50 protein-coding genes and 1 pseudogene are annotated in these 54,720 nt (G+C 37.4%); 38 read left to right on the top strand and 13 right to left on the bottom strand.

All coding sequences use genetic code 11. The annotated features are described in order from the left end of the window. Positions 1 to 2,256, top strand: a pseudogene (locus tag HMPREF9699_RS10860) (hypothetical protein); the annotation flags it as partial. Between the two features lie 182 nt (positions 2,257 to 2,438). Here HMPREF9699_RS10860 and HMPREF9699_RS09800 read toward each other — a convergent pair. From HMPREF9699_RS09800 to HMPREF9699_RS09785, 4 genes are all read right to left on the bottom strand, one after another. Then, complete coding sequence (locus tag HMPREF9699_RS09800) at positions 2,439 to 2,987, bottom strand: serine O-acetyltransferase (protein WP_034985938.1); 549 nt, start codon at positions 2,985 to 2,987, stop codon at positions 2,439 to 2,441. A 29-nt stretch (positions 2,988 to 3,016) separates the two neighbouring features. Next, positions 3,017 to 4,210 carry a glycosyltransferase gene (locus HMPREF9699_RS09795; protein ID WP_002664445.1) on the bottom strand — a complete coding sequence of 398 codons (1,194 nt, stop codon included), beginning with the start codon at positions 4,208 to 4,210 and terminating at the stop codon, positions 3,017 to 3,019. A 351-nt stretch (positions 4,211 to 4,561) separates the two neighbouring features. Next, positions 4,562 to 5,125 carry an acyltransferase gene (locus HMPREF9699_RS09790; protein WP_002664444.1) on the bottom strand — a complete coding sequence of 188 codons (564 nt, stop codon included), beginning with the start codon at positions 5,123 to 5,125 and terminating at the stop codon, positions 4,562 to 4,564. Further along, the gene (locus HMPREF9699_RS09785; protein WP_245946132.1) at positions 5,109 to 6,248 is read right to left on the bottom strand and encodes a glycosyltransferase; all 1,140 of its coding nucleotides are present in this window, start codon (positions 6,246 to 6,248) and stop codon (positions 5,109 to 5,111) included. The genes HMPREF9699_RS09790 and HMPREF9699_RS09785 overlap by 17 nt, the downstream gene beginning before the upstream one ends. Before the next feature lie 214 nt (positions 6,249 to 6,462). On the opposite strand from HMPREF9699_RS09785, the gene HMPREF9699_RS09780 reads away from it, so the two are divergent. The 11 genes from HMPREF9699_RS09780 to HMPREF9699_RS09730 all read left to right on the top strand — a co-directional run bounded on the left by HMPREF9699_RS09780 (position 6,463) and on the right by HMPREF9699_RS09730 (position 18,748). Then, on the top strand, positions 6,463 to 7,101 hold the full coding sequence (locus HMPREF9699_RS09780) for a DUF2306 domain-containing protein (RefSeq protein ID WP_002664441.1): 639 nt from the start codon (positions 6,463 to 6,465) through the stop codon (positions 7,099 to 7,101). A 12-nt stretch (positions 7,102 to 7,113) separates the two neighbouring features. Continuing rightward, the gene (locus tag HMPREF9699_RS09775; RefSeq protein ID WP_002664439.1) at positions 7,114 to 8,037 is read left to right on the top strand and encodes a YARHG domain-containing protein; all 924 of its coding nucleotides are present in this window, start codon (positions 7,114 to 7,116) and stop codon (positions 8,035 to 8,037) included. Between the two features lie 142 nt (positions 8,038 to 8,179). After that, entirely contained in the window at positions 8,180 to 10,627 is a 2,448-nt protein-coding gene (gene priA / locus HMPREF9699_RS09770) for a replication restart helicase PriA (protein WP_002664438.1), read from the top strand. Between the two features lie 72 nt (positions 10,628 to 10,699). Then, complete coding sequence (locus HMPREF9699_RS09765) at positions 10,700 to 13,066, top strand: M1 family metallopeptidase (protein WP_172539688.1); 2,367 nt, start codon at positions 10,700 to 10,702, stop codon at positions 13,064 to 13,066. Positions 13,067 to 13,093: 27 nt separating this feature from the next. Next, the gene (locus HMPREF9699_RS09760) at positions 13,094 to 13,942 is read left to right on the top strand and encodes a hypothetical protein (protein WP_002664436.1); all 849 of its coding nucleotides are present in this window, start codon (positions 13,094 to 13,096) and stop codon (positions 13,940 to 13,942) included. 257 nt (positions 13,943 to 14,199) lie between these two features. After that, positions 14,200 to 14,478: a co-chaperone GroES gene (gene groES / locus HMPREF9699_RS09755; protein ID WP_002664435.1), complete on the top strand. Its 279-nt coding sequence runs from the start codon at positions 14,200 to 14,202 to the stop codon at positions 14,476 to 14,478. 33 nt (positions 14,479 to 14,511) lie between these two features. Continuing rightward, positions 14,512 to 14,865 (top strand): four helix bundle protein, encoded by a 354-nt coding sequence (locus HMPREF9699_RS09750; RefSeq protein WP_002664434.1) that lies wholly within the window; start codon positions 14,512 to 14,514, stop codon positions 14,863 to 14,865. Between the two features lie 68 nt (positions 14,866 to 14,933). Then, complete coding sequence (gene groL, locus HMPREF9699_RS09745) at positions 14,934 to 16,562, top strand: chaperonin GroEL (protein ID WP_002664433.1); 1,629 nt, start codon at positions 14,934 to 14,936, stop codon at positions 16,560 to 16,562. Between the two features lie 105 nt (positions 16,563 to 16,667). Beyond that, entirely contained in the window at positions 16,668 to 17,141 is a 474-nt protein-coding gene (locus HMPREF9699_RS09740) for a hypothetical protein (protein ID WP_002664432.1), read from the top strand. After that, positions 17,141 to 17,731 carry a hypothetical protein gene (locus HMPREF9699_RS09735; RefSeq protein ID WP_002664431.1) on the top strand — a complete coding sequence of 197 codons (591 nt, stop codon included), beginning with the start codon at positions 17,141 to 17,143 and terminating at the stop codon, positions 17,729 to 17,731. The genes HMPREF9699_RS09740 and HMPREF9699_RS09735 overlap by 1 nt, the downstream gene beginning before the upstream one ends. 348 nt (positions 17,732 to 18,079) lie before the next feature. After that, positions 18,080 to 18,748, top strand: coding sequence for a DUF6261 family protein (locus tag HMPREF9699_RS09730; protein WP_002664430.1), 669 nt, complete (start codon positions 18,080 to 18,082; stop codon positions 18,746 to 18,748). Between the two features lie 73 nt (positions 18,749 to 18,821). On the opposite strand, the gene coaD is transcribed toward HMPREF9699_RS09730, so the two are convergent. Together coaD and HMPREF9699_RS09720 are read right to left on the bottom strand one after the other, a co-directional pair. Beyond that, entirely contained in the window at positions 18,822 to 19,280 is a 459-nt protein-coding gene (coaD, locus tag HMPREF9699_RS09725) for a pantetheine-phosphate adenylyltransferase (RefSeq protein WP_002664429.1), read from the bottom strand. Between the two features lie 41 nt (positions 19,281 to 19,321). Then, on the bottom strand, positions 19,322 to 20,302 hold the full coding sequence (locus tag HMPREF9699_RS09720; protein WP_002664427.1) for a D-alanine--D-alanine ligase: 981 nt from the start codon (positions 20,300 to 20,302) through the stop codon (positions 19,322 to 19,324). A 213-nt stretch (positions 20,303 to 20,515) separates the two neighbouring features. On the opposite strand from HMPREF9699_RS09720, the gene HMPREF9699_RS09715 reads away from it, so the two are divergent. Beyond that, complete coding sequence (locus HMPREF9699_RS09715) at positions 20,516 to 23,065, top strand: TonB-dependent receptor (protein ID WP_002664426.1); 2,550 nt, start codon at positions 20,516 to 20,518, stop codon at positions 23,063 to 23,065. Positions 23,066 to 23,169: 104 nt separating this feature from the next. On the opposite strand, the gene HMPREF9699_RS09710 is transcribed toward HMPREF9699_RS09715, so the two are convergent. The 5 genes from HMPREF9699_RS09710 to HMPREF9699_RS09690 all read right to left on the bottom strand — a co-directional run bounded on the left by HMPREF9699_RS09710 (position 23,170) and on the right by HMPREF9699_RS09690 (position 27,134). Then, positions 23,170 to 24,078: a ribokinase gene (locus HMPREF9699_RS09710; RefSeq protein WP_002664425.1), complete on the bottom strand. Its 909-nt coding sequence runs from the start codon at positions 24,076 to 24,078 to the stop codon at positions 23,170 to 23,172. Beyond that, on the bottom strand, positions 24,078 to 24,713 hold the full coding sequence (locus HMPREF9699_RS09705; protein ID WP_034985935.1) for a DUF4241 domain-containing protein: 636 nt from the start codon (positions 24,711 to 24,713) through the stop codon (positions 24,078 to 24,080). Before HMPREF9699_RS09705 ends, HMPREF9699_RS09710 begins: the two co-directional genes overlap by 1 nt. A gap of 61 nt (positions 24,714 to 24,774) precedes the next feature. Further along, complete coding sequence (locus HMPREF9699_RS09700; protein WP_002664423.1) at positions 24,775 to 26,193, bottom strand: L-serine ammonia-lyase; 1,419 nt, start codon at positions 26,191 to 26,193, stop codon at positions 24,775 to 24,777. Positions 26,194 to 26,241: 48 nt separating this feature from the next. Then, complete coding sequence (locus HMPREF9699_RS09695) at positions 26,242 to 26,793, bottom strand: hypothetical protein (protein WP_002664422.1); 552 nt, start codon at positions 26,791 to 26,793, stop codon at positions 26,242 to 26,244. An 8-nt stretch (positions 26,794 to 26,801) separates the two neighbouring features. Beyond that, the gene (locus tag HMPREF9699_RS09690) at positions 26,802 to 27,134 is read right to left on the bottom strand and encodes a zinc ribbon domain-containing protein YjdM (RefSeq protein ID WP_002664421.1); all 333 of its coding nucleotides are present in this window, start codon (positions 27,132 to 27,134) and stop codon (positions 26,802 to 26,804) included. A gap of 282 nt (positions 27,135 to 27,416) precedes the next feature. Here HMPREF9699_RS09690 and HMPREF9699_RS09685 point away from each other — a divergent pair, with 282 nt between their 5' ends. The 7 genes from HMPREF9699_RS09685 (at position 27,417) to ruvB (ending at position 34,235) form a co-directional block, all read left to right on the top strand. Further along, positions 27,417 to 28,754 carry a dihydroorotase gene (locus tag HMPREF9699_RS09685; protein WP_002664418.1) on the top strand — a complete coding sequence of 446 codons (1,338 nt, stop codon included), beginning with the start codon at positions 27,417 to 27,419 and terminating at the stop codon, positions 28,752 to 28,754. 233 nt (positions 28,755 to 28,987) lie between these two features. Next, positions 28,988 to 29,227, top strand: a complete 240-nt coding sequence (locus HMPREF9699_RS09680) for an acyl carrier protein (protein ID WP_002664417.1) — start codon at positions 28,988 to 28,990, stop codon at positions 29,225 to 29,227. A 28-nt stretch (positions 29,228 to 29,255) separates the two neighbouring features. Beyond that, positions 29,256 to 30,500, top strand: a complete 1,245-nt coding sequence (fabF, locus tag HMPREF9699_RS09675) for a beta-ketoacyl-ACP synthase II (protein WP_002664416.1) — start codon at positions 29,256 to 29,258, stop codon at positions 30,498 to 30,500. 7 nt (positions 30,501 to 30,507) lie between these two features. Continuing rightward, the gene (locus HMPREF9699_RS09670; RefSeq protein WP_002664415.1) at positions 30,508 to 31,287 is read left to right on the top strand and encodes a ribonuclease III family protein; all 780 of its coding nucleotides are present in this window, start codon (positions 30,508 to 30,510) and stop codon (positions 31,285 to 31,287) included. Further along, positions 31,256 to 31,729, top strand: coding sequence for an IPExxxVDY family protein (locus tag HMPREF9699_RS09665; RefSeq protein ID WP_002664414.1), 474 nt, complete (start codon positions 31,256 to 31,258; stop codon positions 31,727 to 31,729). The genes HMPREF9699_RS09670 and HMPREF9699_RS09665 overlap by 32 nt, the downstream gene beginning before the upstream one ends. Next, positions 31,722 to 33,167, top strand: coding sequence for a pyruvate kinase (pyk, locus tag HMPREF9699_RS09660; RefSeq protein ID WP_002664413.1), 1,446 nt, complete (start codon positions 31,722 to 31,724; stop codon positions 33,165 to 33,167). Before HMPREF9699_RS09665 ends, pyk begins: the two co-directional genes overlap by 8 nt. Positions 33,168 to 33,206: 39 nt before the next feature. Then, positions 33,207 to 34,235 carry a Holliday junction branch migration DNA helicase RuvB gene (ruvB, locus tag HMPREF9699_RS09655; protein ID WP_002664412.1) on the top strand — a complete coding sequence of 343 codons (1,029 nt, stop codon included), beginning with the start codon at positions 33,207 to 33,209 and terminating at the stop codon, positions 34,233 to 34,235. A gap of 280 nt (positions 34,236 to 34,515) precedes the next feature. Here ruvB and HMPREF9699_RS09650 read toward each other — a convergent pair whose 3' ends face one another. Next, complete coding sequence (locus tag HMPREF9699_RS09650; protein ID WP_002661810.1) at positions 34,516 to 35,490, bottom strand: IS256 family transposase, variant Zn-binding type; 975 nt, start codon at positions 35,488 to 35,490, stop codon at positions 34,516 to 34,518. A gap of 156 nt (positions 35,491 to 35,646) precedes the next feature. Next, complete coding sequence (locus HMPREF9699_RS09645; protein ID WP_002664411.1) at positions 35,647 to 36,933, bottom strand: citrate synthase; 1,287 nt, start codon at positions 36,931 to 36,933, stop codon at positions 35,647 to 35,649. 341 nt (positions 36,934 to 37,274) lie between these two features. Here HMPREF9699_RS09645 and HMPREF9699_RS09640 point away from each other — a divergent pair, with 341 nt between their 5' ends. The 18 genes from HMPREF9699_RS09640 (at position 37,275) to bioB (ending at position 54,235) form a co-directional block, all read left to right on the top strand. Beyond that, positions 37,275 to 37,724 carry a glucosaminidase domain-containing protein gene (locus tag HMPREF9699_RS09640; protein ID WP_002664410.1) on the top strand — a complete coding sequence of 150 codons (450 nt, stop codon included), beginning with the start codon at positions 37,275 to 37,277 and terminating at the stop codon, positions 37,722 to 37,724. Positions 37,725 to 37,737: 13 nt separating this feature from the next. Beyond that, positions 37,738 to 39,069: an SGNH/GDSL hydrolase family protein gene (locus HMPREF9699_RS09635; RefSeq protein ID WP_002664409.1), complete on the top strand. Its 1,332-nt coding sequence runs from the start codon at positions 37,738 to 37,740 to the stop codon at positions 39,067 to 39,069. 9 nt (positions 39,070 to 39,078) lie between these two features. After that, on the top strand, positions 39,079 to 40,722 hold the full coding sequence (locus HMPREF9699_RS09630) for an MBOAT family O-acyltransferase (protein ID WP_002664408.1): 1,644 nt from the start codon (positions 39,079 to 39,081) through the stop codon (positions 40,720 to 40,722). Positions 40,723 to 40,767: 45 nt separating this feature from the next. Next, the gene (locus tag HMPREF9699_RS09625) at positions 40,768 to 41,769 is read left to right on the top strand and encodes a cation diffusion facilitator family transporter (RefSeq protein WP_002664407.1); all 1,002 of its coding nucleotides are present in this window, start codon (positions 40,768 to 40,770) and stop codon (positions 41,767 to 41,769) included. Positions 41,770 to 42,071: 302 nt separating this feature from the next. Further along, complete coding sequence (gene ureA / locus HMPREF9699_RS09620) at positions 42,072 to 42,377, top strand: urease subunit gamma (protein ID WP_002664406.1); 306 nt, start codon at positions 42,072 to 42,074, stop codon at positions 42,375 to 42,377. Beyond that, positions 42,377 to 42,781 carry an urease subunit beta gene (gene ureB, locus HMPREF9699_RS09615; protein ID WP_002664405.1) on the top strand — a complete coding sequence of 135 codons (405 nt, stop codon included), beginning with the start codon at positions 42,377 to 42,379 and terminating at the stop codon, positions 42,779 to 42,781. Before ureA ends, ureB begins: the two co-directional genes overlap by 1 nt. Positions 42,782 to 42,942: 161 nt before the next feature. Next, positions 42,943 to 44,715, top strand: a complete 1,773-nt coding sequence (ureC, locus tag HMPREF9699_RS09610) for an urease subunit alpha (protein WP_051008223.1) — start codon at positions 42,943 to 42,945, stop codon at positions 44,713 to 44,715. A 102-nt stretch (positions 44,716 to 44,817) separates the two neighbouring features. After that, on the top strand, positions 44,818 to 45,948 hold the full coding sequence (locus tag HMPREF9699_RS09605; RefSeq protein ID WP_002664403.1) for a hypothetical protein: 1,131 nt from the start codon (positions 44,818 to 44,820) through the stop codon (positions 45,946 to 45,948). Positions 45,949 to 46,061: 113 nt separating this feature from the next. Further along, positions 46,062 to 46,508: an urease accessory protein UreE gene (locus HMPREF9699_RS09600; protein ID WP_002664402.1), complete on the top strand. Its 447-nt coding sequence runs from the start codon at positions 46,062 to 46,064 to the stop codon at positions 46,506 to 46,508. Positions 46,509 to 46,514: 6 nt separating this feature from the next. Next, entirely contained in the window at positions 46,515 to 47,201 is a 687-nt protein-coding gene (locus HMPREF9699_RS09595) for an urease accessory protein UreF (RefSeq protein WP_002664401.1), read from the top strand. 30 nt (positions 47,202 to 47,231) lie between these two features. Then, positions 47,232 to 47,843, top strand: a complete 612-nt coding sequence (gene ureG, locus HMPREF9699_RS09590; protein WP_002664400.1) for an urease accessory protein UreG — start codon at positions 47,232 to 47,234, stop codon at positions 47,841 to 47,843. A gap of 3 nt (positions 47,844 to 47,846) precedes the next feature. After that, positions 47,847 to 48,842 (top strand): urease accessory protein UreD, encoded by a 996-nt coding sequence (locus HMPREF9699_RS09585; RefSeq protein ID WP_002664399.1) that lies wholly within the window; start codon positions 47,847 to 47,849, stop codon positions 48,840 to 48,842. Positions 48,843 to 48,853: 11 nt separating this feature from the next. Continuing rightward, entirely contained in the window at positions 48,854 to 49,195 is a 342-nt protein-coding gene (locus tag HMPREF9699_RS09580; protein ID WP_002664398.1) for a hydrogenase maturation nickel metallochaperone HypA/HybF, read from the top strand. 121 nt (positions 49,196 to 49,316) lie between these two features. Continuing rightward, on the top strand, positions 49,317 to 50,015 hold the full coding sequence (gene hypB, locus HMPREF9699_RS09575) for a hydrogenase nickel incorporation protein HypB (RefSeq protein ID WP_115599280.1): 699 nt from the start codon (positions 49,317 to 49,319) through the stop codon (positions 50,013 to 50,015). Positions 50,016 to 50,344: 329 nt separating this feature from the next. Beyond that, a complete protein-coding gene (locus tag HMPREF9699_RS09570) occupies positions 50,345 to 51,487 on the top strand; it encodes a porin (protein WP_002664396.1) in 1,143 nt (380 codons plus the stop codon). A gap of 35 nt (positions 51,488 to 51,522) precedes the next feature. Then, on the top strand, positions 51,523 to 52,050 hold the full coding sequence (locus tag HMPREF9699_RS09565; RefSeq protein WP_002664395.1) for an acyl-CoA thioesterase: 528 nt from the start codon (positions 51,523 to 51,525) through the stop codon (positions 52,048 to 52,050). Then, positions 52,050 to 53,096, top strand: coding sequence for a thiamine-phosphate kinase (thiL, locus tag HMPREF9699_RS09560; RefSeq protein ID WP_002664394.1), 1,047 nt, complete (start codon positions 52,050 to 52,052; stop codon positions 53,094 to 53,096). Before HMPREF9699_RS09565 ends, thiL begins: the two co-directional genes overlap by 1 nt. A 44-nt stretch (positions 53,097 to 53,140) precedes the next feature. Beyond that, a complete protein-coding gene (bioB, locus tag HMPREF9699_RS09555; RefSeq protein ID WP_002664393.1) occupies positions 53,141 to 54,235 on the top strand; it encodes a biotin synthase BioB in 1,095 nt (364 codons plus the stop codon). Positions 54,236 to 54,720: the final 485 nt, after the last annotated feature.

Genomic DNA, 54,720 nt, shown 5'->3' with positions numbered 1-54,720 from the left:
GCACAGCAACAGCAGCAAGACCCTTACAAGGGTAAAGTAGGGGTAAACACCATAGAGCCAAGTGCTACGATGGACATCCGCCCAAGTACAGCCAATGCTCAGAAAGAAGCCACCACTAACGAAGGGATTATTGCCCCGAAGCTAAGCAAAACGAGAATTGCTAATATTGAAACTCCTGTAGAAGGTACTTTAGTGTATGCTACGGATGAAACTACTTCGCCTATTTCTTCTTATACAGGTAATGACCCTAAAGTAGCGAAGATTACGGAAAAAGGGTACTATTATTACAACGGTACTGAGTGGGTGAAAGCGGGGAGTGATGTTACTGACCAACTTTGGGCTCAGAGGGATAATGGTGGAGTTACAGAAACTTATCTGAAACCAGCGGATGCGAATAGTAATTTTATTGGCTATAGAAATGATAAAGGTTTTCAAGTAAATTTAGGCGGTATTACTAAAAATGATACTCGTTGGGTAGTACCTGGAAATTTTGGGTACGATGAAAAAGAAGTACCTTATAGTACTTTGATAAAATCTACGATGTTACCCGCCAATAGTACATTAGGAAATGATAATGCAGATGGGAAAAAAGGATTGTTTACATTTAATCAAGGAATTTATTTGCTAGAAAATGAACATACTGTTTCAGGAGAAGCGGCAGGAAAAAAAGAATATGTTGGAAAATTAGAAAGATTTATTGCTAAAGATTTTGATTCTACGACAGACAATTTATTCGCTAGTAGGGCTGTAGCAGATATATATGGAAATGCTGGTGCTACAGCTAAAGTTAATGCTGTAAGAGCTATGTCAGGAGAGGTTGCTCTGGGAAGTGCCAATACAGGTGTCGAGACAAATTTTGGTTTTGGAGGAGATTTTGTAGCAAGAAACTTTCCTACTTCCAAAGTAAATTATTTGGTAGGTGTAAAAGGATATACTCATAATTATGGAACAGCCAAAAATATCTATGGAGGGGAATTTACTGTAGCTTCAAGTAATAATCATGAAGTAATGGGGATAATAGATCCTTCACTTTCAGTCTCAGAATTAGTGGGAACAAGAATAAGAGTTGATAATAGAAAAAATTCTACAACTAATTACCTAAGGGGATTATATGCAATAACAGATTATAAAACAAACTCTATTATTCAAAACAGAGGATATGGTGGGCTTTTTACTGCTTATATTAATGAGGGAGCAACCATTCCTTACCATGCAGGTGTAGAAACTTATATTCGAAATTATGGAAGTGCGGCTGTTGTTGGAGATATTTATGGTTTTAGATTTGCTCATAATTTGACAGATTCTTTTGCACCGTCTAATATGTACGGTATTCATCTTGCAGATGTAAACAAAGGAACAGCTAGTAATTATGCAATTTATACTAAGGCTGGGGTTAATTCATTTGGAGATAGAATAGAGATTCGTACTGTAAATGATGTAGATTTGCAAAGTGACGCCGCTTTTATGATAGGTAATAAAACAGGAGTTAATTTAGCTTTGGACAACAATGAATTGCAATCAAGAAATAATGGGGCTGTTTCGTTATTTGCAATTAACCCTCATGGAGGAGATGTATTCTTTAATAATCAAGATGCAGATGAAACGAAGCGTTTTCATTTTAGAAGTGAAACAGGTAATGTGGGAATTGGAATACAGATTCCATCTGAAAAACTCGATGTGGCGGGTAAAATTAAGTCATCTTCTTTAGCAAGTAATGCAGGTAATCGTCATGTGTATGCAGATGCGAATGGAGTGTTAAAAATAGGTACTAATGATGTAACTACATTAGCCAGCTTATGGACGGAAGATGTTACTAATAATTCCATTAAACTTGCTGTAAATTCGGATGGTTCTACTCGTTCAAATGCGGTTAGTATTTTAGATGATGGTAAAGTACATGCATCTTCATTTATGGGTACCAATGGAGCTACCATCTTCCCAGATTATGTATTCCAAAAGTACTATACAGGGACTTCTTCTATCAAGGCAGATTATAACTTTAAATCATTGAGCCAAGTAGAAGATTTTGTAAAAGCGAATGGACATTTACCAGGGTATAAATCTGCGGAAACCATTAAGGCACAAGGTTATGTAGATTTAATGGAAACGCAGCTGACCAATGTAGAGAAAATAGAAGAGCTTTATTTGCATCTCATGGAGAAAGAGAAAGAAGCAAAGCAACTAAAAGAGGAGTTAAAAGCTCAAAAAGAAGCATTTGAATCTCGTCTACAGAAATTAGAAAAGCTCATCCAATAAATTTTATTTTGCCCTATCGGAATTGTAATTCTGATAGGGCTTTTTTTATGATAGTGAGTTTTTAGCTTCTAGCCATTGGTAGTTAGATTTCTAACTTCCAAATTCTAATTTCCAACTTCTAATTATTAAAATCATTAAACTTTGGCAAAGTGATTTTTTAAAGTTTAAGACGAATTTAATCATTAAACTCGATGATTAATATAACCTTCCGTAGCATTTTCTTTTGGAATGATTTGGGCAGGATTTCCCATGACTACAGAATTAGCGGGAACATCGGTATTTACATATGCATTTGGAGCGATGAGTACATTATTACCAATGGTAATTCCACCCACTATCACGGCATTAGCACCTATCCATACTTCATCTCCTATTTCGGGAACACCAATGGATTTCCCTCTGTTGGCTTGACCTATGGTTACGCCCTGGGCAATATTACAATTTCTGCCTATTTTCGCTTTCGGGTTAATGACCAAAGCTCCCCAGTGCCCAAGATAAAATCCTTCCCCGATTTGGGTTTCGGGGTAAATTTGAAATCCGTATTTGATTTGATAATGTCTTAAAATCAATCGCCATATCATTCCTAAAATAGGAATTTTATGGTGTTTTTGTGCTTTTCTAAGGAGGTAAATAAAATGCAAATTCGGGCTAAAACATTTCTTGAGTATCTGAAAATGAGTGAGCCACTGTCCGCTTTCTCGGTAGAAGTCTTTTTGTAGGATGGTTTTCATAGCAATACTATTTTGGTGCAAGGTAACCTTTACAAATCATCAATAATATTCATAATGGATTTCACAGCATTTTCCAGAGTAAAAGGCATTTCGTAGTTCCGTAATTTTTCTTGGTAAATTTCAAAACTTTCGGGGTGGGCAAGGGCTTGTTTCATTCCTTGATAAATCCCTTCTTCCGAATTTTCTACAATGTGTCCCAGCTCTCCGTCTAACAACATTTCCCGAACGCCCGAAACATCGGTAGCGATGATGTTTTTCTTCAGCGTAATCGCCTCAAAAAGTACGGTAGGGAAGCCTTCGTATCGGGAACTGAGCACATAATAATCCGCTTTTTTAAAATAAGGGTACGGGTTATCTGTAAAGCCGAGCATCGTAGCAGTTTCATCTACCCCTAATTCTGATTTGAGTTGCTGAATATTCTTGAAATCATAACCGTCCCCTATAATCATCACTCGATGAGGAAAGCCCTCGTTCAATAATCTTTTGTGTACTCTCAATAGCCTATCGAATCCTTTTTGTGGAAAAACGGTGCCTACGGAAAGAAATGTGGGCAAGGAGGTTGGAGCAGGTTGGAGCAGGTTGGAAGTCGCTTGATTTTTTTTAGTTTCATCATTGCTTATCGTTTCTTGTGCTTTATTTAAAATCTCTTCGGTATCCAAAGGGTTGTAAATCCGAACGATGCGTTTTTTTTCATCTTCAGATAGAGCAAGGTTTTCAAAGTCTTTCTGAATATGCTCAGAAATGACCATAATTTTATCAAAGCCAAAGAATTTTCGGATTTCGGCATCGGTATAATTGTGAAACTCCGTTTTACGCAAATCATTATGAATCCACACGATTTTCTTAGAATTTTTCAATGGAGAATTGAGAACTTCATCTCTAAATCCGTGAATTGCGGCAAATTCTATATCGTATTTTTTACCTTTCAAAATGCCATTGTAAAGTAATTTTGGAAATTTTTTCAGTAAAGATTGGTACACTACTCGAAAGGCTTTCCTTGGGATGTCTTGTGGGCGATTGGTGGTAATCATTTCCCCTTTGTTGAGGTACAAAATATTAACCCAAGACGGAATTTCCGCGAGGTATTTTCCCGAATACAGATTGAGTAGCAAGTCAATTTCATACTTCTCTGGCGGTAGGTTTTTAAGAAAGGTAGCCAAGACTTTTTCTGCACCACCATGCCTAAGTGACCCTATACGAATGAGAATTTTTTTCTTTGGCATTTTTACTTTTTTAAATTTTCGGTAAATGTTATTCATGGATTAGCTTAGTTTCTGGAAAGTGTAAAAGAGAGAAAATAAACCTCCTGTTATAGCCATAAAGAATAAACTTTCAATTTTCTTCTATATACTATATAAAATATAGGTACTGCTGATTTGGTATATTTACTGGAAGTATTTAAACTCTTAAATTAATCGTATTCGATATAATATATTAATATTCATGTGTTTTGTTTATAGCTACATATGTTTAATAATCCCGAAATATAAACTCATATAGTGAAAATATGATGGGAGTAATATTGCAAATTTTATAGGGTTTAAAAGCATGTAACTCTTTTGTTTTTTAGTGATTTATTTTTTTAAGGATTTATACTTATAAGGTAAATTTTCGGAAATATATCGGTCTAAATCTGCACGGTTCTGTTCTAGTTTTCTTGGGTATAGCGTATTGTTCTTTAATGCTTTATTTCCATATTCTTCTATAGTGCAAATGAATTTAGCAGGAATGCCAGCATATACTGTGTTATCGGGCATAGTTGAATTAAGAATGGAACCTGCACCTAAAATGCAATTATCTCCCATTTTTGAACCTGGTAAAAAAGTACAGCCATTACCTATAAAACAGTTTTTTCCTATTTTTATACGTCCAAAATTTCTGGCATCGGCGTAGGTTTCCATATTTCGGATGACATACATAGCTCCATCGTGATTGATGAATCGGCAACCATCCGTAATTTTTGTTTTATCTCCAATTTCTATGAGATAGGGTTCCGAGCCAAAATCTGGTGTTCCAATGAGAATAACGTTTTTCCCTAATTTTAAACCTCTGGATTTGCAAATTTTTACATAAGCCTTGTGGTACAATAAAGCCCATAAGCTATGGACTTTTATGATTATTCTATAGACTAGATTCATAATGTTTTTTAGTTGCAAGTTCTATTAAAATACGCTCTACACTTTGAAAGATTTTTTGATTATCAAACTGCTTTTCGGACTCCTTGAGATTTTCTTGTATGTGGGAGATTAATGATTGGTTTGTAAGAAATTCTTTCATAGCTTCATAAAGTGATTGGGTATCGTACTGGGTAAGAAAGCCATTTTTTTTATGAGTAATCATCTCTGGGATACCACCTACCTGCGTCGATATGATGGGTTTTTGAAGGATGAGAGCATCGGCTATAACCAAAGGCCACCCCTCAGATTCGGAAGGCATGATGAAAAAGTCTGCATTTTTGATATATGGGTATGGATTAAGTAGAGCACCTAATAATAGGAAGGAGCTCTGAACGCCAAGTTGATGTATTCGTTGGGTGAGTGTTTCTCTTTCTTCTCCGTCTCCAATAACGATAACTTGGTGCAAAAATCCATCTTTTAAAAGTTTTGCGTGAGCTTCCAAAAGTTTATGATGTCCTTTTCTGGAATGCAATCTGCCAACTGATACAAAAATGGGAGATGTCGTTTCAAAATCAGGAGAAAAAGTTTTTGCCTTTTCCTTTAGCTCTTCCATGGGAATAGCATTCAAAATCACTTGATGTGGCGGAAGTTGGACTTTGGGATATGTTTTAATCATAATATCTTTAGCCTGTTGAGAACCGAAAATAAAGTAATCAAATTGGGGAATTTGATTTAAAAGTTGAGGTACAATAGGTTGTAGCTTGGGAAATGTAATATCCGAGTGAAACCAGCCTATTTTTTTTGATTTTTTGTTGGATGAATTTAGTACATCAGAAAACATCGTGTAGCCAGTTGCTATTTCTATATCGGCTTCGTTTTTTAAAATAAATCGATCAACAATAAAAGGAAATTTTCGATACAAAGCCAATTTTAGTCCTCGTACAATCAGACATAGTTTATTCAATATTTTATTTTTCGGAAAATCTTCTTTTCCTCTTGCCAGTATTGTAGTAGGAATAAAGGAAGGAATTGTATTTCTCAGCTCTCCTTGATTTAAGTTAAGGCAAAGAGAAATATCAAACTTGTTCCTATCAAGGTTGTTCAGCATACTTAATAAAACTTTCTCCACCCCTCCCATTTCCATAGAACGATGTCTAAAAAGTACTTTTATTTTTTTATTTTGTGTGTTATCCAATTTCATTTAATCCCCCATTGATTAATTTCTTGCAAAGGTATGAAAATGAATAGTCATAAAATCAAATAATGGATGATTTTTGTTAGAGAAAATAGGGTATTATTTGGGATGAAATGATTTTGTTATGTAATGAAATATTACTAACTTTACAAGAAAAATCAGGATGTTCATCACCAAAAAATATACTATGATTTCTATCAAAACGCTTTTCATTATTGCGTTTTTATATTTCTTTTGGCTGATGCTAAGGATTACTCTGGAGTATGTTCCAGCTCGTCCAGATGTAGGCTTTTTAATGATAAAACAAACCGAGGTAGAAGCCTATCCAGAATATCTTCCTATCTTTTATATCCATGTGTACACCAGCATTTTTGTATTGCTCTTAGGGTTCATAGCTTTATTGAGAATAAATTTTGGAATTTATCATTTCCACCGATGGGTAGGCAAGGGGTATGTGTTTCTTTTATTGGTTTTTGCAGCACCTTCAGGTATTTATATGGGAATACATGCCAATGGCGGTGAGCTATCAGTAGTCGCATTTCTCATTTTGGGGATATTGTGGTGGTGGACTACCTTTAAAGCGAACCAAACCGCAAGGCAAAAAGATTTTACCGCACATAAGCGGTGGATGTGGAGAAGCTTTGCTTTATCAGTATCGGCACTTACACTGAGGATGTGGAAGGTTATCATTGTTTATTTTTTTCAACTACCTCCTATGGATACTTATCAAATCATAGCGTGGCTTGGCTGGGTGCCTAATCTCTTATTGGTAGAATATTTAATTAAAAGAAGAATCATTTAAACTTGAAATAATATGAAAAGAAGTACGATGGTATTTTTGGTGTTCATATCTTTTATGATGTGGAACTGTAAAAAGGAAAAATCTCCAGAAAAAGCAGCAGTGGTAGAAACGCCAATGTTAGAAAAAAAAGATACAGTAATGGTAGAGGAGCATCCAGAGTTGTACGGAATTTACTCTGGAGACTTTGAGGTAGATTATTCGGAGGGCAGTGATGATTATGAAGCTGTAGATCATCGTCTTGCCTACAAGAAAATTTCTATTAAAATTAACCGCATAGCCCATGATTCAGTGTATGGACATAGTATAGTAACAGGGAATCAAAGACCATTTGTAGGAGTGTTTGATTCCGAGGCTAAATCATTTACCCTTAATGAGCCTGGAGATGATAAAACCGATGGCAAATTTGAACTCCAGCTTCGTGGAGATAGCCTCGTAGGCAAATGGATGGTGTATGATACATCTGCGGTGAAGATTCCTAAAAAGCTGGTTCGTCTGGTCAAAAGAAACTTTGAGTACAATCCTAATTTGATGCTGGATAAAGATTCTGAACTTATTGATTGGGATAATCCTAAGGAGTTTATTTCTAAATATATAGATCCAGATACGGGAATGGAAGAACAATTTACAGATTTGCAACAGAGAATAGCATCAGATGCCGTGTTTAAAATCAATGCTTCTACACAAAAACTTACAGAGAAAGATTTGAAAAACCTCAGAAAGCTGGATATGGAAATCATTAAAAATATGATTTTTGCTAGACATGGGTATTCGTTTAAAAAATACACTTACCGTCAGTTTTTTGAGCACACAGACTGGTATATCCCAATGTATAATAATGTGGATGATAGGCTTTCTCAATTGGAAAAAGATAATGTCATCCTCCTTAATCGAATGATAAAATATGCTGAAGATCATTATGACTCTTTTGGGAGATAATGATTTTTAATACAGAATATACTTTTCAATAGTATTACTTTTTGAGATTTTTGTTTTACAAAGGTATTAGCCCCTCTTTCCTAAAGAGGGGTGCCTTTTTGGCGTGGAGGATTTATCAATAATATTTCCTACATTTGTTTCTATGGAATTATTTGCGGAAGTGGTATTGCCCTTACCCATGAAGGGAACATTTACCTATGAAGTACCTGTACAAGAGCGTTCTGCTATTCAAAGAGGATGTAGAGTTTTGGTGCCTTTCGGAGGAAAAAAAATCTATACGGGAATTGTCTTTGCACTGCATAATGACGCTCCCACAGAATACCACGCTAAAGCTATTCTTAGTGTTTTAGATCAGCAGCCCATCCTCTCGGCTCAGCATTTGAATTTTTGGCAATGGCTTTCGGAGTATTACCTTTGTTCTTTGGGAGAGATTTATCGTTTTGCTTTTCCATCGTCTCTAAAATTAGAGAGTGAAACCTATGTAAGCCTAAAACCTGGTGCAGAGATAGATCATCAGAATTTAGATGCCAATGAGCTTTATCTTATTCAAAATTTGGAAGTAAGACAATTGGTCAGCCTCAAAGAGATGGAAGCTTTTATTCCAAGAAAAAACATTGTGGAGACGGTAAAATCACTTATTGATTTACAATATATTGTCATTGATGAGAAAGTAATAGAGCAATACAATGCTAAAGAAGTAAAATACATTCGGTTAAAAAATAGGGCACAGGTTTTTAGTGATTTACCTGCCATTCTTGCCCAGCTGAAAAAAGCACCTAAACAAAAGGAAATTTTACTTTACTTGGTGGATTATGAAACTGAAAACCCAACACTGCCACTGAAAAAATCAATGCTTCATCAGCAAATTGTTTTTTCACAGACTCAGCTGAATGCTTTGGTGGATAAAAAATGGGTAGAAGAATTTACCATGCAGGAAAGTAGACTGGGGCAGTATGAGGGGGATACGGAAATTCTAGATCAGCTGACGGATGAACAGCAAGATGCTTTGTCTCAAATTAATACCGCTTTTGGGCAAAATCAAAATGTCTTGCTTCATGGTGTTACTTCATCGGGAAAAACACATATTTATGCTGAAAAAATACAGGAGGTTTTAGAACATGGAAAAACGGCTTTGTACTTGGTGCCGGAAATTAGCTTAGCGAAACACATCCTCCTTAGGCTAGAAAAGAAGTATGGCAAAGCGATTGTGAGCTACCATAGTAAACTTACTGATTTTGAGAAAGTAGAAATTTGGCAAAAAATTCTAAAAGGGGAAATTAAAGTGGTCATAGGTACACGAGCTGCACTCTTTTTACCCCTTAGTCATTTAGGGCTTATTGTGGTGGATGAAGAACATGATGCCAACTATCGCCCTAGAGAAGTACAGCCGTATTTTAATGCCAAGGATGCAGCCATTGTTTTGGGTAAAATAATGAATGCCCCTGTGATTTTGGGCTCTGCCACACCTTCGTTAGAGAGTTATTATCTCGCCCAAAAGGGAAAAATGGCAATGGTAAGCCTCAAAAAAAGATTTGGAGAGGTAGAGCTACCTAAATTTTATATCCAATCAATCAAAGAGTTTCAGGAGCAGAAGAAAATGGTGGGTAATTTTACTGCCCTTACTTTGGAATACATAGACCAAGCCGTGAAGCATCATAAACAGGTAATGGTGTTGCATAATAAGCGAGGATATTCTAGCGTCATAGAATGTGAAACTTGTGGCTTTGTTTCCTATTGTTCTAATTGTGATGTGGTGATGACTTACCATAAAACAGCCCATGAACTGAAATGTCATTACTGTGGTCATCGTGCAGTTCGGCCTACGGAATGTCCTAAATGCAGTTCTAAAAATCTCAACTCTAAAGGGATAGGGGTGGAGAAAATTCATGAGGAATTACAAAGCGTATTTCCTGATTTTGCCATTGATAGAATGGATATTGATGCCATGCGAAAGAAATTTGCTTACGAAAGATTGTATGAAAAAATAGAAAACGGAGAAACGCAAATCATCGTGGGTACACAGATGATGTCTAAGGGGTTAGATTTTGATGCGGTAGATTTAGTAGTAATTCCTAGAGCAGATCATTTGCTTTATTTTCAAGATTTTAGAGCAGAAGAAAGAGCGTATCAGCTCATTCATCAGGTGGCCGGTAGGGCAGGACGCAGCTCGGGGCAAGGGAAAATCATTATTCAGGCATTGAATCCTCAGCATCAGGTATTTATTACGGCACAGCATCAGGACAATCATTCGGTTTATCAGTATCTTTTGGACGAAAGAAAAAAATTTAATTACCCTCCCTTTACTCGGCTTATTTTAGTGGAGTTTAAGCATAGGAATGAAGATAAAGCGAGGAAGGCTATGGATTTTTTAGCACATATTTTAAGAAATCATATTCCTGAGCCTTGTATTTTTGGGCCTAGTAAATCTCCTATTCCCAAACTTAATCTGATGTATCAGTATCAAATTTTATTGAAACTCCCCAAAAATAAATTTGTGGAAATGAAAAAACATTTGGAATACGCTTTGGAAGAATTAGACACCATTGATGCGTATAAATCGGTTAAAAAATATGTGTTGGTAGATTATTAGTAAGCGTTTTTAGTAATTGTATTTTCATTTTTTAAGGGAAATGGCTTATCTTTGGCTGAATCATTCTTAGCTATGAAAAAATATTTTATCACGATAACTACTGTAATTTCAGCCACTATTTTAGGACAAAATATCCAAAATAATCCGGGGAGCAATCACGGAAATAAATTTGAACAGCTCGGTACTATTCTTCCTACACCTAATGCCTATAGAACGGCTTCTGGGGCACCAGGACAGGCGTATTGGCAAAATCGTGCTGATTATAATATTCAGGCGTATTTAGATGAAGATAAAAGAGTGCTGTATGGCTCAGAGACGGTGACTTATTATAATAATTCTCCAGATGATTTAGATTATCTTTGGCTCCAATTGGATGAAAACCAACAGTCTTCGGTAAAAAATGCAGGATATGAGGCTTCTTCTACATTGCCTAAAACCACTACCATTGAAAAACTCAGACCTACAGATTTGCCCGTACAAGACAATGGCTATGGTGTAAATCTTACTAAGGTTACCGATGCCAAAGGTAAGCCACTGCATTACATGGTGAATAAAACTATGATGAGAATAGACCTCCCTAAGACTCTAAAAAAAGGAGGAAAAGTGAGCTTTAAAATTGAGTGGAACTATAAAATTCCTAATCGAATAGAGAAAGGAGGAAGAGGAGGCTATGAATATTTCCCCGAAGACGGTAATGACCTCTATACCATTACTCAATGGTTCCCCAGAATGTGTGTGTATAGTGATTTTAAAGGTTGGCAAAATAATCAATTTACAGGTCGTGGAGAGTTCGCACTGCCTTTCGGAGATTATACTGTGAGTATGAATGTACCCGCAGACCATATCGTAGCGAGTACTGGCGAGGGACTTAATTTTAAAGAAGTGCTTACCCCAGCACAGTACCAAAGATGGCAACAAGCACAAAATGCTGACCAGCCCATAGAAATCGTTACTTTAGCAGAAGCCGAAAAGGCGGAGAAATCCAAATCTAAGGAGAGAAAAATTTGGAAATTCTCAGCGAAAAATGTTCGTGATTTTGCTTGGACTTCCTCCCGAAAATTTATTTGGGACGGGATGAAAGTACTTATCCCTGAAAATAATAATAAGGTAATGGCGATGAGCCTTTACCCCAAGGAAGCCTATCATCTTTATCGTAAATTCTCTACCCATGCTGTAGCTCATACCATTAAAACTTACTCAGAATACACCATTCCGTATCCATATCCAGTGGCACAATCTATTGAAGCGGCCAATGGTATGGAATATCCGATGATTTGTTTTAATTATGGGCGAACGGAAAAAGATGGCACCTACTCTGAAGCAACGAAATACGGTATGATAGGCGTTATTATCCATGAAGTAGGGCATAATTTTTTTCCGATGATTATCAATTCCGATGAAAGACAATGGAGCTGGATGGATGAAGGCCTCAATACCTTTGTAGAATATCTTACGGAAGAGAGATGGGACTCTAAATTTCCCTCTAAACGAGGACCTGCATGGACGATTGTGGACTATATGAAACTGCCGAAAGACCAACTGGAACCTATTATGGTCAATTCCGAAAACATCATTCATTTCGGGCCTAATGCCTACGCAAAACCCGCCACAGGGCTGAATATCCTTAGAGAAACCATTATGGGTAGGGAGTTGTTTGATTCCGCTTTTAAAACTTATTCCAAAAGATGGGCTTTCAGGCACCCCGAACCAGCCGATTTTTTCCGAACGATGAATGATGCCAGTGCAGAGAATCTCGATTGGTTTTGGAGAGGCTGGTTTTACGGTACAGACCCTGTGGACATTGGTATAGAAAAAGTAACCGTGGCTACTGCTCATGTGAATCCCGAGCTGAAACAAAAAATGATTCAGTACAAGGTGGAAAAACCAAGGCTCAATGCTTTTGAGGATATTTCTAAAATCCGAAATCAGGCAGATGCTACCCTAAAATACTATGTAGAGGAGACTCCAGAAACACAAGATTTTTATTATCGCTATGCCCGAGGACAAGAAACGGTGGATACCGAAAAGATACATTACCAAACTATTCCTGCTACCGCACCACTGAGTGCTACAGAAAAAGTAAAAGCTCAAAATATTACCGCTTACCAAATCGATTTTAAAAACATCGGAGGAATGGTAATGCCTATCATCCTTGAATTTACCTTTGAAGATGGCACGAAACTAAAGGATAAAAAATCAGCTCAGATTTGGAGAAAGAATGAGCAGAGTGTATCGCTTACTTATTATTTTGACAAAAAATTAAAGTCAATACAATTAGACCCTATGCGTGAAACAGCAGATATAGATACTTCTAATAACTATTGGGGAGAACTATCTGAGCCTACTTCTGAGTTTGAAGTGTTTAAATCTCAAAAGGCAACCACCCGAGGAGCATCTGATGGTAGGCTAAATCCTATGCAGGCGGCAGAAAAAAAATAATAGTAACCATTAATCAACAAGATGATTATGATTCAAAAATTACTTAAAACGGTTTATCTCGTGGTGATGACTGCATCGTTATCTCTATTAGGGCAAGAGCACTTTGATGAAATAGCGAAAAGAAAAGGCTATGGAAAAGCTGAAATTACCCTTAAAGATGGCACTACGAAGAAAGGTTATATCGCAAGTCATTATTTTTCTAATGGCATTATGCGTTACAATGAAAAAGATCATTCCAATATTTGGGCACTTAGCAATGAAACACTTTACTTCTTTGAAAATCCTAAATTAGGCTTTAAAAAAGTTCATCTAAAAGAAGTGAAGTATGTTGTTTTTTCAGATTACGAAGACCCTACTCGTTTAAGTTTTCATGAAAAGCTGGAGGTGGTAAGGTATAATTCTAAAGGACAAAAAAAGGACAAAAGAGATTTGGTACTTTTACCATTGATGATTAAAGGCAAACTTAATTTGTATGGGGTAACATTAAACCAACGGGTTTTTGATGGGTATTTAAGATTAGATTCAGAAACGGATGCCTATATGCCTTATGATATAGGAGTGGCCGATGTGTTTAATATGAAAAAATTTAGAAGTAAATTTTATCATGTCATTAAAGAGGTTATTAAAGATTGTCCAGAGTTTAACGCTATGCCTCAAGATGAGTTATTGGACAAATATTTCTCACTCTATGTTTCCATTAAAGAATATGGAGAACAGACCGATAATATGCTAAAAGAATCTTGGAAAATTGCCAAACAAACGGGAAAAACACGCAGTGAGAAGCTGGAAATAGCACTGAAAAATAATGTGGAAAAAAGCTCCGAAGGTTTCAGGAACTTTGTAACCGATTTTAATGAAAAATGTACCCAACCCTAATGAAACAAAAGCTCTCAATTTTTGAGAGCTTTTTTCTGCCAAAAAATCATTGCTACTTTACTCCAAATCTGCCAAAATTTCTGAATTTATTTTAAATCATGCTTTGGCAAAATATTGGAGGGGAAGAACGAGGTAATTGATAAATGAGATTTGGAAATTGGGTAATGAGATAATTTGGGGATGTAGTAATCCTTCAGTAGTACCATTACCGTTTTTTTCAATTCTTTAATCATTGTAATCTTATAAAAAATAAAAATATGTCAGTAAATTTCAAACCATTGGCGGACAGAGTGTTGGTAGAGCCAGTAGCCGCAGAGACGAAAACAGCATCAGGAATTATTATCCCAGATACAGCGAAAGAAAAACCACAAGAGGGCGTAGTAGTAGCCGTAGGAGAAGGTAAAAAAGACGAGCCACTTACCGTAAAAGTAGGTGATAAAGTCCTTTACGGAAAATACGCAGGAACAGAACTTAAATTAGACGGTAAAGAATATTTGATAGTTAGAGAGTCTGACCTGTTAGGAATTCTTGGCTAATAGCGATTAGCTATTGGCGGATAGCTTTTAATTATGAGAGATTTCAAAAAATTCACAGTATGGCAGTTGAGTCATCAGTTGGTTTTGAAAATTTATCAAGTCACTAAAACTTTTCCAAAAGAAGAAATGTTTGGCTTGGTTTCACAAATCAGACGCTCTTTCGCTTCTATTTCTTATAATATTTCGGAGGGAGCAGGGCGAAGTTCTGATAAAGAGTTTGCAAATTTTCTCAATATCGCTCTTGGCTCTTCAAACGAAGCAGAAAACCAATTGCTTCTCGCTAAGGATTTGGAATATTTAAATCAAGAAGATTTTGAAATTTTACATCAAGAATTAGTTATCGTCAAAAAACAATTGGTAGCATTCAGAAATACATTAACAAAATAATAATTCAGCGGAAAGGCAAATATCTATAAGCCAATAGCTAACTGCCAACCGCCTAAAGCATAACAAAAATGGCAAAAGAAATTAAATTTGATATTGAATCAAGAGACGCGTTAAAAAGAGGGGTAGATGCATTGGCGAATGCAGTAAAAGTAACTTTGGGACCAAAAGGTCGTAATGTAGTGATTGAAAAATCATTCGGAGCTCCGCATGTAACCAAAGACGGAGTTTCCGTAGCGAAAGAAATAGAGCTGGAAGACCGTGTAGAAAATATGGGAGCTCAGATGGTGAAAGAAGTAGCGTCTAAAACCAATGATTTGGCAGGAGACGGAACTACTACCGCTACTGTTTTGGCACAGGCTATCGTTCGTGAGGGACTTAAAAATGTAGCTGCTGGAGCCAACCCAATGGACTTAAAAAGAGGAATTGACAAAGCCGTTGCTACCGTAGTGGACAACCTAAAATCTCAATCTCAAGAAGTAGGAGCTTCTAACGAAAAAATCAAGCAAGTGGCTTCGGTTTCTGCTAATAACGATGAGGCCATCGGTTCGCTTATCGCAGAGGCGTTTGGAAAAGTAGGTAAAGAGGGCGTTATCACTGTAGAGGAAGCCAAAGGAATTGATACTACCGTAGATGTGGTAGAAGGTATGCAGTTTGATAGAGGGTACCAGTCGCCATATTTCGTAACTAATCCAGAGAAAATGGTAGCAGAGTTGGACAACCCTTACATTCTTTTGGTAGAGAAAAAAATCTCTTCGATGAAAGAATTGTTGCCAGTGCTAGAACCAGTGGCTCAACAAGGAAAATCATTATTGATTATCTCTGAAGAGGTTGAAGGCGAGGCTTTGGCTACTTTGGTGGTGAACAAATTAAGAGGTTCATTGAAAATCGCAGCCGTAAAAGCACCGGGCTTCGGAGACAGAAGAAAAGCAATGTTGGAAGATATTGCCATTTTGACAGGTGGAACGGTGATTTCAGAAGAAAGAGGTTTCACGATGGAAAATGCATCTATCGAGCTTTTAGGTAGAGCGGAGAAAGTGTCTATTGATAAAGATAATACCACAATTGTAAACGGTGCAGGAGATGAAGAGCAAATCAAAGGTAGAGTGAACCAAATCAAAGCTCAAATGGAAAGCACGACTTCCGATTACGACAGAGAAAAACTCCAAGAGCGTTTGGCGAAATTGGCAGGTGGGGTAGCTGTGCTTTATGTAGGTGCTGCTTCTGAAGTGGAAATGAAAGAGAAAAAAGACCGCGTAGATGATGCCCTACACGCTACCAGAGCGGCGGTGGAAGAAGGTATCGTAGCAGGAGGGGGTGTTGCGTTGGTAAGAGCCATTAGCTCTTTGGAAAACCTTAGCGGTACCAACCAAGATGAGCAAACGGGTATCAAAATAGTGAAGAGAGCCATTGAAGAGCCATTGAGACAAATCGTAGCGAATGCAGGTGGCGAAGGTTCGGTAATCGTAGCCAAAGTAGCAGAAGGTTCTGGCGACTTCGGGTACAATGCGAAAACCGATGAGTTTGTGAATATGCTAGAAGCGGGTATCATAGATCCTACCAAAGTAACGCGTGTAGCCCTTGAAAATGCGGCTTCTGTAGCAGGAATGCTCCTCACCACCGAGTGCGTAATCACCGAAATTAAAAAAGACGAACCTGCAATGCCTCCAATGGGCGGCGGAATGCCAGGAATGATGTAACAGACAGCGTCTGTGGCGATAAATTTAAAAGACCAATGACTCTAAGGTTGTTGGTCTTTGTTACTAAAAATAAGATTATAGTAAATATATAAAAGATTAAAAAAAATGAAAAAAGCAATTATCATTAAAGGAAAGCAACATGCTGGAAAATCTACGACAATTAGAGAAGTATGTAAAAGGTTAAATCCACAGAAAATATATATACTCAATACGGATGAAAAGAAACTTGAACAAGAAAAAATAGAAAAGATATGTAATAATATATATTTGATTAGTGTTAAAGATAAATGGATATTGGTATTTGCTGGTTCTCCAACAGAACTGAAAATAAATATTAGTTTTGCTATAGAAGTATGTATTGAGCTGGAAATTGATATTTCGTTTATGTTAGTATCGACAAGATCTTTTGAAAGAAAGAAAAATTTTAATACCTATGAAAAACTTAAAGATAAAGGATATAATATAATCGACACTATACTAATAAATAAAATAGAACAAGAAAATTTTGAAGAGACAGAGGAATGGGAGGAAAGGATAGAAAAAATAATTAATACAATAAAACAAAATTTAAACATATAATGGAACTTTTTATAAAAATACTTTCAATACCAGTTGTAGGAACTTTTTTAAAGTTTTTATACCAGTTTTTTACAAAAGAAAAAGCAAAAGAGCTCAATATAGAAAAAGCAAAATTCATATTAGATAATTGCGGAAAAGACTTTAAGAAAAGTTTTGTAATACCTAATTTGGAGGAAAGCTATTTTTATGAACGAACAGGAATTGCTACCAATTATAAATCAATTCCTTTGTATGAAGAACTAAAAAATAAATCGGGTAAAAATTATACTTGGGCAAGTATTAGAAAAGCAAAATCCCATTTTTTATTTGAAGAAAATAAAATTGTTGTAAAAGTATCTACATTTGATAAGTCTATAGCAGAAATTTCATTGTTATTGATATTATATTTATCGGTTATTTCTTTTGGCACTACAATTTTATTATCTCAAATATCTTGGGGGAAAGATTTTATACAAATGATAATAATGATATTATTTCTTATGTTTGTAGTGGGGATCGTTGCTTATGCGATTAACCCAACTATAATGGCAATGGGAATTAAGAAAGAATTGGAAAAGAATAATAAAAAATCTTTGTTAGAGGATATTTAAATTTTATTCTTTACAAAGTGTTTTCCCAAAAAATTCCATTGCAGGTAAATTTTCACAACTTGAGTAAAGAAAAATGCAATTGCAGTTTTGTTTACCCAAGTTGGTTTAATAAAATGTAAGCGTACATTAAGCCCCCGCAGAGTTGTTTTAATTAAATGTCAATTTACATTAAGTCCTCGCAGAGGTGTTTTAATTAAATGTCAATTTACATTAAGTCCTCGCAGAGGTGTTTTAATTAAATGTCAATTTACATTAAGTCCCTGCAAGTTGGGTGGAGCTAATGTATAAATTTATTATCTTTGGTGGTGTTATAAAATAGTATTGTTCAACCATTAAATCCTAAAAAATATGAAAATTTCATTACAAAGACTATCCACCAAAGACCTCGCTACTTTAGTTCAGAGAGTCATCGCTTCTTCTAAGGGCGGCAAGTATAAAGTAACCGAAGACCATCCGCTGCTTACAGCACTGGAACAGGCATACGCAGAGTATGATGTGGTCTATACCAAGCAGGTATTCAGCGGTAAAGGAAAATCTGTAGCCGAGGCAGACGAAGCCCGAGACAAAGCTTTCTCAGCACTGAGAAACTTTTTGTTCGGTTATCATCAGTTGAGCATCGCCCCAAATGCTGATAAAGCCAGGGAGCTGTACGAAATCATTAAAACCTACGGCACGGATATGGACAGGCAAACCTATTCTACCCAGACGGCTCAACTGAAAAAACTCATCGAAGAGCTGAATGAAAGTGAAAATAAAGCCAAACTCACCGCACTAGGCATCTTCCCTGCTTGGGAAGATTTGAAAACCAAGCAAGATGCCTTTGAAAATCTTTTCGCTGAGCAAAGCGAAGCCAATGCCGAACTTCGCAAAACGCCAAGTGCCACCACCCTGAGAAAGGATTTGGAGAAAGCCCTTCGCTCTTATCTGGATTTCCTCACTGCCATGAAATCTCTACCCGAATGGGAAGACCTTTATCAAGACATCAATGAGCTGGTGAAAGCCGCAAGAAATAGCTGATGTACCACTAAAAAAAGATTGCCAATGCACTGAGTGTTGGCAATCTTTTTTATTTTCTTCTTACACTGGAGGGCTACACCCGTACAGATGGCGGTACCAGCAGTTCGTATTCGCCACCATGATTGATGATTTCCCTTACAATGCTACTGCTGATAAAAGATTTTCCCGAGGAAGTGAGCAGGAATACCGTTTCTAATTTGCGGTGGGCAAGGGTTCTATTGGTATGAGCAATGGCCTTTTCAAATTCAAAATCGGCAGGATTTCTCAGTCCTCTCAGGATGAACTGGGCGTTTTTCTCTAAACAATAATCCACCGTAAGCCCTTCAAAATGATCTACCTCTACATTCCCGAAATGTGCCGTGGACTGGGCAATAAATTCCATTCTTTTTTCTAATGGAAACATGTATTTCTTCTGAGAGTTTTGCCCAATGGCGATGATGAGCTTATCAAATAAAGAAGATGCTCTCTCTATAATATCATAATGTCCTAAGGTAATAGGGTCAAAAGACCCTGGAAAAACCGCTATTTTCATTCTTATACTATCTTAATATTCATGTTGGGGGCAGTCTAAATTTACTTTGCCAATGCTTTTTCCACCTCGTTTCCGCATAGGTCTTGGATAGAGATGCCATAGTGCTTTGCCTGCTGGGGCAGTATGCTGGCAGAGGAGAAGCCTGGGTTGGTATTCATTTCTAGCATATAGGGTTCTCCGTTTACGATGATGTATTCACTTCTAGAAAAGCCCGTCATTCCGAGAGCATCATAGGCTCTTTTAGCTATTTTTTCTACTTTCTCACGCGTTTCATCATCTAGTCTTGCAGGCGTTATCTCTTGAGAAGCACCTTCATATTTGGCTTGGTAATCAAAGAATTCATTTTCAGAAAAAATTTCCGTGATGCCCACTACAGTGGTTTCGCCTTGGAAGTCCACCACACCTACGGAAACTTCTGTGCCATCTAAGAAACGCTCAATGAGGATTTCCTCATCTTCATCAAATGCAAGAGCAATGGCTTTTTCAAATTCTTCCTTGGCTTTTACCTTAGATATACCGAGTGAAGAGCCACTTTGGTTGGGTTTTACGAAACAAGGAAGCCCCACTATGCTCAGAATTTCATCGGTATCATAGCTTTCGCCTTTTCTTAGATAGACGCTTTCTGCCGAAGGAACACCGTATTTGGCAAGTACTGCCAGTGTGTCTTTTTTATTAAAAGTCAAAGCACTTTGGTAGAAATTACAGCCCGTATATTTCTGCCCAATGATATTCCAGTACGCTTGGAGCTCTCCATTTTCTCCAGGTTTACCGTGGATGGTATTAAAACAAACATCAAAACGAATTTTTTCATGATGTACCATTGCAGAAAAATCTTCTTTCAAGATGGGATATTTCTCACCATTATCGCCCAAGAGGTACCATTCGTTTTCTAAAATCACTACTTTAAAAACACGGTACAGATTTCTGTCTAAAGAATCAAAAATCAGTTCGCCACTTTTTAAGGAGACTTTGTATTCACCAGAATAACCTCCCATTACTACTGCTATATTTTTCTTTTCCATGATGATAAGCTAAAGAGAATGCACAAATGTAATGATTTTTTTATAGGCTGTTGGCAATTAGCCATTAGCTTTTTCTCATCTCTCAGTTCTAATTTCTCACCTCTCATTATGATTTTTGTCATTTTATCGAAATTTGTGGGGCAAAATTAACTTATCGTTAATAGGAACTCGGCAAATTATACCGATTTTTGCAAAAAATAATGAATAGATAATATGAAAACTATGTTTGGAAAAAAACTCTTGGCATCTGTAGTTACGCTATCCACAGCGAGTATCTATTTTGCACAAAACACCCAAGACACGCTTTCTAGCTCTAAAGACATAGAGCAGGTGGTTATCCGCGGGGTGGTGGACATTGCAAAAGATAGAAAAACACCAGTTGCCGTATCTAATGTAAGATCAGCTCAAATCATTGAAAGATTGGGGAATCAAGAATTACCAGAAATCTTGAACACCACTCCTTCCGTATATGCTACCAAGTCTGGTGGAGGTTTCGGAGATGGTGGTATTACCATGAGAGGGTTTGAGTCTAGAAACATCGCGGTAATGGTAAACGGTATGCCTGTGAATGATATGGAAGGAGGGAAAGTGTATTTCTCTAACTGGACGGGGCTTTCAGATGTTACCAGCACCATTCAGGTACAGAGAGGACTGGGGTCTTCTAAATTGGCAATTGCTTCCGTAGGAGGAACCATGAACTTTATCACCAGAACTGCCGATATGAAAAAAGGCGGAGTGGTGAGATTAGGCATCGGGAATAATGACTATCTGAAAACTTCATTTGCCTACAATACGGGGAAATCTGAAAACGGATGGTCTTCTTCATTCTTAATGGGACGCCAAACGGGTTCTACTTATATAGACCATACAGACTATGAAGCATATACTTACTATTTCGCATTAGGTTTCCAGCCGAACAGAAAGCATAACTTCCAGTTTTCCATTACTTCTGCACCACAATGGCATGACCAAAGAAGCTATGCTCCTTCTATTGCTAATTATATTAAATACAATCCTGCCAATGATGGCACACCGTATAGACGCTATAACTCTGACTTCGGATATTATACTGATAACAACGGAAGAAAAATAGCCCTATCCAACAGAGGGAATTTCTACGCTAAACCAGTAATGATGCTCAACTGGGACTGGAATATCAATTCTAAATCTAAATTGAGCTCCGTATTCTATGCCTCTAATGGTAGAGGAGGTGGACTGGGAGAAATAGGAAAAGTAAACAATAAAAGAACAAGTGATTTCCTAGATGCTTCTGGACAAATCAACTATGATGCTATCTTTGCAGCTAATGCAGCCGTAGATGCACATACCGCAAACCCAGGGGCTACGTTAGTGAGAAGAGCATCTATTAACTCCCACGACTGGTATGGTGCTTTAATTAACTTTAATCATCAGGTGAATGACCATTGGAATTTCTCCATCGGTACAGATAATAGATATTACTATGGATATCACTACCAAGTGATTTCTGATCTCTACGGAGCAAATGGCTATAAAGAAAAAAACAATGGAAATGTAACGCCTTATGTGATTACTTCTCCTAATATTGATTATAAAAAACTTTCTTGGAACCCATTCGGAGGGAAAAACACCCCACTAGAGCAGCAAGTAGGTTATTCTAATGACGGAGAGGTACTATGGTACAGCGGTTTCGGACAAGTGGAGTATGCTAAAGACGGTTTCTCAGCTTTCTTCCAAGGCTCTATATCTAACCAAGCTTACCAGAGAATAGATCACTTCGTGGTAGATGGGGTTACAGTTCAGCAAGGTAAAACCGTAAACACCAAAACAGGATTTAAAAACATTTTAGGCTATAACTTAAAAGGGGGTGCCAACTATAACATCAACAGAAATAATAATGTTTTTGCCAATATTGGGTATTATAGCAAGCAACCTTTTATGAATGCAGTGTATCCTAGTAACCGTCAGGTGTTGAATGCTACATTGACCAATGAGAAGATTTTCTCCGCTGAATTGGGCTACGGATTCCGTTCTTCCCATTTCAATGCCAATGTGAATGTCTATAGAACAGAATGGAAAGACCGTTGGCTGAGAAGAAATCAAGATTTCACCCTTCTCGATGGTTCTACTGTAAGAGGATATGCAGAGATTAACGGTATTACTCAGCTTCATACAGGGGTAGAAGTAGATGCTACCTATAAATTAGGAAAATACCTAGAGCTCCAAGGAATGTTCTCCCTAGGAGACTTCAGATATAAAGGAAACCCTACAGGTACCGCTTTTGATGAAAATAATAATGCGATAGAAGTAGCAGGAGGGTCTAATTCTTCTACGCTTTATCTGGATAATGTAAAAGTAGCAGGGTCTGAAAGTAATAGTATTCCTCAGCTGACAGCTTCATTAGGAATGACCATCAAACCAGTGGAAGACCTTAGAGTTTATGGTACATGGAGATATGTAGGTAAGTTGTATTCTTCTATTGATATAGCCACCTTCGCTAACCAAGCCAGCCAAAATAAAGGGGTACTTCAGTTGCCTGACTATAACTTGCTAGATGTAGGGATTTCATATAAACTGAAATTGAAAAACTCTAAAGAATACTTTACCATTGGAGCAAATGTGAATAACCTATTAGACACCACCTATATTGCCGATGGTGCTACAAGTATTTTTGAAGGAGATAAAAATGCGACAGGAAAAAAATACAAAGGTATAGATACAGGAAATAGAGTGTACTTCGGATTCGGTAGAACATGGTCCACCAGCTTATCATTCCACTTTTAAATCGTATTCATATCACTAAAAAATCGAGACTGCATAATGATTGCAGTCTCGATTTTTGTTTATCAGCGTTTGAATAGTTTTAAATTAAAATACAAGTGGTATTATTACTTTAAACTCTCTAATTTAGGAAGCCCTCTTTGTGGTCCCTTATGTTTGGATACTTCATTGGCAATTTCATTTCCGAATTTTACACTCTCTTCAATGGAGTTTTGATGGGATAGGGCAATGGTGAATCCTGCCGTAAATGCGTCTCCCATTCCCATTTTTTGGAGGGTGTGTTCGTGTTCTTTCCTTTCGGTTTTCAGTATTCCATCTTTATGCCAGTAAGTGGTTTCATTGGCGTTGTTACGGATGAATAATTTCTCTGAATACTTTTTGAGAAGTTCTTCAGTGGTAGCATTTTCTCCAAACAGTGTAGTAAGTTCAGATTCTTTTGCGATGATAAAGTTTACTTTTTCAATAATGTCATAGGGAAGCTTTTTGGCGGGCGAGGCGTAAAGTCCAATTTTTATCTTATGCTTAAAGGCATAATTAATAGTGAAAAAAATGACTTCAAGTGGAATTTCCATTTGTATCAGTAACCAATCGGCTTTTTCTATGGCTTTTTCTGCTTGAATGATGTGAGCTGTTTTTAGGTCATTATTGGCAGAAGGAACTACTACTATGGTATTTTGGTTTTCCGCTGCAAGTACATAGGCTTTCCCCGATTCGGAGTACGGACTTTCATTGACAAACCCTACATTAATACCTTCATCTACCAGATGTCTAAGGATTTGTTGTCCCACAGGCTCCATACCTACAGAACCGATGAAATGGACTTGAGCTCCTAGTCTAGCACAGGCTACTGCTTGGTTGGCTCCTTTTCCTCCATAGTAATTTTCGCTGGAACATGCCAAAAGGGTTTCGTTGGGTAGAGGTGTTTTTTCGGTATTGATGACTCTGTCTAGTGACGAGCTTCCTACCACTACTATTTTAGGTTTTTCAGTACTGATGTTGATGTTTTTTACTTTCATTATCCTGCAATCTCTATAAATTCAGTGATGAACTTTTGGGGTTTTCCATTTTGGTCCAATCCGATATAGCTAGCATACAACCCTTCACCCATTCCTGCCTCGAAGGCAACGATATTTTTTTCATTGTCAGCAGGAGAAAGGAAAGCATATTGGTCTATTGCTCCATTATTATCAAAGAAATATGGGTGGAAAAATTCTTCGTAGATGCCCATGTAGTCATCTCCTTTTCTTTCAAATAAAGTTTTTTCTAGCTCATTAAGCTCTATTTGTGTTTCCATGTCCATCAGGCTTCCCATACCACTTTGTACTGGATAGCCAAAGATTTCATCTTTTTTTAGCTCACGGATGTTTTGGTTAGGCAATGTGGCTAATTTCCATTCTGTGATAGGATGCTCCCCAAAAACGAGTTCAATATAAGCGATGCAATTGCTTTCTCTTTCGGTGTGAAGTGTTACTTGGAAATCGCCTTTCGGGAATTCTTGTTCAAATGCGGGCATATCGGCGGTAGTCAAGGGGTCACAAGCGACTAATTTTCCCGAGGAAATGTGGAGTTTTCCAATGTCAAAAGATTCGATGAGTGGATGCTCTACGAATGGTTTAGTAAATAATTTTTGAATGTTTTCTAAATGTTGCATGATAAATAAGCGTAACAATGCCCCACAAAATTAGGGATAATTTTACAAAATGTTTTTCGGGTTAGCATTCTGCTACATTGACGGCAATGGCCAGTCCGCCCTCAGAGGTCTCTTTGAACCTTTCATTCATACTTAAAGCGGTATCCCACATAGACTTAATAACTTGGTCTAATGATACTTTAGCTTTTGATGGGTCGCTTTCCATAGCGATATTTGCTGCGGTAATGGCTTTCATTGCCCCCATAGAATTTCTTTCAATGCAAGGAATCTGTACCAGCCCCGCGATGGGGTCGCAGGTTAATCCTAAGTGGTGTTCCATGGCTATTTCTGCTGCCATAAGCACTTGCTGGGGAGTTCCGCCCATGATTTCGGTAAGTCCGCCTGCAGCCATGGCTGCGGAAACGCCTATTTCCGCTTGACATCCCCCCATGGCAGCGGAGATGGTGGCGTTTTTCTTAAAGAGTGTACCTATTTCTCCTGCTACTAAAAGAAAACGGATAATGGCGTCTTCTCCTATGTAAGGAGTAAAGGTTTGGGAGTACATCAGCACAGCGGGGATTACTCCACTTGCACCATTGGTAGGTGCAGTGATGATTCTTCCGAAACTGGCATTTTCTTCATTCACGGCAAGAGCAAAACAGGATACCCATTTATTGACATTATTAAAATTTTGTTCACTATTTTTTACCAGTGTCATCCATTCGTCTGGATTATTATGACTTTGGTTTTTGAGTAGTGCTTGGCTGAGTTTGGCAGCTCTCCTGGAAACATTTAGTCCACCAGGGAGGATGCCTTCTTGAGTCATTCCTTTATAGATACATTCCTTGATTTGTTCCCATATATAAAGGGCTTCTTTTTGGGTTCCCTCTCTTGTTCTCCAGCTTTCTTCATTGAGGAAAACGAGATCTGAAATTTTATTTATATTCAGTTTTTCTACATTTCTGATGATGTCTTTACCGCTATGGCAAGGGTAGAGGGTGCGAATGCATACTTCTTGCATAGAGTTTTCTTCTTGAGTAGAGATAAAACCACCTCCCAGAGAATAGTAATCTTGTTCTAAATGAGTTCCGTCACGAAAAATGGCTTTGAAAATCATTCCATTAGGATGAAAATCTAAGGAAGCGTCCATGTGGAGTACCAAGTGGTGTCCATAGATGAAAGGGATGCTATGTTTTCCACCCAAGAGGAGTTTTTCAGAAGTTTTTATCTCTTGGATGTATTGATTAATTTTTGTGGTGTCAATGCTTCGGAAATCATGGCCTGAAAGTCCCAGCATTCCTGCAATATCGGTTCCATGTCCTATCCCTGTTTTAGCCAAAGAACCATAAAACTCTACGAAAATCTCTTTTACTTCTTCTAGGGAACGCTGATGCTCTATCAGATTAAGAAAACTTTCTGCAGCATTCCACGGCCCCATGGTATGAGAACTAGAAGGACCTATTCCTACTTTTATTATTTCAAAAACACTGATAGATTGCATGAGGTATTATTATATTAAAGCGTTGTTTTTCTGGTTTAATGAAATACTTTAGTAATAGTTGGTGTTACTTAAGATAGAATCGTAATTGGCTTTTGAAAGTATGTCATGTTTAAAAAGAGAGGGTAGGTGGATATCTTCTTTCAGTCGGTTTTGAGTGGTTTGTTGGAAATTAAATTCCATTTTTTGTCCATTTTTCAGTGTGATAAAAACTGCATTTTCTTGTCCGTAACCGATGAGTCCTCTGAATTCCCCTTGAATATCATTCCCTATGAATCGTATTTTTTCTATTTGCTTAAAAGGGTAATCGTTTCCATTGATGTGGATATGGTTTTCGTGGAGGCTCATATTTCCTATTTGCTGATTTTTTCTTTTGTTTCTAAGAAATACGAAATGGATAATGCCTATGATGATGAGTCCTATCAAAATCATATTCATAGTAAAAGTTCTCTCTAAAATTTCGTCTTTGTATCTGAACAAAGGAGGAAAGAGAGAGAGCATAAGCATCCCGAGAATAGAAAAAATCATGATGAAGATAAGTATTCTGATGATTTGTCCTACAAGGGTGTTTTTTGATTTTCTCGGATGAAAAAGCGGATACATAGTACAGTTTAGGCTTTCTTTACAAACTCAGATTTGAGTGCCATAGCACCGAATCCGTCTATTTTACAATCGATATTATGGTCAGAGTCAGGTCTTAGGCGGATGTTTTTTACTTTGGTGCCTGCTTTCACTGGTTTTGGAGCTCCTTTTACGGGAAGGTCTTTGATGACCACTACGCTGTCTCCATCTTGAAGAATGTTTCCATTGCTGTCTATCACAGCGTCTTCCATATTGATTTCAGAAGGGTCCCATTCATGAAAACATTGGGAACAAACCATGAGATTATCTTGTGGGTAAGTGTATTCTGATTGGCACTTTGGGCAAATTATCGTATCGCTCATATGATGTTTTTTTGCAAAGATAATGAAAACATTAGTAAATTTTAGTCAAAGTTTTTCAGTGGGTGAAATTTGTAATAAAATTTTGCTTATGGAAGTGTAAAGACTTATTTCTTTATTTTTCATCCTATAATCGTATATTTGCATAAAACAATGAAATGGCATAGGTTTAATCTCCAAAAGCTGTACATAAGGTAAGTAAGATAAATATTTACGAATATTGTGGGGGATTAATAAATGTTTCATTAGCTCTAATTTTTTTCTATTTTAAATCATTATAAAACAATGAAAACTCTTATCCAAAAAGCAAAAATTGTTAACGAGAATACTATTTTTCAAGGCGATGTCCTTATAGAAAATGATACTATTGTCCGCATCGGTAATACGCTTTCTACTGAAAATGTGGATACAGTTATTGATGCCGAAGGGAAATATCTTCTTCCGGGGGTCATTGATGACCAAGTGCACTTTCGTGAGCCAGGGCTTACCCATAAAGCGACCATAGAGAGTGAAAGCCGCGCGGCCATTGCAGGAGGGGTAACTTCATTTATAGATCAACCCAATACCGTACCGAATACCGTAACGCAAACACTTTTGGAAGAAAAATATCAACGGGCAAAGGAGGTTTCTTTTGCTAATTACTCTTTCTCTATGGGGGGTACCAATGATAATTTGGAAGAAGTTCTTAAAACCAATCCAAGGGAAGTGGCAGCAGTAAAACTTTTCCTCGGTTCCTCCACGGGAAATATGCTGGTAGATAACCCCGAAACGCTGGAAGAAATTTTCGCTAAGGTCAAAATGCCTATTTGTGTACACTGTGAAGATGAAACTACCATTAAGAAAAACACGGCTGATTATATAGAAAAATATGGAGATGATATTCCTGTGAAGTTTCATCATTTGATTAGAAGTGAAGAAGCGTGTTATATTTCCTCATCTAAAGCAGTAGAACTGGCAGAGAAAACAGGGGCAAGGCTTCATATCTATCATCTTTCCACGGCGAAAGAAACTGCACTCTTCCGAAATGATGTCCCTTTAAGAGATAAAAAAATTACTGCTGAGGTATGTGTACACCATCTTTGGTTTACCAATGAAGATTATGATACCAAAGGAGGGCTTATTAAATGGAATCCAGCAGTGAAAACGCAAAAAGATAAAGATGAGCTTTGGAAGGCATTGTTGGATGATAGAATAGATGTGATTGCTACAGACCATGCCCCGCATACCATGGCTGAAAAACAGAATCCTTATACTCAATGTCCATCGGGGGCACCGTTAGTACAGCATTCTCTTTTAGTAATGTTAGAAACCTATAGACAGGGTAAGATTTCCATGGAAAAAATCGTGGAAAAAATGTGTCATAATCCTGCTATTCTTTTCAATATTGAGAAAAGAGGCTTTATAAAGGAAGGTTACAAGGCAGATTTGGTATTGGTGGATTTAGAGCAGGAATATACCGTAAATAAAGATAATATTTTTTATCAGTGTGGATGGAGTCCATTAGAAGGCGAAGTTTTTCATTCTAAAGTTACACACACTTTTGTGAATGGGCATCTTGCCTATGAAAATGGTAACTTCTCTGATGAGAGAAAAGGAGAAAGGCTGCTTTTCGAAAGAGAATAATCTCATTTTTACTAAAAAAACTTAGAAATAGAGCTGCTTTATAAGGAATAAGAATAAAGGGTTTTGAAAAGTTGTTGATTTTAATAAATTGATTTTAAGGGTATTGTATGGAGGTGAAAAGGTAAGTTCTCTTGTGGAAGTGAAATTCATTTCTGAAACTATGAATATTTAGTTTTGATATGATGAGAATTTTATATATTTGCACTACTAATAAATTTTAAAAACACATTGTTATGTCAGACATTTCATCAAGAGTAAAAGCTATCATCGCTGATAAGCTAGATGTAGAAGAAACAGAAGTAACTGCGGAAGCGAGCTTCACGAACGATTTGGGAGCTGATTCTTTGGATACTGTAGAATTAATCATGGAATTTGAAAAGGAATTTAATATTCAAATCCCAGATGATCAAGCAGAAAAAATTACGACTGTAGGACACGCTATCGCTTACATCGAAGAAGTTGTAAACAAATAATCTTTTTTTAAAAAAAAACTTAAGATTTATGGAATTGAAGAGAGTTGTAGTAACTGGTTTTGGTGCTGTTACACCTATTGGGAAAAATGCAAACGAATACTGGGAAAACCTCGTGAAAGGGGTGAGCGGAGCTGCGCCTATAACTCTTTTCGATGCCAGCAATTTTAAAACCAAGTTTGCTTGCGAAGTAAAAGATTTTAATCCTTTAGATTATTTTGATAAAAAAGAATCTAAAAAATTAGATCGTAATAGTCAGCTTGGTATTGTAGCTGCCCGCGAAGCAGTAGCTCACTCTAGAATCATTGAGGGTAATGTAGATAAAGATAGGGTAGGAGTGATTTGGGGTTCTGGTATTGGTGGTCTAGAAACCTTTGAAACGGAAGTTTTGGGCTGGGCGAATACTGACATCCCAAGATTTAATCCTTTCTTTATTCCTAAAATGATTGCGGATATCACACCAGGACACATTTCTATAGAATATGGTTTCCATGGTCCTAACTATACTACGGTATCGGCGTGTGCGTCATCTGCTAATGCACTTATTGATGCTAAAATGCTTATCCAGCTAGGAAAGGCTAATGTCATTGTTTGTGGAGGTTCTGAAGCAGCTGTAACAGCCAGTGGAGTAGGGGGATTCAATGCCATGATGGCACTCTCTACTAGAAATGAAGACCCTTCTACCGCGTCTAGACCGTTTGATAAAGATAGAGACGGTTTCGTATTAGGGGAAGGAGCTGGATGTATTATTCTAGAAGAATATGAGCATGCCGTAAAAAGAGGTGCCACTATTTATGCGGAACTGAAGGGAGGTGGGCTGAGTGCAGATGCACATCATATGACAGCACCTCATCCTGAAGGTTTGGGAGCGTATATGGTAATGAAAAATTGTTTAGAAGATGCAGGGGTAGAGGCTCATGAAGTGGATCATATTAATATGCATGGTACTTCCACACCATTAGGAGATATTGCAGAATCTAATGCCATTTCTAAAATCATGGGAGAACACGCGGATAAGATTCAGATTAACTCTACCAAGTCTATGACAGGACATTTATTAGGTGCAGCAGGGGTGATAGAGGCCATAGCCGCACTAGGAACCATTATCCACGGCGTGGTACCACCTACCATTAACCACTTTACCGATGACGAAAAAATAGACAGCCGTCTTAACTTCACTTTTAATGAGGCGGTGAAGAAAGAAGTGAAAGTAGCTATGAGCAATACTTTCGGTTTTGGAGGACATAATGCATGTGTGCTTTTCAAAAAAATATAAGAAAAACATGCAGTTTGGAGGTTTCATATCCCGAATATTCCTTTTACAAAAAAAAAATAAAAATACTCCGCGAGTCCAAAGTCCTTTGGAAATGAAGCTCTCTGTCATCTTGGGAGTGCCTATTACCCAAATAGAGTGGTACAAAGAGGCTTTTTCTCTACGGAATTCAGGGAAAAAATCCAGAGCAAAAAACTATGAAAGATTAGAGTTTTTAGGGGATTCTATTCTGGGAAGTATTATTTCTTGCTATCTCTATGAACACTATCCCAGAGAAAACGAAGGGTTTCTTACGCAGATGAAATCCAAAATCGTGAACCGAAAAAATCTTAATAAAGTGGGGGAAGACCTCCAGCTTACCCGATTAATCATTAATCAAAATGCAAACGCCTTAGGTGAAAATATCCATGGAAATCTACTTGAGGCACTCATAGGGGCAATCTATCTAGACAAAGGGTATGATATGTGTAAAAGTATTGTGCTTACCAAACTATTACCCCCAGAAACCATTGCTACCCTAGAGCATAAAATCATCAGTTATAAAGGTCTTCTATTAGAATGGAGCCAAAAGCATAAGCACATCTTACAGTACGAAACGCAAGAGGAAATTCTTCCCAATAGTAAAATAAACTCATTCAAGGCATTTGTGCTGATTGATGGTGAGAAAGTAGCTAATGCTACTGACAGTTCTAAGAAAAAAGCAGAAGAAAAAGCGGCTCAAAGAGCTTTCTATGGACTGAATAAAAAGATTAAAATAGATGAAAGAACCCCTAATCCTTCAGTTCGATGAGCATGAAGCGGAACCGATTTCTATAGGTTTATTAAGTTTGGTGAAAAAACTTCCAGACTATGAGTTCTTTTATAAAGTTAATCAGCTTAATTCATTTCAGTTTTCTAGAGTAGATGACCTTGTTCTTCATGGTCAGTATTATTCTTATACCTTTGCGGTATATTATGCATGTAGTGTAGAGCATAAAACGGGGTTTTATATTATATCTAATCGTTCCATTGCTTCTGAACAGATACATCCTATTACAGAGTTCTTTATAGATGAACAGGAAGTTAAATTTCTATTAAATAACTATCAAGAAGTAGAGTTCATTATTAAAACTACTGATTTTTGTCCCAGTTTTTCAGTAATTTTGTTCCCTGAAAATAGTACTTTCGCCATTAAAGAACTATCTATACACCAAGGCGAAGAATTATATAATACTTTATTTTATTATGAATAAGACACTTAAAAAAACAAAAATAATTGCCACTTTAGGACCCTCTACCTCTACCAAAGAAATTATGAAGGAAATGGTCTTGGCAGGAACCAATATCTTTAGAATTAATTTTTCTCATGCAGATTATGCGATAATAAAAAACAATGTAAAAATCATCAGAGAAATTAATGAGGAGTTAGGTACTTCTGTAGGTATTCTAGGGGATTTACAAGGTCCAAAACTAAGAATAGGTGTGGTGAAAGAGGGGGCTTATCTCCATCCTGGTGATGTGCTTACCTTTACGAACGAAAATGTGGAAGGAGACAGTACCAAGGTATATATGACCTATAAAAACTTCCCTAAAGATGTAAAAGTAGGCGAAAATATATTGATAGATGATGGTAAGCTGGTGCTCCAAGTAACTGCGACTAATGGTTATGATACTGTAGAAGCTATGACGGTTCAAGGAGGACCTCTCAGTTCTAAAAAAGGGGTGAATCTCCCCAATACCAATGTTTCTCTTCCTGCATTGACAGAAAAAGATATTGAAGATGTGAAGTTTATGTTGGAACTGGATTTTGATTGGATTGCACTTTCTTTTGTGCGTCATGCTCAGGATATCAGAGACCTCAAAAACTTAATAGAAAAAGAATCTAAGACGGAATATAGAGTTCCTATCATTGCTAAAATAGAAAAACCAGAAGGAGTAGAAAATATTGATGAAATATTAGCTGAATGCCAAGGGTTAATGGTGGCACGAGGGGATTTAGGGGTGGAAATTCCTATGGAAGAAGTTCCTGCCATCCAAAAAACTTTGGTGAGAAAGGCAAGAGATTATTCTAAACCTGTCATCATTGCTACCCAAATGATGGAAACCATGATTAATAGCCTTACACCTACTCGTGCAGAGGTAAATGATGTAGCCAATTCGGTATTGGATGGAGCAGATGCAGTGATGCTTTCTGGCGAAACTTCTGTGGGTAAATATCCTGTGGAGGTGATCCAGAATATGGCTAAAATAGTGAAAAATATAGAAACCAGCCACTACTATAAACTGAGAAATGCTCCTATAGAAAAGCATTTTCTAGACATTGATGAAAGATTTATTACCAAAAGGCTTTGTCTTGCGGCGGTAAGAATTGCTAAAACCACTCCTTCCAGAGCCATCGTAACGCTTACCAATTCAGGATATACGGCATTTGAAATTTCAGCTCACCGTCCCAATACACACATCTTGGTATTCTGTAGTAATCCAAGAGTAGTAACCATGCTGAATCTTCTTTGGGGGGTGAGAGCTTATCATTATGATAATGAGACTTCTACCGATGAAACGATTGTTCAAGTGAATAAAATAGTGAAAGATTTAGGTTTCGTAGGAGATGGTGACTTTGTGATTAATCTGAATGCTACTCCTGCAGGGGTGCATGGGAAAACCAATACATTGAGGCTATCCAATGTTTAAAAAGAATGCCCTTCCAATGACTAAAAGTTAAAGCCGATTATGCCAGATTTTTTACATCCCGATAAAGCCAATTATACTCGCGAAGAGCTTTTGCAAGAGGAAAAAATTCGTCCCCAAAGTTTTGATGATTTTGCAGGACAAAGAAAAACTATGGATAATCTGGAGGTATTTGTTGCGGCTGCTAAAAACAGAGGAGCCGCTTTAGACCATACCTTGCTTCATGGACCTCCAGGGTTAGGAAAAACCACTTTGGCGAATATCATTGCCAATGAGTTAGGGGTTAATTGTAAAATTACATCGGGTCCAGTGCTGGATAAACCAGGTGCATTAGCAGGATTGCTTACCAATTTAGAGGAGAATGATGTACTTTTCATAGATGAGATTCATCGCCTATCGCCTGTGGTAGAAGAGTATTTGTATTCTGCCATGGAAGATTATAAGATTGATATCATGCTGGAAACAGGACCGAATGCCCGTTCGGTACAAATAGGGCTTAACCCTTTTACACTCATCGGGGCTACTACCCGAAGCGGTATGCTTACTAAACCTATGCTGGCGAGGTTTGGTATCCAATGCCGATTAGAATATTATAATATAGAACTTCTTTCTACCATTATTCAGCGAAGTGCAAGGGTGCTAGGCGTACCTATTTATGAAGATGCTGCGATAGAAATTGCCCGAAGAAGTAGAGGAACACCGAGGATAGCCAATGCACTTCTCCGTAGAGTGAGAGACTTTGCTGAAATCAAAGGGAATGGCGAAATAGAAATCAATATTGCTCAATTTGCTCTCAACTCGCTGAATGTAGATGAGTTTGGTTTAGATGATATGGATAATAAAATCATGCGGGTGATGATAGAAAATTTCAAAGGAAAACCTGTGGGAATATCCGCATTGGCAACTTCCATTGGTGAGAATCCTGAAACGCTAGAGGAGGTATATGAGCCTTTTCTTATCCAAGAAGGTTTCATTATTCGTACACCAAGAGGAAGAGAGGTTACCGAAAAGGCATATAAGCATCTGGGACTTTCTCCAAGAAATGAAAGTGGCTTAGGAGCGTTGTTTTGAGTAAAATAGAAAAACTGAAATTGAATATAATAAAAGGCAATGTGGTAAAAAATGGTACTTTTATAATTGATAAAAAATGCTTATATTTCGCACATTGATTGGAAGAGGAAACAAGCTCTGCTGAGGAATAAGCGAGAAAAAGCGAATAGCTTTTACGAAGGTTACGAACATAGTTCATTGTCAGCAATACAATCAATGTTCAAAACGATAGTTTTAGGGGTGAGTTTTTCTCACCCTTTTTTATTAAAACTATCGGATGAACCCTATGGCTAAAAAAACCTTATCCCCCTTGATTTTTAAAATATAAATACCATTTTATAAAGTTCTTTTTAGCCTCAAAACGAAGTCCTCTATGCAAGGTTAATTTCTCTTTCAAATGCGTAAAATAGGCTTCTAAACGATTGGTAGTATAAGGGATTTCACTATCTTTCAGATATGCAAACATATTGGGTAAGGCATTGATAATATGATAAGTAGCTAAGTGTAGATTTTTATGTTTAAACCACTGAAATCCAGATTCTTCATTCATTGATTTTTCTTCTATAAAATATTGATTTTCAACATACCACTGGTAAAATCTATTTACCCAATCGTTAGCCTGTTCATTGGTTTTTAGATGCGTAATTTCTTTGGATAAACACAAAAGCTGTTGGCTAATAAAATGTTTTGGGCTACCACTTAAATAGTTCTTAATCTGTCGTTTAATATGCACTAAACATCTTTGGATAATCACCTCTGGAAACACCTTTTTTACCGCTCCTAAAATAGATTTATGCCCATCGCAGGTTACACTGTAAACTGCCACATTCAGCTTCTTTAAGTTTTCCAAATCTTGCTTTATATCACGAAGTTTTTCCTTGTTGGTTTGGCGGTAAAGTTGCACATATCGAATGTCATAATCGTAGTAGAGTATCAGGCATAATCCATTGGAAAAGTAGGTGCCATCAATCAAGAGATGAACCTTTGTCTTGCTTTTGATGCTGAGGGTAGGAACTTGTGAAAGGTAATGTTTAAAGAGGTTTTGAAGGGTAGATTGGCTCATTGAGCTATCCCTCGAAAGGGTTTTATAGACTTGCCTTTCCATTATCCATTTTCTGAACCAAATGAATTGATTTTTTCTTTTTACACCAATGTTTTTAATCGTAAAATTTGCCTGACAATCTCCACATTGAAAGCGTTGTTTTCCATTTCTTTTTCCTTTTTTGATGATGTGATTAGAATCACAAACTGGACATTTTTTATTCGTTTTGGACATAAAATAAGAGTTATAATGAAACCACTTTCATTATAACTCTTATAAGTCTATAAAAGACAATGCTTTACAAGGTTTTTAAGCACCATTTTTTGTTATATTGTCTAATAAAAAATCCACCTAAATCTTTAGGTGGATTTCCTTTATTATCATTGGATGTTATCTCTCATTCATTGGAACATAATCTCTTGCTTTTGCTCCTTTATATACTTGGCGTGGTCTTCCGATAGGGTCTCCTTTGAGACGCATCTCTTTCCACTGAGCAATCCACCCTGGGAGTCTTCCGAGGGCAAACATTACAGTAAACATCTCAGTAGGAATACCTAACGCTCTGTAAATGATTCCAGAATAGAAATCTACATTCGGATAGAGCTTCTTGCTTACGAAGTAGTCATCTTCTAGGGCTACTTTTTCTAGTTGCATCGCGATATCCAATGCTTTGTCATGGATGCCTAATTTATTAAGGATATCATCTGCCGCTTTCTTAATGATTTTTGCTCTAGGGTCAAAATTTTTATACACTCTATGCCCGAAGCCCATTAGTCTGAAGCTGTCCTCCTTGCTTTTTGCTTTTTCTACATATTTTTCCACATTTCCGCCATCGGCCTCTATCATTTCCAGCATCTCTATTACAGCTTGGTTCGCTCCACCGTGAAGTGGTCCCCAAAGTGCAGAAACTCCTGCTGAAATAGAAGCGAAAAGTCCGGTGTGTGCAGAACCTACCATTCTTACTGTGGAAGTAGAACAGTTTTGTTCATGGTCTGCGTGGAGAATGAGGAGCTTGTCTAATGCATCTACCACTACAGGGTCTATTTCAAATTCTTCGTAAGGATTGCGGAAAGTCATTCTGTAGAAATTTTCTACATAGTTCAGCTTATTATCCCCATGATTTACAGGTAACCCTTGTGTTTTTCTGTAAGTCCAAGCACATAAGTGTGCGAATTTAGCAATTAAAAGCTCTGCAGAGTGGTCTAAATCTTCTTTAGAAGAAACATCTACAGATTTAGGATTGAACGCTGTAAGGGAAGAAGTGAGTGAAGAAAGTACGCCCATAGGGTGAGCAGATCTTGGGAAAGCATCCAAGATTTTTTTCATCTCATCAGCGATGTAGTTGTACTTTTTTATATTGGTTTCAAATTGTGTGTACTCCTCTTGTGTAGGAAGTTCTCCGTGAAGAAGAAGGTACATTACTTCAGTAAAATTAGATTTTTCAGCAATTTGTTCTATTGGATAGCCACGATAGAAAAGTTCTCCTTTATCTCCATCGAGGTAAGTGATTTCGCTCACTGTAGCTCCCGTGTTTTTATAACCGAGGTCTAAAGTGATGAGTCCCGTTTGGTCTCTTAATTTTGAAATGTCTATTGCTCTGTCTCCCAAGTTACTATCTATGATTGGGTACTCAAAAGATTGTCCGTCATAATTTAGGACTACTTTGTTATCTGCCATTCTTGTAAAATTTTGGCGAAATTTACGAAAATATTATTTCATATTAAAATTATAGAATAGTAAATCTTTGTTAATTTTATTTATGATAGAGCGAGGTAGGAGTAGTTAAGGAATTTAGGGGAACAGCATGTAAAATAAAGTGTATCTTCCTGAGTGTTATGGGTAAGGATGGAACCCTGTGTTTTAGGGGGAAATTTTCAATGTAAAAAAAAATATTAACTTTGTATCTCATTTTAGATGTAAAATACCTCTCTTATGGTTAAGAAAATAATAATGAAAGAGGTAGGAAAATGATATGCTAAAATGTTCAATATTAAATGAATAACAAAAATAATACTAAGATGAAAAAAACGAGAATTTTTCTTATTTTTTTATTGACCATGTTTTTGTCAGTACATAGCTTCGGACAGCAGCATAAGTACATAGAAACACACGCTTCCCTAGCGAAAGAACTTTCCCACTTGTATGGAATACCACCAGCCATTATTCTTGCTATTGCTTTTGTAGAAACAGGGGGTGGGAGCAGTAAAGGAGCAAAGGTGTATAATAATCATTTCGGAATTGTAGGAAAGAACACGGTGGTTAAATCAAGATACAAGAGTTTTTCTACTTCTAAAGAAAGTTTTATCGCTTTTTGTGAATTGGTTTCCAATAAAAAATACTATTCTTCTTTAAAGGGAAATAAAGATTATGGTGCTTGGATAAAAGCCATGGCTTCCGCGGGTTATTCCACCCAGCCTAAAGAGTGGATGAGAAGAATCCAGCTCATTATAGAACAACAAAAATTATAACGCATCAGTCAGTATGGAAAACAAGAACCATAAAGTCGTATTATTGGTTTCATTATGCTTCGTCTTATACCTTTTCTTTTCGTTATTATCCATTAGCTTTGGATGGAATTTTGAAGCTTTTAATAAGGTGAATTTGGTTTCTGAAGTGTTTCCAAATGAGAAAATAAATGAAGAAACTAAGCGTGAAGATCAGGCGGTAGTGGTGGCGGAAAAGCCCCAGCAGAATTTTAATCTTTACCAATCTCCTCATCTTATTACCAATTTTTATCAGGGGGATAGCATCGTGGCGTTAAGTCATTTTGTAGAAAAACTAAATGCACTTAAGGCTACAGGGAAAGGTAAAATCAGGATTGCTTATTTGGGCGATAGTATGATAGAGGGAGACCTTATTTCTCAGACTTTTAGAAAGCTGCTTCAGCAGGAGTTCGGAGGAAGTGGTGTGGGTTTTTTGCCGATGTATTCCCAAGTAAGTGGATTTAGACAGACCGCTTCTGTAAGTGCATCGGGCTGGGAGGATATCAGCTTTAAGACCAAAAACCAAAGAAACATGTATTTATCAGGGCATGTTTTTAAGGGATTAGGAAGAGGAACTTATGAGGATAAAACTATTACAGTACCTACAGTTACAGAGAAAAGCATTATTTATGGAAAATCAGAAGGAGGAACTATTGAAGTAAATGGACAGGCGGTGGTCTTAGAGGGAAGTGATTGGGTGAACAGAAAGGTTTTGATGCGTGATGAAGATTCGGTACTGAAAATAAAATCTCAATCTTCGCAGCTTCCTATTTATGGAGTTTCTTTTGAATCAGAAAATGGTGTTTTTGTGGATAATTTTTCTTTCAGAGGCATTACGGGAGTAGAGCTAGATAAATTAGATTTGGATCTTTTAGACGCTATCCAGAGAAACAATCCTTATGATTTGGTTATTCTTCAGTACGGTGTTAATCTATTATTTAGAGCGAAGGATACGGACTATTCTTATTATGAGAAATTGGTAACTCCCGCATTGAAAAAAATTAAAACTACTTTTAATCATTCAGATGTTTTACTTGTAAGTGCTGGGGATAAGGCGTTTAGATATGATGGAGAGTATAAGACAGCAGTGGGGCTGCCTCATCTTGTAGAGCTTCAGGCGAAATTGGCTTTTGAGCATGGCTTTGCATTTTATAATCAGTTTGAGACGATGGGGGGAACTAATAGTATAGTGAATTGGGTGAATCAAAAGCCAGCATTGGCTGCTAAAGACCATACGCACCCCAATCATTTGGGAGCAGAAGTATTGGCGGAATATTTGTTCAAAGCGGTAATGAAAGATTACAGAAAGTATCAACCAAAAGCAAAATAAACGATGAATATGTTACAAAATTTTGATTGGAACGCTTTTTTTCAGCAGTTTCTGTATGATAGTAAGAATCCTTTGCTTTTTAATAACGGTTTTTTCGTTTATTTCTTCTTCTTCTTTATATTATTTTTCTTTTTGTTAAGAAATCATCACAAGGCAAGGAGGTATCTTTTTTGTGCTTTTTCGTTGTACTTTTTTTATAAAGCCAGTGGTTGGTTTGTAGGGTTGGTAATAATTTCAGCCATCGTAGATTTTTTCCTATCTAATGCCATTTACAGAACAAAAGACAAGGTAAATAAAAAATTATTATTAGTCCTGAGTATTGTATTTAATTTAGGAATGCTTTTCTACTTTAAGTATACAGATTTTTTTATTGAAATATCTAATTCTCTGTTTCATACAGAATTTAATCCTCTGAATCTCATTCTTCCTATAGGAATTTCTTTTTATACCTTTGAAAACCTCAGTTATACCATTGATGTATATCGTGGAGAATTTAAACCCGCAAAGAAATTTTCAGACTATCTACTGTTCTTGGCATTCTTTCCAAAATTAATGATGGGGCCTATTGTTCGTGCACATGATTTTGTTCCTCAGATTAATCAGCCTTATCGTATTACCGAAAGTGAATTTACTAAAGGTTTTTATCTCATCATTTCGGGGTTGATTAAAAAACTTATTATATCAGACTACATTACGCTGAACTTAGTGGATTATGTATTTGATAACCCTTCGTTGTATTCAGGGGTAGAAAATCTAATGGCGGTCTATGGTTATGCCATGGTAATTTATTGTGATTTTAGTGGGTACAGTGAGATAGCGATAGGGATTGCGTTATGGTTAGGATTTAAAATACCTCCGAATTTTATGTCTCCTTATCAAAGTAAAAATATTACTGAATTTTGGAGAAGATGGCATATTTCACTTTCCACTTGGTTGAAAGATTACTTGTACATTCCATTGGGAGGAAATAGGAAGTTTTCTGTAGCTTCTTTTATTTTTGTAGGGAGTTTTTTAGTAGGGGCATTCATGATGTGTACGCATCTTTTTGGTTTAAGCACGCTGTGGGCTTCCGTTATTACAGCGGTATTACTTATTATTTTCTTAATTCCTGCCATCATTACCAAAAATACTATGGGAATAGCTGCTAATTTTAATTTGCTCACTACTATGTTACTTGGTGGTTTTTGGCATGGTGCCAGTTGGAATTTTATTATTTGGGGAGCTATTCATGGAATAGGTTTGGGGATTCATAAAATATGGATGTTAATTACGGGTAAAAGATTGGCTTTTATGAATAAGAGTACAGCTTATAAAATAGTGATGGGTATATTTACCTTTCATTTCGTATGTTTTGGCTGGGTATTCTTTAAGGCAGAAGATTTTGAAACTGCAATGACCATGCTTAATCAAATCGCCTATAATTTTGATTGGACACTATTTAAACCTTTTTATGACAATTATTATGCGGTAGTATGGATGATTGTCATTGCAGGGGCACTTCATTTGATTCCAGATAATTTAGCGGATAGAGTGATTGCAAAAATGGGTGCCATTCCATTGGTGGCTTATATAGTAGCTTTTTTTGTTTTCTTGCTGGTCTATGGTATGTTTAAGTCATCCGAACAAGTAATGCCTATCTATCTACAGTTTTAGATGGTGGGAGTAAAATGAAATAATATTTATTACCTTTGTTTGTACATGGGGAATATTTCAAAAACAGCGGTGAGCAATGCTAATTTCCAGTTTCAAGGATGGATAGCAGGGATAGGGATTTTTCTTTTCTTAGCGAAGTTATTGGCTTGGCAGCTTACCCATTCCGATGCTATTTTTTCCGATGCTATGGAAAGTATTGTGAATATCATAGCTGCATTCATGGGGTTGTACTCCCTCTATCTTGCCTCAAAACCTAAAGACGATGATCACCCTTATGGACATGGAAAAGTAGAATTTGTTACTTCAGGGATAGAAGGAGCAATGATTATTTTTGCTGGGGTACTGATAGGGGTAGAAGCAATTAACTCTCTGGTTCATGGAAATAATATTCAGAAGATAGATTGGGGAATAGGCATTGTTTTTGCTACAGCAGTACTGAATTATGTGCTTGGTTATTTTTCTTATCACAAGGGACTGAAAGAGAATTCATTGGTTTTGCAGGCATCGGGCAAGCATCTTCAGAGTGATACATGGACTACTGTAGGGGTAGTACTGAGTTTGATTATTGTTCATTTTACCCGATGGCAATGGCTGGATGCGGTGGTATCTATCTTGTTTGGTTGGTATATCATTTTTGTGGGATACAAAATCATTAGAAAATCACTCAGTGGTATTATGGATGAGGCCGATGCGTCTCTTTTAGAGAAAATCTCTCAGATTCTGATTCAATATAGGAAAGCTACTTGGATAGATGTGCATAATGTTAAAATTCAGCAATATGGGAGTAAGCTGCATATAGATGGTCATGTAACTTTGCCTTACTACTATAGTTTGAAAGATGCACATGCTCAGATGGAAGAATTGATTGTTACCATAGCCCATCATTTGGATAGAGCAGTGGAGTTTAATTTTCACATGGATGATTGTAAACCTTTTTCATGTGAAATTTGTTTAATGGAAAACTGTCCTAAAAGAGAGAAAACTTTTGTGCAAAAGGTAGAATGGTCGCCTGAAAGGATTGCTCAAAGCGACAAACATAGAGCCTAATCAATTTACAAAATGGCATTATTTTTATTTAGAATAAATAAATTATACTGGTAAGGTATTTCATTCAGAGAATTTTTCTTAGTTTTGCGGATTCATGGATTAATTATTTGAAATATAGTTCTTTTCTTAAAAGGATTTATATTTGAACATAAGTGAAAATCCATTTTTATTTCATAATAATTTTATCTCTTATAAGGCTAAATAGAATTTATATTCTGATAGACCTTTTGAAATAAATATTTGAGAGAGCTGTAGAAAGATGAAAAAAAGAATAAAGAATTAAAATAAATAGAACTTAGAATATGAGACTTACACCAAGAGAAATTGAAAAGTTACTTTTGCATCAGGCGGGGGAGCTTGCTGCGAAAAGACTGAAAAGAGGGGTAAAGCTAAATTACCCAGAGTGTATAGCCTACATTTCGAGCGAACTGATGGAAGCCGCAAGAGATGGTAAAATGACCGTTGCCGAAATGATGGAATGGGGAACAAAATTACTAACCAGAAATCAAGTGATGGAAGGTGTCCCTGAGATGATTCACGAGGTACAAATTGAATGCTTGTTCCCTGATGGAAATAAGCTAGTAACCATTCATGATCCAATAAAATAATGAATAAAACAAATAAAGTAGGCGCTAAAGGTGCCAAAACGGGATTAATTCCAGGGCAAATTATCCTGAAAAAACAAGATATCGCTTGTAATATTGGGAAGAAAACAGTTGCTATAGAAGTAAAAAATGTAGGAGATAGACCTATTCAGGTAGGTTCTCACTATCATTTCTTTGAAGTAAACAAGAAATTACAGTTTAATAGAGAGGAAGCGTATGGTATGCGTCTGAACATCCCTGCAAGTACGGCAGTGCGTTTTGAACCAGGAGAGAGTAAAAAAGTAAACCTCGTGGAAATAGGAGGTGAAAAAATCGTTTATGGACATAATAATCTAGTAAACGGACCACTTTCTGAGGAAAATAAAGCAGCAGCCGTAGCAAAAGCCAAAGAACTAGGCTTCTTGTAACTTTTTAACTTCAAAGAAAAATAATTATGTCAAACAAAAATGTAGAAAACCAAAATAATGAACTCGATGCACAAAAGAATAATGCATCGGGAGAAGAAGGAGGATGGTCTCGTAGAGATTTTATTAAGGTAGTAGGGGTAGCCACTGCTGGAGTTTCTCTTATGGGCATCAGTCCCATTTTGGCACAAAATGCCAATGATGTACGCGTAGAAAATGGAGACCTCTATGTGAAAAGAGAACTGTACGCCAGCCTTTTCGGGGCAACTACGGGAGATAAAATCCGATTGGCAGATACAGAGCTTTTCATAGAAATAGAAAAAGACTTCCAGACTTACGGAGAAGAAAATAAATTCGGTGGTGGTAAAACTATCCGTGACGGTATGGGACAGTCAGCATCGGTATTAGATAAAGACTGTTTGGATATGTGCTTATTGGGGGCTACTATTGTGGACCACTGGGGAATAGTAAAAGCCGATATCGGTATCAAAGACGGTAAAATCGTAGGTATTGGTAAAGCAGGTAACCCAGATACACAAGATGGTGTAACTCCAGGAATGATTATAGGTCCTGCAACGGAAGTACATGGTGCTTGGGGATACATTGTAACAGCTGGAGGTATAGATACACACATCCACTACATCTGCCCAGAGCTGGTGGAGACAGCGCTATATAGTGGTATTACCACGCTTGTAGGAGGAGGTACAGGACCTAATGATGGTACTAATGCAACTACTGTAACAGGAGGCAAACACTTTATCCGCAGAATGCTAGAGTCTTCCGAGGGAATGCCTATTAATACCGCTTTTTTCGGAAAGGGAAATGCGACTAATTTTGAGGCACAGGCAGAAATGATTAAAGCAGGAGCTTGTGGTACTAAAATCCATGAAGACTGGGGGACTACACCTGCTACAATAGATATGGCACTTAGCGTAGCCGATAAATACGATGTGCAAGTAGCCATCCACTCCGATACGCTAAACGAAGCAGGATATCTTGAAGATACTGTAAAAGCCATTGGCGATAGAGTAATCCACTCTTTCCACACCGAGGGTGCAGGTGGAGGACACGCTCCAGATATTATGAAGATTGCTCAGTATCCGAATGTAATTCCTGCATCTACGAACCCTACTAAACCTTATACCATCAATACAGCAGCCGAACATTTGGATATGCTTATCGTGTGTCACCACTTGGATAAAAATTCTAAAACCGATTTAGCGTTTGCAGATTCTCGTATCCGTCCTTCTACCATTGCAGCAGAAGACATTTTACAAGATATGGGAGCGTTATCCATCATGAGTTCTGACTCTCAGGCAATGGGAAGAATAGGGGAAGTAATTACCAGAACTTGGCAAACGGCTCATAAAATGAAAATCCAAAGAGGAGGATTGCCAGAGGAAAAAGGAAAAGACAATGATAACTACCGTGTGAAAAGATATGTGTCCAAATATACCATTAACCCTGCATTGGCGCATGGTATTGCAGAATACATAGGCTCTATTGAAGTAGGTAAGATTGCCGACTTAGTGATTTGGAAGCCGGAAATGTTCGGTGTGAAGCCAGAAATTATCTACAAGGCAGGAATGATTGTAGGCTCTAAAATGGGTGATCCAAATGCCTCCATTCCTACTCCACAACCGATTATCTATCGTAAATCGTTTGCTTCTTTAGGTAAGGCACTTACGCAAACTTCGTTCAATTTCGTTTCACAAATTTCCATAGAGAGCGGAACCATTGCTTCTTATGGTTTAAGTAAAGGTTGCTTACCAGTAAAAGGTTGTAGAACGGTGCGTAAGAAAGATTTGATTCATAATAATGCAATGCCGAAAATTGATATCGACCCAGAAACTTATGAGGTGCTTATCGATGGGCAAAAAGCAACTTGTGAACCGCTAGATGTTCTACCAATGGCACAACGCTATTTATTGTTCTAAAGAGAACGAAAGTTTTTATCTATAAAAAATAAATGGTGATAGCAATATCACCATTTGTTTCATAAAAAATAGATATTTTAATCTTCTTAATCATATACTAAGATGTCTTATTTCATTCGTCCCTATCATTGTCTCTTTGCACTCTTGTTTTCATTGGTGGGAATTGGTGGTTACGCTCAGGAAAATACAGAAAATGTGAAAATCATTTACAATAAAGAAAATATTCCTATAAGCGTAGAGACCTCTATGCCTAAAATAAAGAATAACATTCAAAAAGTGTACAAAGGCATTTACAAAGACGGAAAGCCTTATGAAGGATATTTTTTTGTAGAAGATAAAGAGTTTGAGGATATGTATTCCTACTATCAATACTACGAAAAAGGAATACTCAAAAAACAATATTCGTCTGATTTTCTGAAAGAAATGTGGGAAAAAGAAGCCAAAGGTGAAAATTTTTCAGAGCATATAGAGGAATTTAATCAGGAAACCATTTTTGAAAATGGGAAACCTAAAAATGGGAGCGTAATTTATCCTCCTTATAAAGAAAAATCTGGCATTGCTGTTCCTATAGTAATCTATAAAGATTTTAAACCTCAAAAGGTATTTTTGGATGTTTTTGGAATACATTACGCAAATAGGCTAATTTTTGAATATCACAACCAAACGATTCGTGTTTCCGCTGTTAAGGAGAATGAAAAATGGATTGTCAAAAAGAAAGACAATTGGATATACATAAAATCTGCAGATAAGGAGGCTACTGATAGATTTTTAACTGTTACCGAAGGAACTCCCCATTCTTTTTCGATTTATTATGTAGAAAATGGCATTGTAAAACAAGAAAATTTTCTATTACCACAGGACGGGAATTACAGTAAAGATGGAACTATTACCACATTGTCGAACCATCTTCCAATAAGAACTTCAAAAACTATTGAAGCGTTTTTTAATGAATTGGTTCAAATAATTCAAGAAAAAGGTTTGGCTGATTTAGAAGAATTTGGAGAAAAATTTAATAAAATTGAACAAACTGAAATACTATTCTATATGCTGTACAATGGAGAAGGAATAGCAGAAGAGGGCTGTAAAGTGCTATCGCTTTCGGAAGGCGGTTACTTATTACAATGTTATACAGCAACGAGAGCAATTTTTTCCAAAAAAGTAAAATCATCAGACGAAATAAATGTAGAGGAGATTAAGAAAATAATGTATGGCACATTCAGCCCACAAAGGTAACTTTTAAGGAAAACAGATAAAAAAAGGTGATTTTGATTTAATGAACACTTTGTCAAAGTCTTAAAACTTTGACAAAGTGCCTCAAGGATTTTAAAACTAAACAACAATAAAGAATGATTCTTGTACACGAAGTTTGTCCCAGCGTAGATACCCAAGGTTTGCAAAAGCATACCCTTGAAATTGAATGGTACGAAGCAGCAAAAACCATCATCAGACGAAAAACCGATTTGGGACTCGAAATCGGAATAAAGAAAAACAACCGTACGCCTTTACAAGATGGAGATGTACTGTATCATGATGATAAAATTTTTGTATCGGTTGAAATCAAGCCCTGTGATTGTATCGTGGTTCGCCCGAGGAATATGACGGAAATGGGCATCGTGTGTTTCGAGATAGGAAATATGCACTTGCCTATTTATATCGATGAAAATCAGTCTGTAAACATCGCTTACGAAGTGCCTTTGTATGATTTTCTCATAAGAAATAATTACGATACTTCTATAGAACACAAAAAGCTACTGCAAACGCAAATGCTCACACTCCATCAGATTAAAAGATAATTGTACATGCAAAAATTACTCACTCTCCTGCAAATCAACGATTCTATGTTCCCCATCGGAGGATTTACCCATTCATATGGTTTGGAGACTTATATCAATAAAAATTTGGTAAGAGATACTGAAACTTCTAAAAAATACGCTGAAAATATGCTCAAATACAGCGTGTTTTATAATGATGCAGCTTTCCTTAACCAAGTGTATAAAGATTTTTCTAAAAGAAAAGTTTGGAAAAAATTGGAGGAATTAGACCAATTGGTTACCGCCCTCAAAGCCCCTTACGAAATTCGTGACGCCAGCCGAAAACTGAGCATCCGATTTCTGAAAACGGCTCAAGAACTGAAACCGCATGATTTTTGTGCCAAATACCTAGATGCCATCCAAAAAGGGACACTTACAGGGCATTATCCTTTAGCTTTTGGTCTGTATGCGTTGCTTTCGGGGATTAGCAGAGAAGATGCACTCACGGCGTTTTATTACAACACCCTCAACGGAATTGTTACCAACTGTGCCAAAGCAGTACCTATTAGCCAAATACACGGACAGAAAATTTTGTTCGAACTCCAGCCGCTTATTGAAGAACTGGTCGCCAAGCAAGATACCATCACCGAAGACGAGCTGGGCATGTGCTGTATAGGACAAGAAATCCGCTGTATGCAACACGAAAAACTCTATACGAGAATTTATATTTCGTAACTTTGAAAACATTTTAATTATTAGAATATTATGGAAAAAACATATGTAAAAATAGGCGTTGCAGGGCCTGTAGGCTCTGGGAAAACCGCCCTTATAGAAGCCCTTACCAGAATTATGAGTGAACAGTATAGCATCGGTGTAGTTACCAATGACATCTATACTAAAGAAGACGCTCAGTTTATGATTAAAAACTCTAACCTGCCTGAAAGCAGAATTCGTGGGGTGGAAACTGGAGGATGTCCCCATACCGCTATTCGTGAGGACGCTTCTATGAACTTAGAGGCGGTGGAAGATTTGGTGAATCAGCATCCCGATATAGAACTCGTTTTTATTGAAAGTGGTGGTGATAATTTGGCAGCTACTTTCTCACCTGATTTGGCAGACCTTACCATCTTTGTAATCGATGTGGCAGAGGGAGAGAAAATCCCAAGAAAAGGTGGGCCAGGCATCACGCGTTCGGATTTATTGCTCATTAATAAAATAGATTTAGCACCGTATGTAGGGGCGAGTCTGGAAGTGATGGAAGCCGATGCCAAGCGAATGAGAGGCGAAAAACCTTTCATCAAAACCAATCTTAAAACCAAAAAAGGACTGGACGAGGTCATCGCTTGGATTAAGAAATATGCACTCTTAGAACAATAAAAAATGAATATCAATAAGGACAATTCGCTCAATAGCCTTATCCAGCTTTCTTGCCGAAGAGAAGGCGAGAAAACCTATTTGGATGACCGCTATTTTGACATTCCCTATAAACTTACCCACTACGGAAATCCGCTATTTACGGATTATCTGGAGATGATTCTCATGAGTGCTTCGCCAGGGATTATGGAGGGAGATTTACTGAATCTGAAAGTCCATTGTAAGGAAGGAGCGGCAATGAAATTCTATACCCAGTCGTATAACAAAATTCATCAGATGCCGCACGGAAAACCCGCTGTACAAACTTGTGATTATCTGCTGGAAGACCATGCGAAATTACAGTACATTCCGCACCCTACCATTCCGTATGCCAATTCTATTTTCTTGGCAAAAAACAATATTCACCTCAAAAAAACATCGCACCTCATTTGGGGAGACATCATCAGTGGAGGGCGTATCCATTCAGGGGAAAGATTTGCACTAAAGTCCTATCATACACAGACCAAGGTGTTTGTGGACGAAAAACTCATTTTGTTCGACAATCAAAAAATAGAACCCGAAACACAGCCTGTGGAAGAACTCCTATTTTTTGAAGGCTATACCCATCAAGGGACCCTACTTATCATCAGTAAATATGCCGATGATTTTAAGAAAGAGCTGGACGAAATTCTTTTAGAACAGTTCACCGATTCGGACTACGGATTTACCCAATGTGCCGAAAATGCCCTGATGATTAGAATCATGAGCAATAGCGGAGATGGCATTCATGATTGGCTCATGAACATCGGGAATATGGCGTGGAGCTTTATAGAATACAAAGAGAAACAAGACCAAAAAGCTCAAGAAACAGCCAGTGAAGCGGAAAAAGAAGAGCAAAATTTGGTAGAAACCCAAGAAGAACCCAAGGAAATTCTGGCATCCGAACCAAAGAAAACTACAGCGAAAACAAAGAATACCGCTAAAAAATCTTCCAAAGTTACTAAGAAGAAAAAGAAAACCTAAAAATAACACCGATGCACGAAGTTTCCATAGTAAGAGATATTATCCAAAATTTGGAGGAGCATTATAAAGACCGCTTTTCCGAAATTTCTACCGTAAAGATAGAAGCAGGACTCCTGTGCAATGTACAGCCCATCCTGATTCAGAATGCCTTTGAGGCCTTGCGTATGGAAGATCCTAAGCTGGATAATATTGATTTACAAGTGGTACTTTTACCCATCATTGCCCATTGTAAAAACTGCGATGAAGATTTTGAAGTAAAATTGCATAAATTTGTTTGCCCTAAATGCGATACTCCATCTCGAGACATCGTGCAAGGCGAAGAACTAAGAATCAGCAGCGTAGCGTTTTTTTAAGAAATAAAATTGTGAAAGATTTAAAAAAATAAAAAATACCACGCGCAAGAAATGCGAAGCTTTAATTATTTAATCTTTGAATCATTTAATCTTTAAATCTTTTAAATTAAATAATAATATCATGACAATGAAACCCAAAAGTAACCAAATGCCCGTAGGTTCGGTGCAATGTGATAATACCACACTCAATCTTTTAAAAGCCAATGATTTTGTAGCGAAAGCCATCAGAGAACGGCTGCCTCACCTCTTGGTGGTAAATATTTGTTCGTCCCCAGGGAGTGGAAAGACTACTTTGCTCCAAGAAACAGGACGAAGACTAGGCAAAGAGCTAAACCTTGCCGTACTCGTGGGCGACCCCGAAACGGAAAGAGATGCCGTAAGGCTGAAAGATGCAGGACTCAATGCCTTGCAAATCGTAACGGGGGGCATGTGCCACATTGAGGCACAAATGGTCCTTCAGGCATTAGACCATATAGACCTAGAAGGTACGGATATTCTTTTCATTGAAAATGTAGGGAATTTACTTTGTCCATCGGCTTTTGACCTCGGTGAAGATGCCAGAGTTACCCTTTTGGCTTCTACCGAAGGAGATGACAAACCGAAAAAGTACCCGAGAATGTTCCTAACCAGCGAACTCATGCTCGTTTCCAAGGCAGATTTATTGCCTTATGTGCCTTTCTCTGTGGACGCCGTTACCAAAGATGCCAGAGAAGTAAACCCTGATTTGGAAGTCATCAGCATCAGTACCCTCAAAGGTGATGGACTCGATGAGTGGTGCGATTGGCTGAAAAAACAATTGGATAAAAAAAGAAACGGATAATCAGCTCCTTTTATCCTCTTTGAGTGCTTTGTAAAAGCATCAAAACTAAAAAATATCTGTAGGGAGGTCTCCTACACCTTGGGGAAGTGTTCCTACACTTGTAGGGAGGTTTCCTACACTTTGGGGAAGTGTTCCTACACTTGTAGGGAGGTTTCCTACACTTTGGGGAAGTGTTCCTATACTTGTAGGGAGGTCTCCTACACCTTGGGGAAGTGTTCCTACACTTGTAGGGAGGTCTCCTACACCTTGGGGAATATTGAACCTAATTATTTGAAAATAAAAAAGAAAGAAAAATTGCTTAATATCTATTGGAAAAATTAGAAATCAATATGAAAAAGATATTTTTAACCTTATCACTATTTGGAATTTCCTACGCTGGTTTTGCCCAGACTTTAGAAGAAATAGGAAAGAATGTAGATATTAATTTATACCTCCGTTCTTCTCTTGAAATTCCTGAGAACGGACAAGGGGGAATGAAGGCAAATGAAGCCCGTTTTGAGGTAAGAGGAAATGTAGGCGAACAGCTGGAATACCGTATAAGATATAGGCTCAATAGAAATAGTCCGGCAGGAACGCTGAACAATGCTACTTCGGCACTTGACCACGCCTATGTGAATTATAAATTCGGGGAGGGCTATAAGTGGAGTACTATGGTAGGGAAGCAGATTAATCACTACGGCAGTTGGGAATTTTATGATAATCCTACTTTTGAGTACCAGTATTCTGACTATGTGAACCGTCAGCAGAACCTTTTCCCTGTAGCGGCTATGGTTTCTTATAATGCAGATGATAACAATAGTTTCCACATTCAGGCATACAATACCCATAGCCAGACTTTTTCTAAATTGGTAGAAGACACGGGCTATAAGCCATTGGGATTAGAGCAGAGCAAATTGCCTTTGGGAGTGAATTTTGCGTGGAAAGGGAGTTTTTGGGATAAGAAATTTCACACTTTCTACTCTTTTACTACTTCGCAAGTGGCGAAAGGGAAGCAAGATTATAAAATCGCTTTGGGGAATAAATGGACATTGGACAAGTTCAGTGGTTATTTAGACCTCCAGCACAGCCAAAATGCCATAGACCACTTTAATGTAATTTCAGAAGAACTGAACGCTTATCAGCAGACATTAGACCCCACTTATGTACACCAATTTGCAAAAAATGTACAGTTTCAGTCGGTAGCACTAAGGCTGGATTATGCTATCACCCCAAAGTGGTATATCACAGGGAAAAGCGTATATGAGCGAATGAACAGCAAGGATAACACCTTAGCCCTAGGTAATGAGATGAACCAGAGAACTCTGAATCTTCTTGGCTTAGAATTTAAGCCGTTTGAGCGTCAAAATTTCAAACTCTTTACTTACTACGCTTATCGTACCAATACTTATAAAAAACCGTTACATACTTCATATCCTCAGCAGAACCATGGTATGTTTGCCATCGGAGCGTTGTGGTTTGTGAATGCCTTGTAGTAACAGAAAGAAATAATCAGAAAAAGCAAAAAAAAATGTCAGTTTATTATCATAAATTCGAAGTAAGGTGGAATGATTTAGATGCCAATAGACACTTGGCAAACTCCTCTTATGTACAGTACTGTGCCCAAACGAGAATGGCATTTATGACCAAGCATAAAATGGGACTTAGAGAGCTTAATAGATGGGGGATAGGTCCTGTAATTCTCCACGAAAAATATTCTTTTTTTAAGGAAATTTATATGGGGCAAGAAGTATTTGTCAGCCTGGAAATTGATGGATTTGCAGAAGACGGCAGTATCTATCAGTTTTTACATAAATTTTATCTTCCAGATGGTACCCACTGTGCTACTGCGGAGGCTTTCGGGGTATGGATAGATATGATGCTGAGAAAATCTACCACGCCACCTGATGATATAGTAGAGGTAATGAATCAGTTTAAAACTGCAGATACTAAGATTTTTACCCGAGAAGATATCAAGGCACTCCCTTTCAGAGCGGAGAATATAGACCCGAAAGTTTTTGAAGAAAAAAAGTGGACCAAAATAAATCTTAGACCATAATGTTTGAAAATAAAGCTCAAAATCTTACACCTATTGCCCAGCTAGGAGAGTTCGGGCTGATTCATCATCTTACCCAAAACTTCCCTATTCGTCAGGCTTCTACGGAATTGGCGGTGGGGGATGATGCAGCTGTAATCGTACCACAAGACCAACAGAAGATAGTGGTTTCTACGGATGTTTTGGTAGAGGGGGTACACTTTAATTTAGGCTATGTGCCACTGAAACATTTGGGCTATAAATCCGTAGTGGTGAATCTGAGTGATATAGCTGCCATGAATGCTACTCCTACTCAGATTTTGGTGTCTTTAGCGGTATCCAATCGGTTTCCTGTGGAGGCTTTGGAAGAAATTTATCAAGGGATTTCTTTGGCTTGCAAACACTATGAGGTAGATTTGGTAGGAGGGGATACCACCAGCTCTACTTCGGGACTGATGATTTCTATTACCGCCATCGGATGGGCATCGCCTGAAAACATTATACAAAGAAAAGGTGCAAAACCCAATGATTTATTGGTGGTAACGGGTGATTTAGGGGCAGCCTATATGGGGCTTCAGATTTTGGAAAGAGAGCATTCTGTTTTCTTGGCCAACCCGAATATGCAGCCCGAGATGGAAGGGTATGATTATATCCTCGAACGCCAGCTCAAACCTGAGGCCAGAACTGATGTAGCTTCTATTCTTAAAGAACTCCATATTACCCCTACCGCTATGATGGATATTTCGGATGGTTTGGCATCGGAAATTCTTCATCTTTCTAAAAATAGCGAGGTAGGTTTTCGCCTGTACGAAGAGAAAATCCCAATGGATTCTCTGACCATCACTACGGCGGAAGAACTGAATATGAACCCCGTTATGGCGGCATTATCGGGAGGAGAAGATTATGAACTGCTTTTTACCATTTCGCCAAGTGATTTTGAGAAAATTAAAAACCATCCTGATTTTACCGTCATAGGACATGCCGTGGATAAAGAACAAGGCAATTATATGGTGCTGCGTGGAAGCAATGAACTCTCTGAAATTACAGCACAAGGATGGAAACATTTTTAAAATAATAAAAAAATAAACTATAGCAATTCAAACCAATTTAAACAATGAAAACTTGGACTACAGAAGAAATTTTAGCCATCTATCATCAGCCTTTTTTTGATTTACTTTATCAGGCTGCCACTGTGCATCGTGAACATCATGACCCGAATAAAATTCAGGTATCTTCACTCATTTCTGTAAAAACAGGTGGATGCCCAGAAGATTGTGGCTATTGTCCTCAGGCAGCAAGATATCATACCGAAGTGAAAATTCATGATTTGCTCCCTGTTCATCAGGTAAAAGCACAGGCACTGAGAGCAAAGTCTAACGGGATTTCTAGAGTATGCCTTGGGGCAGCGTGGAGAAATGTAAAAGATGGACCCGAGTTTGACCAAGTGCTAGACATGGTAAGAGAAGTTACCAAACTGGATATGGAGGTATGCTGTACACTGGGAATGCTTACAGAGAATCAAGCCAAAAGACTGGAAGAGGCGGGGCTTTATGCCTATAATCATAATATTGATAGCTCCGAAGAATATTATAAAGAAGTGATTTCTACTCGTGCTTTCGAAGATAGATTAGAGACCATAGATAATGTGAGAAAAACTTCTATTACCCTTTGTTCAGGAGGGATTATCGGTATGGGAGAAAGCGTAGAAGACCGCTGTGGTATGCTGAAAGTATTAGCCAATATGACGCCTCAGCCTGAATCTGTCCCCATTAATGCACTGGTAGCAGTAGAAGGAACTCCTATGGAAGAGGAGGAACCTGTAAATATTTTTGAATTTGTACGCATGGTCGCCACGGCGAGAATTGTATTGCCTAAAACCCAAGTAAGACTATCCGCAGGAAGAACAGAATTTTCTAAGGAAGGACAAACATTATGCTTCTTTGCAGGGGCGAATTCTATTTTTGCAGGAGATAAGCTCCTTACCACTCCAAACCCTGATGTGAACGAGGATAAAAAACTTTTTGATTTATTAGGAATTATTCCACAATCGCCTTTTGAAAAGCACCCTAAAAGAGAAGTAGTGGAAAAGGAAAATGCACAATACCAGCCACTGGGAGAAAATCCTAAATGGACTAGACCGGAACATACCATCGAGCGAAATGAAGCCGCCAAAGAAAGAGGAAAACGCTTTAAAGCATCATCTAAATAATTGGTGTTTTTTTACTGGACTGAATGCTTTGCCAAAGTAATGAACAAAAGGTTGTTACTTTGGTAAATTGTTTTATTGATAAGCTTTGGCCTCGTAGAGGTCATGTGTTTATAGCATGGGATATGATTGTGTATAACATACGACCCCTTCGGGGTCGAATAACAAAACGGTGGCTGTTGCTATATACATTTGACCCCGCTGGGGTCCTACATGCAGTAAGATTTGAGCGACTGGCGGTTGGCGAACTAGCTTCTAACTTTTTAGCCTTTTAGCTTTCTAACTTCCAAATTCTAATTTCTAACTTCTAATTATTAAAATCATTATACATTCTACTTTGTACATTATACAATCTCTAATCTCCAACATCTAAAATTAACTTATAAAAAACTTTTTGTGTATTAGAAAACTTTATCTATCTTTGCCTCGTTATGTTACACACAATCAATACATATAAAAATACTGAAAAAAAGTGGGCCAAAAATTTG

The organism is Bergeyella zoohelcum ATCC 43767, assembly GCF_000301075.1.
Classification (GTDB): Bacteria; Bacteroidota; Bacteroidia; order Flavobacteriales; family Weeksellaceae; genus Bergeyella; species Bergeyella zoohelcum.
This window is presented reverse-complemented; position numbering and strand designations above follow the sequence as displayed.

Coding starts and splice junctions, on each gene's coding strand:
- HMPREF9699_RS09720 (WP_002664427.1), bottom strand. CDS start 20,302: ATGGAAAAGAAAAATATAGCAGTAGTAATGGGAGGTTATTCTGGTGAA.
- HMPREF9699_RS09795 (WP_002664445.1), bottom strand. CDS start 4,210: ATGCCAAAGAAAAAAATTCTCATTCGTATAGGGTCACTTAGGCATGGT.
- groL (WP_002664433.1), top strand. CDS start 14,934: ATGGCAAAAGAAATTAAATTTGATATTGAATCAAGAGACGCGTTAAAA.
- HMPREF9699_RS09790 (WP_002664444.1), bottom strand. CDS start 5,125: ATGAATCTAGTCTATAGAATAATCATAAAAGTCCATAGCTTATGGGCT.
- HMPREF9699_RS09695 (WP_002664422.1), bottom strand. CDS start 26,793: ATGTATCCGCTTTTTCATCCGAGAAAATCAAAAAACACCCTTGTAGGA.
- HMPREF9699_RS09640 (WP_002664410.1), top strand. CDS start 37,275: ATGAAAAAAACGAGAATTTTTCTTATTTTTTTATTGACCATGTTTTTG.
- HMPREF9699_RS09605 (WP_002664403.1), top strand. CDS start 44,818: ATGTCTTATTTCATTCGTCCCTATCATTGTCTCTTTGCACTCTTGTTT.
- HMPREF9699_RS09750 (WP_002664434.1), top strand. CDS start 14,512: ATGAGAGATTTCAAAAAATTCACAGTATGGCAGTTGAGTCATCAGTTG.
- ureB (WP_002664405.1), top strand. CDS start 42,377: ATGAATAAAACAAATAAAGTAGGCGCTAAAGGTGCCAAAACGGGATTA.
- HMPREF9699_RS09650 (WP_002661810.1), bottom strand. CDS start 35,490: ATGTCCAAAACGAATAAAAAATGTCCAGTTTGTGATTCTAATCACATC.
- HMPREF9699_RS09715 (WP_002664426.1), top strand. CDS start 20,516: ATGAAAACTATGTTTGGAAAAAAACTCTTGGCATCTGTAGTTACGCTA.
- HMPREF9699_RS09690 (WP_002664421.1), bottom strand. CDS start 27,134: ATGAGCGATACGATAATTTGCCCAAAGTGCCAATCAGAATACACTTAC.
- thiL (WP_002664394.1), top strand. CDS start 52,050: ATGTTTGAAAATAAAGCTCAAAATCTTACACCTATTGCCCAGCTAGGA.
- HMPREF9699_RS09760 (WP_002664436.1), top strand. CDS start 13,094: ATGATTCAAAAATTACTTAAAACGGTTTATCTCGTGGTGATGACTGCA.
- HMPREF9699_RS09580 (WP_002664398.1), top strand. CDS start 48,854: ATGCACGAAGTTTCCATAGTAAGAGATATTATCCAAAATTTGGAGGAG.
- HMPREF9699_RS09700 (WP_002664423.1), bottom strand. CDS start 26,193: ATGCAATCTATCAGTGTTTTTGAAATAATAAAAGTAGGAATAGGTCCT.
- HMPREF9699_RS09740 (WP_002664432.1), top strand. CDS start 16,668: ATGAAAAAAGCAATTATCATTAAAGGAAAGCAACATGCTGGAAAATCT.
- HMPREF9699_RS09595 (WP_002664401.1), top strand. CDS start 46,515: ATGCAAAAATTACTCACTCTCCTGCAAATCAACGATTCTATGTTCCCC.
- HMPREF9699_RS09570 (WP_002664396.1), top strand. CDS start 50,345: ATGAAAAAGATATTTTTAACCTTATCACTATTTGGAATTTCCTACGCT.
- HMPREF9699_RS09710 (WP_002664425.1), bottom strand. CDS start 24,078: ATGAAAGTAAAAAACATCAACATCAGTACTGAAAAACCTAAAATAGTA.
- HMPREF9699_RS09775 (WP_002664439.1), top strand. CDS start 7,114: ATGAAAAGAAGTACGATGGTATTTTTGGTGTTCATATCTTTTATGATG.
- HMPREF9699_RS09670 (WP_002664415.1), top strand. CDS start 30,508: ATGCAGTTTGGAGGTTTCATATCCCGAATATTCCTTTTACAAAAAAAA.
- HMPREF9699_RS09645 (WP_002664411.1), bottom strand. CDS start 36,933: ATGGCAGATAACAAAGTAGTCCTAAATTATGACGGACAATCTTTTGAG.
- HMPREF9699_RS09685 (WP_002664418.1), top strand. CDS start 27,417: ATGAAAACTCTTATCCAAAAAGCAAAAATTGTTAACGAGAATACTATT.
- HMPREF9699_RS09680 (WP_002664417.1), top strand. CDS start 28,988: ATGTCAGACATTTCATCAAGAGTAAAAGCTATCATCGCTGATAAGCTA.
- HMPREF9699_RS09665 (WP_002664414.1), top strand. CDS start 31,256: ATGAAAGAACCCCTAATCCTTCAGTTCGATGAGCATGAAGCGGAACCG.
- ureC (WP_051008223.1), top strand. CDS start 42,943: ATGGGCATCAGTCCCATTTTGGCACAAAATGCCAATGATGTACGCGTA.
- HMPREF9699_RS09800 (WP_034985938.1), bottom strand. CDS start 2,987: ATGAAAACCATCCTACAAAAAGACTTCTACCGAGAAAGCGGACAGTGG.
- HMPREF9699_RS09730 (WP_002664430.1), top strand. CDS start 18,080: ATGAAAATTTCATTACAAAGACTATCCACCAAAGACCTCGCTACTTTA.
- coaD (WP_002664429.1), bottom strand. CDS start 19,280: ATGAAAATAGCGGTTTTTCCAGGGTCTTTTGACCCTATTACCTTAGGA.
- HMPREF9699_RS09705 (WP_034985935.1), bottom strand. CDS start 24,713: ATGCAACATTTAGAAAACATTCAAAAATTATTTACTAAACCATTCGTA.
- groES (WP_002664435.1), top strand. CDS start 14,200: ATGTCAGTAAATTTCAAACCATTGGCGGACAGAGTGTTGGTAGAGCCA.
- HMPREF9699_RS09585 (WP_002664399.1), top strand. CDS start 47,847: ATGAATATCAATAAGGACAATTCGCTCAATAGCCTTATCCAGCTTTCT.
- HMPREF9699_RS09735 (WP_002664431.1), top strand. CDS start 17,141: ATGGAACTTTTTATAAAAATACTTTCAATACCAGTTGTAGGAACTTTT.
- fabF (WP_002664416.1), top strand. CDS start 29,256: ATGGAATTGAAGAGAGTTGTAGTAACTGGTTTTGGTGCTGTTACACCT.
- hypB (WP_115599280.1), top strand. CDS start 49,317: ATGACAATGAAACCCAAAAGTAACCAAATGCCCGTAGGTTCGGTGCAA.
- HMPREF9699_RS09625 (WP_002664407.1), top strand. CDS start 40,768: ATGGGGAATATTTCAAAAACAGCGGTGAGCAATGCTAATTTCCAGTTT.
- HMPREF9699_RS09630 (WP_002664408.1), top strand. CDS start 39,079: ATGTTACAAAATTTTGATTGGAACGCTTTTTTTCAGCAGTTTCTGTAT.
- HMPREF9699_RS09765 (WP_172539688.1), top strand. CDS start 10,700: ATGAAAAAATATTTTATCACGATAACTACTGTAATTTCAGCCACTATT.
- HMPREF9699_RS09780 (WP_002664441.1), top strand. CDS start 6,463: ATGTTCATCACCAAAAAATATACTATGATTTCTATCAAAACGCTTTTC.
- bioB (WP_002664393.1), top strand. CDS start 53,141: ATGAAAACTTGGACTACAGAAGAAATTTTAGCCATCTATCATCAGCCT.
- HMPREF9699_RS09600 (WP_002664402.1), top strand. CDS start 46,062: ATGATTCTTGTACACGAAGTTTGTCCCAGCGTAGATACCCAAGGTTTG.
- ureG (WP_002664400.1), top strand. CDS start 47,232: ATGGAAAAAACATATGTAAAAATAGGCGTTGCAGGGCCTGTAGGCTCT.
- HMPREF9699_RS09565 (WP_002664395.1), top strand. CDS start 51,523: ATGTCAGTTTATTATCATAAATTCGAAGTAAGGTGGAATGATTTAGAT.
- ureA (WP_002664406.1), top strand. CDS start 42,072: ATGAGACTTACACCAAGAGAAATTGAAAAGTTACTTTTGCATCAGGCG.
- HMPREF9699_RS09785 (WP_245946132.1), bottom strand. CDS start 6,248: ATGGAAATGGGAGGGGTGGAGAAAGTTTTATTAAGTATGCTGAACAAC.
- HMPREF9699_RS09635 (WP_002664409.1), top strand. CDS start 37,738: ATGGAAAACAAGAACCATAAAGTCGTATTATTGGTTTCATTATGCTTC.
- ruvB (WP_002664412.1), top strand. CDS start 33,207: ATGCCAGATTTTTTACATCCCGATAAAGCCAATTATACTCGCGAAGAG.
- pyk (WP_002664413.1), top strand. CDS start 31,722: ATGAATAAGACACTTAAAAAAACAAAAATAATTGCCACTTTAGGACCC.
- priA (WP_002664438.1), top strand. CDS start 8,180: ATGGAATTATTTGCGGAAGTGGTATTGCCCTTACCCATGAAGGGAACA.